Origin of the sequence: Sorangium sp. So ce385, from assembly GCF_051474135.1 — a bacterium.
Lineage (GTDB): Bacteria > Myxococcota_A > Polyangia > Polyangiales > Polyangiaceae > Sorangium > Sorangium cellulosum_D.
Map to the genome: position 1 here is coordinate 13,475,146 of NZ_CP150337.1, position 56,870 is coordinate 13,532,015.

The following is a 56,870-nucleotide window of genomic DNA, read 5'->3' on the forward strand; positions in this document are numbered from 1 at the left end:
CCCGGCGGGCGCGCAGACGGTCATGGCGTCGTACAACCGCGTGCGCGGCGACAAGATGCACGGCAAGGGCGATCTGCTCACCGGCGTGCTCAAGGACAAGTTCCATTTCGACGGCTTCGTCGTCGGCGACTGGAACGGCCACGGGCAGGTGGAGGGCTGCACGAACAGCTCGTGCGCGGCCGCCATCAACGCCGGCGTGGACATGATCATGGTCCCGACCGACTGGAAGGCGTTCTACATGAACACCCTCTCCCAGGTGAACTCCGGCACGATCAAGATGGAGCGGGTCAACGACGCCGTGACGAGGATCCTGCGCGTCAAGATGCGGGCCGGGCTCCTCGGCCCGAAGAAGACGAAGGGCGCCCCGTCGGAGCGCATGTTCGCGGGCGAGCAGTCGGTGCTCGGCGCCAGGGAGCACCGGGACCTCGCGCGCGAGGCGGTCCGGAAGTCGCTCGTGCTCCTCAAGAACGCGGGCTCGGTGCTCCCCCTCGAGCCGTCGTCGAGCGTGCTCGTGGCGGGCAAGTCCGCGGACAACATCTCGAACCAGGCCGGCGGGTGGTCGCGGACGTGGCAGGGCACGGAGAACACGAACGCGGATTTCCCGGGCGCCACGTCCATCTACAAGGGAATTCAGGAGCTCGTGTCGGCGGGCGGCGGTCAGGCGACGCTGAGCGCCGACGGCGCCGCCGCCTCGTCGGGCAACTTCGACGCGGCGATCGTGGTGATCGGCGAGACGCCCTACGCCGAGATGAAGGGGGATATCCAGCCCGGGAAGGACGCCGACGACAACATCGAACACGCGAAGACGCTGGAGCACGCGCGCTTCCACCCCGAGGACCTCCAGGTGCTCAAGGCCATCCGCCAGGCCAAGCCGGAGCTGCCGATCGTGACGGTCTTCCTGTCGGGTCGCCCGCTCTACGTGAACAAGGAGCTGAACGCCTCCAACGCCTTCGTGGCGGCGTGGCTCCCGGGCTCGGAGGGCGGCGGCGTGGCCGACGTGCTCTTCGGCGTCGAGGAGTTCCAGGGCAAGCTCTCGTTCTCGTGGCCCGGGAGCGAGTGCCAGCGCGTGAACCGCAACGACGGTCAGCAGGCGCTGTTCCCCTACGGCTTCGGCCTGAAGACGACGGATCAGGACACGCTCGGCACGCTCGAAGAGACGTCCACCGGGAACGCCTGCAACTGACCGCCTTCCTCTGCGCCGCCGCCGCTCTCCGGAGCGACGGCGGCGCCCCTCACGGCTTCGCGAGGAGCACCACCTTGCCGGTGGTCGCGCGGGACGCGACCGCCGTCATGGCGGCCTTCGCCTCGGCCATCGGCAGCGCGGCCGAGACGAGCGGCTTGATCGCGCCCTGGCCAACCATCGCGTAGAGCGCGTCCTGCGCGGCTCGCGTCACGGCGGGCTCTGCGCGGCTGTAGGTGCCCCAGTAGAAGCCGAGGACGTCGTAGTTCTTCACCAGCATGTGGTTCGCGCGCGCGGCGGGGAAGCGGCCCGACGCGAACCCGATCACCACGATGCGGCCCTCGAAGGCGACGCACTTGGTGGACTGCTCGAAGACGTCTCCGCCGACGGGGTCGAAGACGATATCGGCGCCTCGGCCCGCGGTCCGCTCCTTGACGATGGCGACGAAGTCCTCGCGCCGGTAGTCGATCGCGACGTCGGCGCCGAGCGCGCGGCAGACCGCCGCCTTCTGCTCGCTGCCGGCGGTCGCGATGACGGTCGCGCCGGCCGCCTTGGCGAGCTGGATCGCCGCGCTGCCGACGCCGCCTGCGCCCGCGTGCACGAGGACCGTGTCGCCGGGCCTGACCCGGGCGCGCCGGTGCAGCGCGAGGTAGCCTGTCTGGTACGTGATCGTCAGCGCCGCCGCGTCCTCGAACGGCATGCCGCCCGGGAGCGCGTAGGTCGTGCGCGGGCCCGCGATCACGTGCGTCGCGTATCCCCCGGAGCCGGGCAGCGTCGCGGCCACGCGGGTGCCCGGCGGCAGCGACGGCGTGCGGCTCTCGACCACCACGCCGGCGACCTCGAAGCCGGGGATGAACGGCGGAGTCGGCTTGACCTGATGGGCGCCTGCCGTGAAGAGAACGTCGGGGAAATTGATCGCCGAGGCGGCGACCTCGATCCGGACCTCCCCTTCGGCGAGCGGGGGGTCGTCCACCTCTTCCCAGACCAGGATCTCGGGGGAGCCGAAGGAGTGTCCGCGCCAGGCGTGCATCGTGCGCGGACCTTAGCAGAAACGCCGGGCGACCCCGGCGCGCTCCCTGGCCGACAGCGGAGGATCGCGCCGGGCGCCCTGGCCGCTGGCTAGCGGACGATCTCGATCGGCAGCTTCGCCGTCACGGAGCCCTGCTCTTCGCCGTCGAACGTCACCTCGACATCGTAGGTCCCCGGCGGGAAGAAGTCGTCTTCCGGGTTGTTCGTGTCGGAGGGCCCGTTCCACTGCCGCCCCGACCAGCGGAACGTATGGGTCGCCGTCGTCGCGTCGACCTGAACGGTCGCCGCCTCGTCCGGCGCGCAACACCCCACGTCGCACAGGCAGTAGCTCTGCGGATCGCCCGCCTCCGACTCCCCGCTGATCCGGTACGCGACGAACGAGAGCGGATCCGCGCTCGGCTCGACGCAGCGCCCGCACCCGTCGGAGGCCGCGATCGCGATCGGAGGAACGCTGGAGTCGGTCGTGACCTCGTACGTGAACTCCGCCGGCTCGCCCACCCGGTAAATGCACCGGCTCGACGAGATCGAGATCTTCACGCCCGGGATCGTGCCCTCCACGTCGCGCACCGCGCACGGCTCGGCCCCCGGCGGCGCCCCGCCGCCGCCGGCGTCGGTCCCGCCGCTGCCGGCGCCGGCGCCGGCGCCGCCCCCGTCGCCGCCGCCGCCGCCGCCGCAGCCCGTCAGGCACACGCCGGACAGCACGGCCACCGCCAGAGCTCGAAGCATGTCATTCGCCATTCGCTCACCTCTCATCCTTCGCGCCACCTTGCTCGTCGGCTGTGGCGCACGGGCATCAGCGCGGCAAAGAAGATACCCTCCGCGAGGGCGCGCGAGGTCGGCCGGTGCAGGGCAGGGGCCTGGCCGCCCCGGGCCAGCGGTTGTGCCACCCTGGGCCGCCCCGCGCCGGCCGCGCCGGCGTCACTCGACCTCGGGGTACCAGCACGCCACGCGGTGGCCGCTCCCGGGGACGAGCTCCTCGAGCGGCGGGATCTCGACGTCGCACTTGCCCTCTTCCGCCTTCCGGCAGCGCGGGTGGAACACGCAGCCCTCGGGCGGGTTGATCGCGCTCCCGGGCGCGCCCGGGAGCAGGCGCCGCGCCTTGCCCCCGCGCTCAATCGAGGGCGTCGCCTCGAAGAGCGCGCGCGTGTACGGGTGGTGCCGCCGCTCGGTCACGCGCTGCGCCGGGCCGATCTCGACGATCCGGCCGAGGTACATCACGGCGACGCGGTGGCTCACGTGCTCGACCACGCGGAGGTCGTGCGAGATGAACAGGAGGCTGAGCGAGAGCTCGTCCTGGAGCTCCTCCAGCAGGTTGACGATCTGGGCCTGGACCGAGAGATCGAGCGCGCTCACGGGCTCGTCGCAGACGATGAAGTCCGGGCGCACCGCGAGCGCCCTGGCGATCGCGACCCGCTGCCGCTGCCCGCCGGAGAGCTCGTGGGGGAAGCGCTCCATCATGTCCGGCCGCAGACCCACCCGCTGGAGCACGCCCTCGACCATCGCGGTCTCCTCGTCGCGGCTCCGCGCGAGGCGGTGGATCACGATGCCCTCGCCGACGATCTCGCGCAGCGTCATGCGCGGGTTGAGCGAGCCGTACGGGTCCTGGAAGACGATCTGCATCCGCCGGCGCGTGGCCCTGAGCGCGCGGGCCGAGAGGGTCGTGAGGTCCATGCCGTCGAAGAGGACGCGGCCGACCGTGGGCTCGATGAGCCGGATGGCGAGGCGCCCGAGGGTGCTCTTGCCGGAGCCCGACTCGCCGACGAGGCCGAGCGCCTCGCCGCGGTCGATGTGGAAGCTCACCCCGTCGACGGCCTGCACGAACGCCGGCTTCGCGAAGGGGCCGCGCTGGACCGGGTACAGCTTCGAGAGCCGCTCCGCCTGGACGAGCGGCCGCTCGCCCCGCGCGCTGTCGAAGCGCAGGCTCCCGGGGGGCATGCTCTCGGGGCGCAAGCTGCCGGGGGGCATGCTCTCGGGGCGCGAGCTGCCGGGGGGCATGCTCTCGGGGCGAGCGCTCTCGGGGCGCAGGCTCTCGGGCGGCATGCTCTCGGGGCGCGCCGCGCCGGCGTCGTCGCTCGGACCGGGCGGCGGGAGGCCGCGGTCGCGCGTCACGCGGCGCCCTCGTCGCCCGCGCGCCCCGGGCCCGCGAGGAGAAAGCAGCGCGCCGCGTGGCGCCCCGTGCCGGGCGGGACGGCGTACATGTCCGGCGGCTCGACGCGGCAGCGATCGAACACGGCGTCGCAGCGGTCGCTGAAGCGGCAGCCGCGCGGCGGATCGCGCAGATCGGGCAGCCCGCCCGGGATGGTCGGCAGGCGCAGCGAGCGCTGGCCGCGCACGCGGGGCGGGCGGAACCCGCGCGCCGGGATGCTCCGGAGGAGCGCGCGCGTGTACGGGTGCGACGGCGCCGCGAGCACGTTGCGCGCGGGCCCCTGCTCCACGACGACCCCCGCGTAGAGGACGACGATCTCGTCCGCGAGCTCGCCGACCACGGCGAGGTCGTGGGCGATGAGCAGGAGGCTCATCGACGTCTCGGCCTTGATGCGCTCGAGGAGGTCCAGGATCTGCGCCTGCGTGGTCATGTCGAGCGCGGTGGTCGGCTCGTCGGCGATGAGCAGCGAGGGCCCTGGCGCGAGGGCCATCGCGATCATGACGCGCTGGCGCATCCCGCCGGACAGCTCGTGCGGGTAGCTGTTCGCGCGCACCTCGGGCTCGGGGAAGCCGACCTTGCGCAGCAGGCTCACCGCGTAGAGCCGGGCGTCGCCGCGGGACATGGGCAGGTGCAGCCGGACGGCCTCGGCGATCTGCGCGCTGACCGTGTACACGGGGTTCAGCGAGGTCATCGGCTCCTGGAAGATCATGCCGATCTTCCCGCCGCGCACGGCGCGCATCTCGCGCTCGCCGAGCGCGAGGAGGTCCTGGCCGTCGAGCTCGATCGAGCCGCCGTCGATGGCCGCGTAGGGCGCGGGCAGGAGCCGCAGGATGCTGAGCGCGGTCACCGTCTTGCCGCACCCCGACTCGCCGACGAGCGCCACGGTGCGCCCGCGCGGCACGGTGAACGACACGCCGTCGAGGGCGCGGGTGACGCGGCCGTCGGCGGTGAACGAGACGCGGAGGTCGCTCACGCGGAGCAGCGCGGGCGGCGGGGCCTCCTCGGCCGCCGGCGGCGGCGCGGGGCGGAGCAGCGGGAAGGGCCGCACGCTCGCCGCCGAGCGCTGGGTGACGGCGGGCTCGTCGTCGTCGAGCAGGCCGCGGGCGAGGGGCGGGGTGCTGGGCGAGAGCGGCGGGGTGCTGTGCGTGAGCGGCGGCGCGCTCGGCGTGAGCGGCGGCGCGCTCGGCGTGAGCGGCGCGCCGGACGCGGGCGGGACGCTGGGCGCAGCGGGCCTGCCCCCGCCGTCGTGCCGGATGAGCGGCAGGGGGAGCGAGTGCCGCGCGCCGACGTCGTCGTCCTCGTCGTCGTGCCCGGTGCTCACCGTACGTACACCTCGAGGAGAGGGCCGGCGCCCTGGGAGATGCCCATCGAGGTCGCGGCCCCGACGGCGTCGCTGCCGGGCGCGAGGATGGCGATGCCGTGGTCGTCCTTGCGCCGCCTGGCCCAGTCGCGCACGAGCGAGGTGACGTCGATCCGCAGCGGCGTCGCCGGGCGGCGCCGCACGATGGCGGCGGCCTCCGGGATCGACAGGCGCGGCTGCCGGCCCCACGTCGCCGTCTCCGAGCGCCACGGCTCGAGGATGCGCGCGACCTCCAGGGTGAGCGCGCGCTCGGCGGGCGGCGCCAGCGGGGCGGGCTCCAGCAGGACGAACGCGCTCGCGATGTCGGCGTCGACGCCGAAGGTCGGCGTGAACCGGAGCAGCAGGACGACGTCGCCCGCCCCGGCGCGCCCGAGCGCGACCGCGTCGGGCACGCCGGGCGCGGCCGCGGCGCCGCCGTCCTCCGCGATGACGGCGAGGTCCGCCGGCGGGAGCAGCACGCGGCGCGCGTCGATGGGCGAGGGGAGGTCGCTCGGCGGCCGGCAGCGCCCGGCGACGCAGTAGCGGGACCCGCAGACGCCCGCGCCCGCGCACACGCCCGCGTCCGTCGCGGGGGCGCCGCCGCAGCCCAGGAGCGGCGGCGCCGCGACGAGCAAGGCCACGGGCGCGAGGGCGGCGAGCAGACGCACGGCGGGGGCGACCATAGCAGAGGGCGGCCCCGCTGGCAGGGCGCGGTTCGCTGGGGGCGCGGGGACGTCGCGTGTCCGGGGCGCTGCGGGGGTGAAGAGGGGCGGGGTGAAAAGAGGAGGGTGAAGAAGCCTCGCGATGCGAGGCCGCGGGCCTCGCGATTCCTGTTGTCGGGCAGCGGCCGCTCTGCTGGGATCCCGCGTCGTGCGCGTTCGAGCCATCGCCGCCCTGAGAGCGCTCGTGATCCTGGCCACCTTGCCTGCGGCGCTCGCTGCCTGCGGGAAGAAGGCGCCGCTCGGGTCGCCGTGCCGCGCTGACGACGACTGCGCTTCCGGGCTCGCGTGCCACCGGGAGCAGTGCTTGCACGAGGGGAGCGCCCGGCGCCTCCGCGACGAGGAGCAGCGCGCCTCGGGCGGCGCCAGCGCGAGGAAGGTCGGCGAGCGCGTCGAGGTCGAGTGGAAGGGGTCGTACAAGCCGGCGATCATCACCGGCGTCGTCGCCCCTGGCTCCTACCGGGTCCACTTCGAGGGCTACGACGCGCAGTGGGACGAGGTCGTGACCGAGGCCCGCATCAAGGGCGGCGCGCGCCCGGGCCCGGGGTCGAGGAGGGCGACTCCGGCGGCGAGCAGCTCGTTCGCCGAATGGCGGAGCGAGGGGGCCGGGGCGCGTGCAGCTCGCGGGCAGGACCGGGAATGGCGCCGCGAGGGTAGCTGAGCGGCCGTTCGTTCAGCGGGCTTCGCGCGGGGCGAGACGGCGGCCATCCGCCGCGAAGCGACGCGGCCACGGGCCGGCTGGCGGCCCACTCGGCTCACGGAGCCGCGCGGCGTGCGGGAGCTCATCCAGGATGAATGCCCCCGTCGCCGGCGCATCCTACGGCATGGCGTGAGTGCCAGAGGGGGCGTCGTATGACGAGCGCGGGGCTTTACACCGAGGGCGGGTATCTGGAGAACAACAAGACTTGGCATGTGGAGGACTCCCCGTGGAAAGCCAAGCAGATCCTCCGGATCCTGGAGAAGAACCACATCCAGCCGAAGGTCGTGTACGAGGTGGGTTGCGGCGCCGGAGAGGTCCTGAATCAGCTGCATCAGCAGCTGCCGGCGTCGGTGGAGCTCCACGGCTACGACATCTCTCCCCAGGCGTTCCAGCTGGCGAAGGCGAGGGAGAAAGATCGGCTGACGTTCCATCTGGAAGATCTCCTGGAGAAGGACATCTCGTGCGACGTCCTGATGATCATCGACGTCATCGAGCACGTCGAGGACTACTACACCTTCCTGCGGAAGCTGAAGAGCAAGGCAGAGTACAAGATCCTGCACGTGCCCCTGGATCTCTCGGTCCAGGCGGTCCTGCGGATGAAGCCCATCCTCGACGTGCGCAGGAACTTCGGACACATTCACTATTTCGTGAAGCAGACGGCGCTGGCGAGCCTGCAGGAGGCCGGCTACGAGATCGTCGATGATTTCTATACTGCCGGATCCGTGGAGCTCTCGAACACATCCTTCAAGGCGAAGCTGCTGAGGTATCCGAGGCGGCTCTTGTTCGCGCTGAATCAAGACTTCACCGCCCGCGTGCTGGGCGGGTATTCGCTGCTCATCCTCGCGCGATGAACGACGCCCGCGGGCCCGGCCCGAGGGCAGCGCGAGCGCGCCCGCTCGGCTCAGGGCTTCCGGGCGACGGTCGCCCACATGCGCAGGTCGACGACCAGCGCGAGCTCGCCGCCGCCCTGCCGCGCCCTCGCTTCTTCCTGCCGGATCCGGTCGACCCCCGCCGCGAAGGCCTCCGGCGTCAGCAAGGCGAGCTGGCTCGTGTCGCGCGGATCGATGCCCTTCGCGAGGGCCTCCGAAGCGGGGACCTGCCGCTCGATGTGCACGGCGAGCCTCGTCCCGTCGACGAGGAACCCGCTCTCGTCGAGCCAGCGTCGCACGGTGTCCACCGATGCGTACCGCTTCAGGTCGAGCTCCCGGGTCGCCTCGAAGTAGTCGTAAACGAACCAGCGGTCGATCCCCTGGTGCGGATCGAGGCCGATGTTGATGAGGATCCCTCCGGCGCCGAGCACCCGGTGCGCCTCGGCCATGAACCCGCGCGGCTCACCGAAGTGGTGCAGCGCGTTGATGCAGAGCACGCAATCGAACCCGGCGTCGGGAAAGGGGAGCTGCTCCGCCGAGCCGTGGACGAGCGTCGCCGACGGCAGGCGAGCGCGCGCTTGCTCGAGCATGCCGGGCGACGCGTCGAGCCCGGTCACCTCGAACCCGTTCTTGTGCAAGAGCTCCAGCCAGTGCCCCGTCCCGCACCCCACCTCGAGCGCGCGCCGCCCTCGTGAGGGCCCGAGCAGGTCGAGCACCACCTGCTCGGCCCCGGCGTACCTGCCCCCCTGATAACGCCGATCGAAGACCCCCGCGATCTGTTCGTAGTCGGTGCGTGTCATGCCGTGTCTCCTCGGGCTCGGGCCTCGCGCCCGGTCTCGCCGTTGCCAAGCTCGCCTGTCGCATCCGGGGCCGCCGTCGCGCCGGCGCTCGGCAGTGAGCCTGCAATATACCAGAGCTGGCCTCCTCGAGGGGCAGACGCTGCCTGTCCGCAGAATGCGGCTTGCCTTCACAACTTCAGCTGGAGCCGAGTCAGGCGCGCGGCAGACAGCGACCCGCGGCATGCGGCGATCAGAGGAGCATGCTATGGGAATGTAGCCCCTGCCCCGAGCTGACGCCGGGGCGCGCACGTACCGCCTTGCTTCAAAAGTGCGCCTCAGACCACGACGCGGCGTATCGCCGAAACGTCTCGGCGCGCGCCAGGTGCGCTCCACCGGAATGGCTGGTCACTCCATGAGCAAGACAATGCCGCCCGACACCGATCGATCGGTACCGTTCCTCCGGCGTTCCCTCGCGGCGGGCATGTCCGCCGTGGCGCTCTTCTGCCTGACGGGGGTCGCCTGCACCGGGCAGCTCGGCAACGGCGACGGCACCCCTGCCGGCGACATCGACAACCCCATCGACCCCGTCACCGGGCAGCCGACGGCGCAAGACTGCAGCGTCGCTCGAACGAGCCCCAGCGTCCTGCGCCGCCTGTCTCGGCTCGAGTACCAGCTGACGCTCCAGGATCTGTTCCAGCTCGCCGAGCCGCCCGTCGTGGACAGCATCCCGGAAGATACTGGCCAGGGCGGATTCCGGACGATCGCGGCCCTCCAAAACGTCTCGGATCAGCATCTCCGCGCCTATCTGGCGATGGCGGAGTCGCTCGGGCAGGAGCTCATGGCGGACGAGGCGCGCCGCGCCTCGGTGCTCGGCTGCGCGCCGGAGGCGGCCGATTGCCTCGAGCGCTTCGTGCAGCGCTTCGGCAAGCTGGCGTATCGAAGGCCGCTGTCGGCCGAGGAGGTGAGCGACCTGGTCGCGCGAGCGAGCGACGTCGCGCAGGACAGGGCGGATGCGTTTCGCTTCGTCATCGAGGCGCTGCTCACCTCGCCCAGCTTCCTGTTCCGGATCGAGGTCGGCGCGAACGGCGCCGCGACGTCGCCCCTGTCGCCGCTGGAGCTCGCCTCGCGGCTGTCGTTCACGCTCTGGGGCCGGTCGCCGAGCGCAGCGCTGCTGTCGCGGGCAGAGGCCGGCGAGCTCGACACGCCCGAGGGGCTCCTCGCGGTCGCCGAGGAGATGGTCGAGGACGAGCGGACGCCGCTCTTCTTCAACGCCTTCTTCAAGCAATGGCTCACCTTCGAGCAGCTCCGCCCGCCGGCCAACCCGGACGCGTCGACGCCCGCCCTGCTCGCGGACATGATCACCGAGAGCGAGCTCGTCCTCGACGAGCTCGCCTTCACCCCCGGCGCCGACTTCTTCGACGCGCTCACCGCGAACCACACGTACGTCACCCCGGCGCTCGCGAAGTTCTATGGCCTCGAGGCGACGGGCGACGGCGTGACGCGCGTGGAGTTCCCGGCCGGCCACCACCGGGCGAACACCGGGCTGCTCACGCACGCCAGCCTGATCAGCGCCAAGAACGACGGCGACCTCATCGCCGTGCGCGGCCAGTGGCTCCGGGCGGCCTTCCTCTGCCAGAAGATCTCGATCCCCGCCGGGCTGCTCGAGGAGCTGGAGAGCGAGCTGTCCGGCCTGAGCTACCTCGAGGTCCTCAAGAAGCGCAACACCCAGGCGGGGTGCGCCGGCTGCCACGCGCTCATCGATCCCATCGGCGTCGGCTTCGCCCAGTACGACAAGGAGGGGCGGTACGACGGGAGCATCGGTATCGACGAGTTCGGGCTGGAGCCGCGCTTCCAGGGCGCGGCCAACGAGTCGTTCGACTCGCTCGCCGCCCTGGCGGCCGAGCTCCGGCGCAGCCCCGATCTCGCCGAGTGCGTCGCGGAGAAGCTGTTCACGTACACCCAGGGGCGCGAGCCCGCGGTCGAGGATCGCTGCGCCATCGACGCCGCCGCGGAGAGCTTCGCGCAGGACGGCAACCGGTTCCGTTCGTTCCTGACCGCCCTCGTGCGGTCTCCGGCGTTCCGGCTGCGGAGGGCGCCAGAGTGATGTGCTCGCAACCCGTCCGACCGATGATGGAAGAGGAGTGTCGCCAGTGAAGATCTCGAGAAGAGCTCTGCTCCGCGGCGCCGGCGTCGCGGTCGCCCTCCCGTTCCTCGACGCGATGCGGCCGCAGCGCGCCAGCGCCGCGCCGGCGGACCCGAAGCGCTTCGTCGCCTTCTTCGTCCCCAACGGCACCGACCCCGGCGCGTGGCACCCGCGCACGGCTGGTCCGCTCTCGGCCGAGGGCCTGACGCCGTGCCTCGTGGACATGAACGGCTTCGACGCCGAGCGCGAGTGGCCGGCGGGGGATCCGATCTGGCGCGATGTCACGATGGTGTCCGGCGTCGATCACCAGGTGATCTGCTCCGACATCCACAGCCCGGCGATGGCGCTCTGCGCCCACACCGACGGCGGCGGGCAGGCCGTCCCGAAGAAGGCGACGCTCGACCAGTACCTGGCCGATCACATCGCGGCCGAGACCCCGTACCGCAGCCTCAACCTGTCTCCGACGGGCGACACGGCGGTCACGCAGGGCTTCATCTCGTTCAGGGACGGCGGTCAGGTCGAGGACGCGTTCCGCGACCCGGCCTCCCTGTTCGACACGCTCTTCAGCAACCTGGGCAGCCCGAACGAGGAGATGGACAACATCCGGCGGCGCCGCGCCAGCGTCCTCGACTGGGTGAGGGAGGACGCGAGGCGGCTGAACCAGCGCCTCGGCGCGGCGGACCGGGCGCGCGTGGAGCAGCACCTCGAGTCGGTGTTCGAGCTGGAGAAGCAGATCCAGTCCACGACCCAGTCGAGCTGCGCCGTCCCCGACAAGCCCGCGCGCGGCCTCGACCTGCACGGCAAGTTCAAGCAGATGATCGATCTCGGGCTGCTCGCGCTCACCTGCGATCTGACGCGGGTGCTCGTCTTGCAGTACTCGAACAGCTGGGGTCTCGACTTCTCCGGCTACGACCTGCCCGACGGCGTGGGGACCTGGAGCGACCACTTCATCTCGCACAAGCTCGGCGACCGCGATCGCGCGACCGACCTCGACGGCCTGCCGCAGGCGGAGGCGATGCGCATCGCCAACGCCCGCGTCGTCCAGACCTCGCGGTTCAAGGTGCGCCGCTTCGCGTACCTGCTCAACGCCATGAAGGCCGCGACCACCGCGACGGGCAACCTGCTCGACGAGTCGCTCGTGCTCTACACGTCCGAGAACGGCGACGGCGACTCCCACGGTCGGAAGAACATGCCCATCATGCTCGCCGGGCACGTGGGCGGCTTCCAGACAGGCCGCGCCGTGCACGCGAACAACGCTCCCACCGGGGCGCTCCACTGCTCGATCATCAACTACTTCGGCGTCGAGCTGTCGAAGTACGGCGACCCTGCGGGCGGGCCGATCGCCGGCCTGTGAGCCGCCCGGCGGCGCGGGGGACAGCGCAACAGGCTCGGCGCGTCGAGGCCGATCGCCCCGCGGACGGCCTCGATGGCCTGGGCGCCGAAGCGCTCCGTCGCGACACCCGCGCGACGCCCTGCTCCGTCCAGAAGGCCGCGCCCTCGGACCGGCCGTGGGCCAGCCCCGGCCGCGGTCGGCGGTTGGCTCGCGACCGGACGGCTGAACAGCTCGTCCGCTACCGGCGGGCAGGGGACGTGCATTCGGTCCGGGCAGCGTGAATCCGTGCGGGCAAGAGCGGTACAGCGCACCGCGCGGGAGCGGCAGCGCGCGGCGTGACCAGGCGGCGCGCGTCTGCTGAGAGCGAGCGCCGTGGGCGCCAGAGGAGGGGGTGGAGCATGGAGCTGCTGGGGCGGTATTGGTGGGTGATCGCCGTGAGGGGCGTCGTCGGGATCCTCATCGGGATCCTGTTCTTCGTGTGGCCGCTCCCGTCGCTGGCCACGCTCGTCCTGCTGTTCGGCGTGTGGGCGCTGCTCGACGGCTGCGCCGCGCTCGCGTCCGCGATCGGCGGCCGCGGCGGGGGGATCACCGTGGTCGAGGGCCTCTTCGACATCGGTATCGCCCTGCTGACGTTCTGGCGGCCCATCATCACCGCGCTCTCGCTCTACGGCCTGATCGCGGCGTGGGCCATCGTGACCGGCATCTTCCGGATCATCGGCGCGGTGCGGCTCCGGCACGTGATCACCAACGAGCTCTGGCTCGGGCTGAGCGGCGTCACCTCGGTGATCTTCGGCGTCCTCATGGTGGCGCTGCCGGCGGCGGGCGTGCTGGCGATCAGCTGGCTCATCGGGTCGTTCGCGATCGCGGTGGGGGCCATGCTCCTCGGGCTCTCGCTGCACCTGCGCCGCGCGGCGGGCACGGCCGCGCCGGTGCGCGCCCACTGATGCGCCCACGGACGCGCCCTCCCCGGCCGCGGCGCGTCCGTGCACGCGCGGCGGCGAGGCCGGAGCCGGCGACCTGGAGCGGCGGTCTGCCCGTCAGTCGATCTGCAGGTGGTAGTGCGCGGGCGTCGTCTCTTCGATGACCAGGACGCCCCCGACCTCGGAGGCGCTCTCGAGGAACGCGCGCTTCTCCTTCGGCGACATGGTCTTGTTGCGCACGTCCACGGCGCCTCGACGCAGGTGCGCCGAGACGTAAACCCCCCGGTCGATCTGGTCCTGGATGACGGCTTCCATGGCGGCGACCACCTGCTCCGGCGGCTTGCCCGAGCTCGCCCGGTACGCCTTCGTGATCTCCTGGACCGCGGCCTTGTTCCGGTAGAGCTTGAGGAGGTCCTCGCCGAGCCTGAGCTTGGTGAACATGGCCCTGGCCTGTCGGTTCGCGTCGCGTGTCCCGCTCGTGATCACGAGGTGCTCGCGCGTGCGGCGCGCGTATCCCCGGTCGATCCGCTCGAGCTTCGCGGCGATCGGCGCGGGGAGCGTCACGCCCGGCAGCACCTCGTACGGCGGCGGGGTCCACGGCTCCGTGGGCACGGCCTTCCCGAGCGCCGTCAGGGGCGGCAGCTGCGCGCGCCGCTCCTCCTCCTCCGACGGCAGCTCGTCGCACTCGGGTTGGCTTGCCGCCGCGGCGGCGCGCGGCGCCCGCGGCGCCGCGCTCGCCGCGCCGGCCGCGCTCGCCGCGCCCTGGGCCCGCGGCGCCGCGCTCGCCGGCGCGCTCGTCTTTGGCCCATCGAGGCCCGGCAGGTCGATGCCCGGCAGCTCGATGGACTCGAGCTTCTCCGTGCATCCGGCCGCGCAGAGCAGCGCGGCGGCGAGGGCGCACACGCGGTGCAGCGGCTTCTTGGAGCGGTCCTTTGCGGCGGCTCGGCGTGTCGGAGGCATCGGCAAAGCCGCTCCAGCGTGCCATGGCGCGCGGCGCCGGCGAAAAAAACGGCGCGCGGCCGAGCGCCGGCCAGGCGGCGCGTCGTCGGCATCTCGACGCGCGCGGCCCCACATCGGCTACAGAACCCCTCATGCCCCATGTTCCCTTGACCGGCCGTGTCGCCCTCGTGACCGGCGGCGGCACCCGCCTCGGCGCCGCGACCGCCCGCGCGCTCGCAGCGGCGGGGGCCGACCTGGCCGTCCACTACGCCACGAGCGGCGCCGGCGCGGACGCCGTCGTCGACGAGGCGCGCTCGCTCGGCCGGCGCGCCGTCGCGCTCCAGGCCGACCTCCACGATCGCGCCGCGGTCGCCGCGCTCGCCCGGGCGGCGCTCGACTGGTCGTCTGGCCGGCTCGACCTCCTGGTCCACAACGCGGCGAACTTCGAGCGGGTCCCGCCGGCCGAGCTCTCCGCCGACGCGTGGGATCGCGCCCTGGCGCTCAACGCCACCGCGCCGTACCTGCTCACGCTAGAGCTCGCTTCCGCGCTCCGCGCCAGCCGCGGCAGCGTCGTCGCGATCGTCTGCGTGAGCGCCGAGCGCCCGTGGAAGAACTACATCCCTTATTCGGTCTCGAAGGCCGCGCTCGCCCACCTCGTCCGCGGCCTCGCGGTGGGGCTTTCGCCGGAGGTGCGCGTCAACGGCATCGCGCCTGGGACGGTCCTTCCGCCGTCCTCATATGACGAGGCCACGCTCGCTCGCCTCGCCGAGCGCATCCCGCTGCGGCGGCTCGGCGAGGCCGAAGACGTCGCGCGCGCCGTGGTGTTCCTTGCGGAAAACGACTTCATCACCGGCCAGATCCTCGCGATCGACGGCGGCGCTTCGGTCACGTGACGCGCTGCCTCCCCTGCGGGGCGATCCGCGCGCGGGGTCGGGCGAGCGCTTTGGCTTGAACGACCCTGCCCGATCGACCCATAGTTTGAGCCCCATGAGCACCACGCCCGAGACCAGCGCCGCCCCCGTCCAGGCGGATCCTGCCCACAGCGCGCCCACCGGCAGCGGCCCCGCCGAGGCGCCCGCCGCTGCGGTCGCCGGCGCCGAGGCCAAGCCGGCGAGCCACGACTCGACGCTGCCGGAGGCCCTGATCGCGTTCATGCTGGATCGCTGGGCGCCGGCGTCCCGCGAGCTCCCCGAGCCGATCGCGCACGCGGACGTGTTCGCCGCCCGCCGCCGCGCGCTGTCGAAGCTGTTCCCGGCGGAGACGCTCATCATCCCCACGGGGCACGAGAAGGTGCGCTCCAACGACACGCACTACCGCTTTCGCCCCGGCTCGGACTTCTTCTATCTGACGGGCAACCTCGAGCCGGACTGCGTGCTCGTCCTGCAGCCGCAGGAGGGCGGCGGTCACCGGGACATCCTCTTCGTCGAGCCGAACCCCGGGCGCAGCGACAAGACGTTCTTCACCGATCGCGCGAAGGGGGAGCTCTGGGTCGGCCCCCGCCTCGGCGTCGAGCAGAGCCGCGCGCGCTTCGGCGTCGACGAGTGCCGCGGGCTCCCCGAGCTGGACGCGTACCTGAGCGGCCTCGTCGGCACGGTGACGCGCCCGCACCGCGTGCTCCGCGGCGCGTCCGAGCGCGTCGACAAGCTCCTCGCCAAGCACGATCGCGACAAGCAGCTCGGCGAGGCGCTCTCGGAGATGCGCCTCCTCAAGGACGCGCTCGAGATCGAGGAGCTCGAGGCGGTGGTCGCGTCGACGAAGCGGGGCTTCGAGGACGTCATCCGCGCGCTCCCCAAGGGGCGGAGCGAGCGAGAGCTCGAGGGCGTCTTCAACCTGCGCGCCCGGGTGGAGGGCAACGACGTCGGTTACGGGACCATCGCCGCGGCGGGCCACCACGCCTGTATCCTGCACTGGACGAGGAACGACGGCGCGCTCGAGCCGGGCAAGCTCGTGCTGCTCGACGCCGGCGTCGAGGGCAACGCGCTCTACACCGCCGACATCACCCGGACGCTGCCGATCAACGGGAAGTTCTCCAAGGAGCAGCGCGAGATCTACGAGCTCGTGCTCGAGGCGCAGGAAGCGGCGATCAACGAGGTGAAGCCGGGCAACGACTTCATGGAGCCGAACCGTGCGGCCATGCGGGTGCTCGCGCGGGGGCTCGAGCGGCTCGGCATCCTGGGCGTTCCGGCGGAGGAGGCGCTCAAGGAAGACAAGCAGTTCTACCGCCGGTACTCGCTCCACAACGTGAGCCACATGCTGGGCCTCGACGTGCACGACTGCGCGCAGGCGCGGCAGCAAGTCTACAAGTACGGCAAGCTCAAGCCGGGCATGGTGCTCACGGTGGAGCCTGGGCTGTACTTCCAGCTCGACGACGAGACCGTGCCGGCACGCTATCGCGGCATCGGCGTGCGCATCGAGGACGACGTCCTCGTCACGGAGACGGGGCATCGGAACCTGTCGATCGATATCCCGCGGGCCGTGAGCGACGTGGAAGCGTGGATGGCCGGCCTCTGGGCGGCGCCGAAGTGACGTGAGCGGCGGGCGGGGCTGAGCGGCGCGGGCCGGGCGGAGTTCCGCGCGCGGCGGAGCCGCCGGAGGAGGGGGGAGGGGCGCGGGCGGGCGGCGGGGGTCCCCCCACAAACTCGCGCCTTGTGGGGGGCTATTGCCAGTCGGACGGGTGGGGGAGGACTGGGGGCGACTCGCTTCGATGCGGGCCGGCGCTCGGGTTTGTGGGGCCCACCCCCGCCGCCCGCCCGCGCCCCTCCCCCCTCCCCCGGCGGCTCTTTCCAGGTGGGCAGCGGGGGGCGGAAGGGGGAGATTGCCGAGCTCGTCAGGGGGAATGTGGGGGCGGTTCCAGGATGTCCGCAATCGCGATGGTGCTGCGCCGCTGGCGCGGCGGTCATCGGCGCAGCGGGCGCGCGGGCGCGGCACGGTGATGCGTCGGCGGCGGGGGCAGTACGTCGACGCCAGAGCGATGGCTGCTCGGGGACGGCGGCGCTACCCTGCCGATGAGGAGACCCCTATGCACAAGTCTCGCCTTCAGCGTGGGTCACGGACCGCAACTCTCCCCACCGGACGCGCGGTCGCGACGTCGTTGCTCGCGGCAGCGGCGGTGGTCGCGGTGTCCAGCGCGGCCAGGGCCGACGGAACGGACGACCGCGGCGCCGGGGTCGCGCTCGCGGCGCGCTCCCCCGGCATGCTCGAGCCTCGCCTCCCCGGATACGTCAGCCCCGCGCTGCCCGGCGACGTCTATCGCTCCAGCGGCCTCGATGTCCTGAGCGAGCCGGTCGCGACCGCGGGCGAGCCGCTGCACGGGCTGGCCTCCGAGCTCGACGAGACCAGCTACGACATCCCGGGGCAGATCGTCGTCGACGCGCGCGACGATCTCGACGAGAGCTCGCTCGCGGCGCTCGCGCGCGACTTCTCGCTGACCGCCATCCCGACCGCGCTCGCCTCCGAGACCCGGATCCAGATCGCCACCGTGGAGGGCTCGGTCAACGAGACGCTCCAGCGGCTCGCGCAGGATCCGCGCGTGGAGGCGGCCGAGCCGCTCGCGTGGGTGCGCGCCTCGTTCGCCGCGAACGACCCGCTGCTGAAGGACCAGTGGCACATGGCGCGCGTCGGCGCCGAGCGCGCCTGGGACTTCGCCACCGGCCGCGGGGTCACCGTCGCCGTGGTCGACACCGGCATCGCCTGCGAGGACCACGGGCCCTTCACCAAGGGGACCGACCTCGCCTCCACCGAGTGCGTGGAGGGATGGAACTTCGTCACCAAGACGAGCCACGCGAACGACGACCAGGGCCACGGCACGCACGTGGCGGGCACGATCGCGCAGTCGACCAACAACGGCATCGGCGCCGTGGGGCTCGCCTTCCACGCGCGGCTCATGCCGGTCAAGGTGCTGAACGAGAGCGGATGGGGCACGACCGCCGACGTGGCCGACGGCATCCGCTGGGCGGCCGAGCACGGCGCCCACGTCATCAACCTGAGCCTCGGCGGGCCCCGCAACTCCAAGGTCCTCCAGAGCGCGATCGACTACGCGATCTCGCGCGGCGCGGTGGTCGTCGCGGCGGCCGGCAACACCGGCGGGCGCGTGCAATTCCCCGGCGCCTCGGACGGCGTCATCGGCGTGAGCGCCACCGACGCGAACGACAAGATCGCGCGGTTCTCCTCGCGCGGCCAGGGCGTCGACGTCGCGGCGCCCGGGGTGAACGTCACCCAGCAGACCATCTGCAACCGCGGGCGCGACAAGTGCGAGGGCTACCCCGTCTACAGCGGCACCTCGATGGCCGCGCCCCACGTGGCCGGCGCGGCGGCGCTGCTCGTGAGCCTCGGCGTGTCGGACCCGCGCGCGGTCGAGGACGCGCTCCGCGCAGGCGCGCGCGTGGTCGACGACTCCGACGGCGGCAAGCTCCTCTACGGGGCCGGCATCCTCGACGCCGCGAGCTCGGTCGTGCGCGTCACGCAGAGCCACATCGCCGTGCGGCTGCTCGCGCTGCTCGTGCTCGCGACGTGGGTCGGCCGCCGCGCCCGCAAGAAGGAGGCGAACGCCACGAGCCCGTGGCAGGCGAGCTTCCTCCTCCCGGCGCTCGCGGCGGGACCGGGGCTGTTCTTCTTCGCCCCGTGGCTCCTGCCGCGCGTGGACCTCGCCGTCGACGTGCTGGCCCGGCCGATCGCCGACCTCGATCTGCTGATCGGCGCCTCGGTCCACCGCTGGCTGCCGCTCGCCAACGCGCTCGTCCCGCTCGGCCTCACCTCGCTCTTCTTCGGCGTGAAGAAGCTCCGGCCGGTGATCGCGGGCCTCTCCGTCGGCACGGCGGCCTACCTCACCTCGGTCGTCGCGCTCGGCGAGGTCGCCGGCCCCCTCGGCCGGATGGCCCTCATCGTCTGGTGCGCGGTCAACGCCGCCGCCTGCCTCTGGATCGCCCGGACGAACCTCTCCACGCGCTGAGCCGGAGCGCCGCGCCGAGCCGGCGCGCCCCGCTCGCCCACGGCCGTGCGCAGGAGCCGGTCGTTATGACCTCCCCGCCAAAACGAGCTAGGATGCCGGCCATGCGGTCCGGCACCTTGCTCCTACCTTTCGCGCTGCTCGTCGGGGCGTGCGGCGGCTCTTCCAGCGAGACGCCGTGGCCCGCGGAGCCGGAACGCCCCGCGCCCGGCCCCAGCGACGAGGCGGCGCCGGAGCCGATCGACTCGAACGCGATCCCCGAAGGCGCGGCCGAGGGCTCGGCCGGTCAGGCCGACGCCGGCCGCTGAATCGACGGCGGAGGACGGCATGGCGGACAGCCGGATGGCGGGCGCGCAGCGAAGGGCCTGGCTCTCCGCGGCCCTGCTGTCCGTGGCGCTGCTGGTCGCGCCGCTCCTCTTCTGGCTGCTCGTGCCGCGCCCCGCGCCCGTGATGCCGGCGCGGCGCGAGCCCGCCTCGGCGCTGCTCCCGCCGCCGCAGCCGGAGCGCGCGGCGCCGCGCGAGGTCGAGGTCGAGCCGCCGCCGGCTCCGCCGCCGCCGCGCGAGACGACGGCCGCGCGCGCTGAGCCGGTCCGCGGCGTCGTCCTCGATCCGGAGGGCCGCCCGAGCGCCGGCGCCGTGGTCCGCTGCCGCGACGAGCCGGGCATGACCGCGAGCGCCGACACCGAGGGCCGCTTCGAGCTGCCGCCCGAGGCCGACGGGTGCACCGCGACCGCGGCGCAGCCCCCGCTCGGGGACGCCGAGCCCACGCGCCTCGCCGCGGGCCGCGACAACGTCCTCCACCTGATCGCGGCAGGCGCGATCGCGGGCGAGGTCGTGGATCAGTCGGGCAGGCCCGTCGAGGCGTACCTCCTGGCGATCGAGTCGTTCGTGCCGTCCGGGGCCGCGGTGCGCGGCAGCGCCGACGGCCGCGCGCACCAGGTCACCGATCCGGGCGGCGCGTTTCGGTTGAACGCGCTCGCGCCGGGCCGCTACGTGCTGACGGTGAGCGCCGCCGGCCGCCCGCCGACGCGGAGCTCGGCGGTCGACGTCGAGGCGGGCCGCACCACCGAGGGCGTGAGGATCGTGCTGCCGCGGGGGGCGACGCTGAAGGGCAGGGTCCTCGACGCCGCCTCGCGGGCGCCGGTCGTCGAGGCCCAGGTCGAGCTCGACTCCGTGACCTCGTCCGGCGCCAACGCGATCTCGCTCGTGCTCACCGACGCGAACGGCGAATACGCGCTCGAGGGGGTGCCGGCGCGCGGCCCGTTCTCGGTGCGCGTGCGCCACGAGGACTACATGGCCAAGATCGTGTCCGGCCTCGACGCGCGCGGCACGGGCGCGGCGCGCGCCGACATCGAGCTCCGGATGCTGGACGACGGCGGGTCGCGCGAGGAGCTCACGGGCATCGGCGCGATGCTGTCGGTCTCGTCGAGCGGCGTCACGATCGCGGGCCTCATCGAGGGCGGGCCCGCCGCGTCCGCCGGGCTCCAGCAAGGCGACGTCATCGTCCGCATCGACGGTGAGAACGCGAAGGAGCTCCCGCTCGCCGACTGCATCCAGCGCCTCCGCGGCCCGGTGGGGACGCGCGTCTCTGTCGGCGTCGAGCGGGACGGGCAGGTCATCGACGTGACAATGCGGCGCGACATCGTGGTTCGGTGAACGTCGGGGCCCCGAGGTGCTAAGGGTCGGTCCATGTCCACGCGCCCTACCGCGCTTCCCCCGGCCGGAGCTCCGGACGTCCTCTACCTGATCGACCTCTCGGGCTACGTCTTCCGCGCCTACCACGCGATCAGCCCGCTCTCGAGCCCGAGCGGCGAGCCGACGCACGCGACGTACGGCACCGTCGCGATGCTCTCGAAGCTCGTGGACGAGCGGAAGCCCGCGTACCTCGGCGTGGCGATGGACTCCCCGGGCAAGACGTTCCGCGACGATCTCGACCCGCGCTACAAGGCCCACCGGCCGCCGCCGCCGCCCGACCTCGGGGTGCAGATGAACCGGTGCCGGGAGATCGTCGAGGCGTACTGCATCCCGATCTTCATCCAGGAGGGGCTCGAGGCGGACGACCTCGTGGCCGTCGCCGTCGCGCGGGCCAAGGAGCGGGGGCTGCGCGTCGTCATCGCGTCGAGCGACAAGGATCTCATGCAGCTCGTCGACGGCGACCGGGTGATGCTCTGGGACGCGATGCGCGACAAGGTCTACGGGCACCCCGAGGTCGTCGCGAAGTTCGGCGTGCCTCCGGAGCAGGTGCGCGACCTGCTCGCCCTCGTCGGCGACAGCTCGGACAACGTCCCCGGCGTCCCCGGCGTGGGCCTGAAGACGGCCGCCGAGCTGCTCGCGCAGTTCGGCTCGCTCTCGGCGATCTACGCCCGCCTCGACGAGGTGAAGAAGCCTCGCATCCGCGAGTCGCTCAAGCAGCACGAGGCCGACGCGCTCCTGTCGCAGAAGCTCGTGACGCTCGACGGCAGCGCCCCGGTCTCGCTCGACCTGGAGACGCTGCGCTACGGCGGCGCAGACACCGGCAGGCTCCGGGAGCTCTTCACCGAGCTCGGGTTCTCGCGCTTCCTGAAGGCCGTCCGCGCGCCCGAGCCCACGGCGCGCGCGTCGACCTACCGGGTCGTCGCGACGCGCGAGGAGCTCGAGGCCTTCGCCAAATCGGCGCGCGCGGCCGGGCGCCTCGCCATCGACGTGCACGCGACGAGCCGCGAGCCGATGAGCGCCCACGTCTGCGGCGTCGCGCTCGCCTGCGAGCCGGGGCAAGCCGTCTACGTCCCCCTGGGCCACCGCTACCTCGGCGCGCCGGCCCAGCTCTCGATGGGCGACGTCGACGCGGTGCTCGGCCCGCTGCTCGCCGACCCCGAGCTCCCGAAGGTCGGCCACGACGTCAAGTTCTGCGAGGTGGTGCTCCTGCGGCACCGCATCGGGCTCGTCGGCGTCGCGTTCGACACGATGCTGGCGAGCTACCTGCTCGATCCCGAGGGGAAGAACCAGCTCCACGAGCTCGCCGAGCGCGAGCTCGGCGCCAAGATGCAGACCCTCGACGAGGTGGCCCCGAAGCGCCGCGGGCAGGCGCAGCGCGGCCTCGACGAGATCGAGATCGGCGAGGCCACCACCTACGGGGCGGCGTCCGCCGACGTCGCGCTCACGCTCACCGACCGGCTGCGCCCGCGGCTCCGCGCCGAGCGGCTCGAGGATCTGCTCGTGCAGATCGAGCTGCCCCTCTCGGCGGTGCTCGCGGAGATGGAGCTCACGGGCGTCCTCGTCGACCCGCAGGCGCTCGCGCAGCTCGGCGCGCAGATGACGACCGAGCTCGCGGCGCTGGAGCAGAAGGCGCGCGAGATGGTGGGGCACGACATCAACCTGGCGTCGCCGAAGCAGCTCGAGACCGTCCTGTTCGACGAGCTCAAGCTGCGCTCCCAGCGCAAGACGAAGACCGGCCGCTCGACCGACGCCGACGTGCTGGAGACGCTGGCGGAGGACCACCCGTTCCCCGGCGTGGTGCTCGAGCACCGCGTCATCGCCAAGCTCAAGGGCACGTACGTGGACGCGCTGCCGCGCCTCGTGCACCCGACCACGGGCCGGATCCACACGCGCTGGAGCCAGGCCGTGGCCGCGACGGGGCGGCTCTCGTCGCAGGATCCGAACCTGCAGAACATCCCGATCCGCACGGAGCTCGGCCGGATGATCCGGCGCGCGTTCGTCGCGCCGCCCGGGAGCGTGATCGTGAGCGCCGACTACTCCCAGATCGAGCTGCGCGTCCTCGCCCACCTGTCGAAGGATCCGGTGCTCGTCGACGCGTTCCGCACCGGGCAGGACGTGCACGTGCGCACGGCCATGGAGATCTTCGGCGTGGACGAGGCGGGGGTCACCGACGAGATGCGGCGCCGGAGCAAGACGATCAACTTCGGCGTGATCTACGGGATGGGCGAGGCGGCGCTCGCGAAGCGCCTCGACATCTCGCGCGCGGAGGCGGCGCGCTTCATCGACGCCTACTTCGCGCGCTACCGCGGCGTGCACGAGTTCATGGAGCGGACGATGACCGAGGCGAAGCGCTCGGAGTCGGTGCGCACGCTGCTCGGCCGGCGCAGGCTGCTCCCGGACCTGCGCAGCAGCGACCGGATGCGCCGCGCTCAGGCGGAGCGCATCGCCCAGAACACCCCCATCCAGGGGACGGCGGCGGATCTCTTGAAGCTCGCGATGGTGCGCATCCCGCGCCCCGTGGTCCCCGGCGCGCGCATGGTGCTCACGGTGCACGACGAGCTCGCGTTCGAGGTGCCGATCGCGGCGGTGGACGAGGCGAAGGCGAAGGTGCGGGAGGCCATGGAGTCGGTCTTCCCGCTCGACGTGCCGCTCGTCGTCGACATCGGCCACGGCCCGACGTGGGCAGAGGCGCACTGACGCTCGGGAACGCCGGGCCGCCGCCGCGGAGCCCCGCGATAGCGCGGGGCGAGACCGGCGGCGGCGTTCCGGCGATCGGGGCAGACAAAACGACGACGCCCGCTTCACCTTGCGGTGAGCGGGGCGTACGTACGAAGGGGTTGTTGCTCAGCCCGCGGCGGTCTTGGCGGCGACGCTCGCCTTGTGCAGGGCGAGGGCCAGGCGGCTCTTCACACGCGACGCGCGCTTGGCGGGGATCGTCCCCTTCGAGGCGGCGCGATCGAGCGCGCTCACCGCGGCGGTGACCAGCGCGGTGGACTCCTGCGGGGCGCCCTTCAGCCCGGTGCGCGCCTTCTTGACGACCGTGCGGAGCTCCGACTTGGCGGCGCGGTTGCGCGCGGTCCTGGTGATGCGCTGGCGGTTGCGCTTGTCGGCGGATGCGTGATTGGCCATGAGAAAAGCTCTCCTACTTCTTCGCCTGCGCCTCGGCGGGCGTGGCAGCGCGCTGGGCGTCCGGCGCGTTCTGATCGTAACCCGCCGGATGGATCGGGAACTTGGGGGTGCCGTGAGCGCGCTCGAAGCGCTTGCGGCGGGTGCCCGAAGTGCGCGCCTTGCGCCGACGGATGCGCTGGGTTTGCTGAGTCGCGGAAACCATGGGGGCGCGCATTCTACCTGCGGACGCCCTCGTGTCAACCGGGACGTGGGGCCTTCCGGGGCCAGGGGTTGGGCCCCGTGGATTCCCAAGAACTAGGGCCGGATCGTGGCGCTCACCGAGAACGACGGCTTGGAGAACGGGCCCACGTTCGCGGCCTTGAGCGCCGCCTGCACGCAGCTCGACTGGCCGTTCGAAGCCGCCCAGCCGCTGACGCTGACCTTGCTCACCTGGCCGGTCGACGAGAACGTGATCTGCGCGCGCGACACGTCGTCCGCGCCCGCGACGCACGCCTTCGCGTTGCCCATGACTGAGCCGAGCGCGGCCTGGACCGAGCCCTGCGACGGCTGCTCGGGGATGTTCTGCTGCCGCAGCGGGCCCGAGGCCGGCACCGGCGCCTCCGACACCACCGACGGCTGCTTCTCCCCGTCGTCGCCCACGGCGGCCTGCATGGCGGAAGGCAGATCCCCCGGCTTGCCCGCCGGCGTCGGCGCCGCCGCCATCTTTCCCTGCTCCGGCTTCGGCGTCGCGGCGGGCGAGGCAGGCACCTCGGGCGCAGCCGCCGGCGCCGCCGCGCCGGCGCCGACCGGCGCGGCGGCCGTCCTGGGCGTCGCGGCCAGCTTCTCCGCCGTCTCCGTCTCCACCGCCTGCGGCTCGGGCTCCGCGCTCTCCGCCGGCGCGGCGGGCGCGGCGGCGACCGGGGCAGCAGGCGCTGCCGGCTTCTCCTCGCGCGGCGCGGCGGGCGCCACGTCGATGGTCGGCGCTGCCGCGGTGGCGGTCGCCGTCTCCTGCTGCGACGGCGCCTTCGTCTTCACCACGACCGCCACCGCCGCGGCCAAGCCCAGGGCCGCGAGCGCCGCGCCGGCGATCATCCCGCCGGACCGCTTCTTCGCAGCAGGCTGGGCGACGGGCGCGGACGGCGCGCGCGGCCTCCTCGCGGACACCGCCGCGACCGCGTCGTGCCTCTCGCTCTCGAGCGTATCGGCCGCGCCGAGCCGCGCCCTGTCGGCGGCCTCCACGTGCTCCGGGGGAACCGACGCGCTGAGGCGGTTGAGATCGATCACGCCGGAGTCCTCGGTCACCCCCTCGGCCGGCCGCAACGCCGGCGACGACGCGCGCATGACGCCGGAGATCGACCCGCGCCCCGGCGGCGTGGATACGCGCCCCGGCGGCATCGAGCCGCGTCCCGAGGCCGGCAGCGGCGTGGACAGCGGACCGCGTCCGGACGGCACCGGCGTGGACAGCGGACCGCGCGCGGACGGCACCGGCGTCGAGAGCGCCGGGCTGCTCCCTGTCGCGCCGCTCGCGCGACCCGGCGCCTGGCTGGCGCGCTCGGCGATCTCCTTCAGCGATTGGCGTCTCTTCTCCGGGGGCCGCGAGGCGCTGCCGCCCGACAGGCTCGCTTCAGACTTCGAGGCCCTGCCTGCTTCCAATCCGTCCGCCATGGTACTGCGTTCTCCTGCGGTGCGTGCTTCTCGCGAAATGTCCCCGGCCTGCTCCTCGCCTGGCTCCGCGGCGAGATCCGGGGCTGCGAGGAGGTCGGCCACCGCCGCCGCATCCTCCGATCGCCGGGATAGAGCGACCTCGACGATGCGAGCTGCCCGCGTCTCCCACGCCGCCTCGTCGGCGGTGGGGGCAGGCCAATCGTTGAGCATCTGGTCGAGGTCGAGCTTGCTGGTGACGTTCATTCGGCGTCCCCTCCGAAACCACGCTCCGCGAGGTATGCGCGGAGCTTGCGGCGCGCCTCGTGGACGCGCCAGGCGACTGTTCCTTCCGGACACCCCAGGATCTTGGATGCGTCCTCGTGGGGCACGCCGTCGATGCACACGAGGATGAGCGTCGTCCGCAGCGTGTCGGAGAGCGTATCGATGCCGTCGCAGAGCGCGGCCGCGAGCTCGCGCCGCTGGGTCGTCGCGGCCGGATCGACGCCGTGGCTCGGGCGCGTCTCGAGCAGCAGCGCCTCGATCCGCGGATCGTCCGTGGGGGTCGAGTTCCGGGTCGGCTTGCGCGCCCGGATCATGTTGAGCGAGAGGTTCACGGCGATCCGGTAGAGCCAGGTGAAGGGCTCGCTCCGCCCGTCGAACCGATCGAGCGCCTGATAAGCCCGGACGAAGGTCTCCTGGGTCACGTCCTCGGCCTCCGCGCCCGAGCGGACGAGGTGGAACGCCAGCCGGAAGATGCGCTTCTGATATCGACGGACCAGCACCCCGAACGCCTGGGCATCTCCGCCCCGGGCTTGATCGACGAGCTCACGATCGGTGGTCTTGGCCATCCTAGCCGCCTCGCGGTGCGAATTGTCTCCCGCGCACGGACGACAGCGCAGCCGCGGACAGCTCTTCGCGACGGCCGCTGGCCGTCTCGGCGAGAGAAGCCCCTCGCGGCGAGCCCTGCTTCGCGGAGGCGGAGCAGGGCGATGAGGAGGCAAGTTCCACGTTCAGGCGCGCGAAGATAGCCGAACACTCCTCCTAGGACAAACCATGCGCCCTGGACCTTGGGCGCCGCGGCGCGACTTCGACCGGCCGGGCGGTATGCCCGCGCTAGCGCGCTCCGGCCGGCGCTCGCCCGGCGGCGGCGCCCTGGCCGGCGCGGCGCCGGGCGGGCGCCGGCCGCGCTCGCCCGCGCCGCTGCTATGGTCGGCGGATGCGACGCTTCTCGAGCTGGATGCGCACCCTGGGGCTCATCGCCGCGGCCTTCGCAGGGGGGGCGGCGACTTCGCACCTCGCGGGCGCGAGCACACAGGCGCAGAGCCCCTACGCGCCGCTCGAGCAGCTCGCGCGCGTGCTCGTGCTCGTCGAGAACAACTACGTCGAGCCGGCGCAGCGCAACAAGATCATCGACGGCGCCATCAAGGGGATGGTCGCGGAGCTCGACCCGCACTCCGCGTACATGAACGCCTCCGAGTTCGCCCAGTTCCAGGAAGAGACCGGGGGGACGTTCGGCGGCGTCGGCATCGAGGTCGACACGAAGGACGACCAGATCACCGTGATCGCGCCGATCGAGGGCTCGCCGGCGGCGCGGGCGGGCATCCGCTCCGGCGACCAGATCATCGCGATCGACGGCCGCCCCGTGCGCGGCGAGCGCCTCGACAAGCTGGTGAAGATCATGCGCGGGCCCCCCGGCTCGCGGGTGAAGCTCACGATCCGCCGGCAAGGCGCGGCCGAGCCGCTCACGTTCGACCTCGCGCGGGAGCAGATCCACGTCACGAGCATCGCCGCGAGGCGCCTCGATCGCGACGTCGCGTACGTCCGCGTGAAGCAGTTCCAGGACGGCACCCACGAGGAGATGCTCCGCGCCGCGGCGAGGCTGCGCGCCGCATCGAAGGCGCCGCTGGCCGGGGTGATCCTCGACCTGCGCAACAACCCCGGCGGCCTCGTGCACGAGGCGGAGGCCCTCGCCGACGAGTTCCTCTCGTCGGGGACGATCTACTCGACGCGCCAGCGCAACCAGGTCGTCGACGAGGCGAAGGCGCACGACGGCGGCGCGTTCGCCTCGCTGCCCGTGGTCGCGCTCGTGAACGAGTACTCCGCCAGCGCCGCCGAGCTCGTCGCGGGCGCCCTGCAGGACAGCGGTCGCGCCACGGTCGTCGGCGCGACGACCTTCGGCAAGGGGTCGGTGCAGACCATCTACGAGCTCCCCGGCGGCGCCGGGGTGAGGCTCACGACGATGCGCTACTACACGCCGAAGGGGCGCTCGATCCAGGCCCAGGGCATCCGGCCGGACATCGTCATCGAGAGCGCGCAGCAGCCGCTGCCGGCCGCCATCCTCCGCGAGCAGGACCTCGAGGGGCACCTCCCCGCCGAGGGATCGATCGGCGACGGCTCGCCGAGGGCCGTGCTCGTGGAGAAGCGCGCGGCGGCCGCCGCGCGCGGCCCCGAGGGCGACGTGCCCGCCGATCCCACCCGCGGGAGCGACTTCACCCTCGCGGTGGGCTACCAGCAGCTGCTTCGCGCGATCCCGGCGAGGCGCTAGCGCGAGGAAACGCGCGGAGCGACCGGCGCCGACGGCCCCTCGCGTCCGCGTCGGCCCTCGGCGCCGGCATCGATCCTCGGCCGGCGTCAGGCCTCGGCGCCGGCGCGGAGCCCGGTCGTCACCGCGTCGAGCACGGTGCGCGCTCTCCCGGCGATGGTCGCCCCCGCCGCCAGGATCCCGGGGGCGGCGCGGACGCCCTCGCACCGCACGCCCACCGACTCCAGCGCGCCCGGCCGCTCGCCGCGCGGCCAGGCGACGACATCGAGCTCCGGGCCCTGCATCGAGCTCACCACGCCGAACGCGCCGCGCGCGTCGCCGAGCGTGACGGGCGCCTCGATCGAGAGCGCGAACGGCGCGCCGCCGCGCGCCGGGAGGTCGGGACCGGCGCCGCGCTCGGGCGGGGCATACACGATGCCCCCGCCGGCGAGGCCGCCGATCGCCAGGATCACCGCGTCCGCGGCGAGCGGCACGTCCTCGTCCTCCACGTGGACCGAGACGCCCTCGCGCGGTCCGCCCGGCCCCCCGGGGTCGCCGCCCACCGCGCGCACGCGGCCGTGGCGCCGCGCCGCCCCGATGGCGGCGAGCAGCGCGTCGCGCGCCGCCTCGAAGCGGAGCCCGGCCGGCGAGCCGGCGCCGATCAGCGCCTCGCCCACGGGGACGCCGAGGCGCGCCGCGAGCGCCTCGGCCCGCGGCGCGCGCGCGCCGAGCCAGGGGCCGAGCAGGATCGCCCCCGCGCCGCCCGCCGCCTCGAGCGCCTGCCGGAGCCGATCGAGCAGCCAGGAGAGCCGCGCCGGATCGTCGTGCCGGGCCGCGAGGTCGCCGTCGGCGATCTGCCGCTCGTCGTCGAAGCGCAGCACCGGCGCGTCGACTGGCAGGAAGCGGAGCCCCCGCGCCCGGGCGAACGGCTCGTCCGTGAGCGCCTCCGCGAGCGCGTCGGCGTCCCAGGCGGCGCGCGCGGCGCGCGGGATGAGGACGCGCGTGCGGCGGAGCGAGCCGAGGTCGAGCAGCGCGCGATCCCTGCCGCGGGCCGGGCGGATCCGGCCGGCGACGGTGGCGAGGCGCACGCCGGACGCCTGCGGCACGTCCCACAGGCCGAGCTCCGCCGCGAGCTGCCTCGCCGCCGGCGCGAGATCGCCCGCGGGCAGATCGCTGCCGAGCAGCCGCGCGGCCCGCTCGACCTGCTCCCACGGGACGTCGTCGACCGCGCCGCCCGCGAGCGCCGTCTCCCCGACGCCCGCGGAGATCACGGTGACCTGCGCCCCGCGCCGCCTCGCGCTCCACGCGGCGGCGAGCCCGGCGACGCCGGCGCCGATCACGAGGATCGATCGCGCCACGCCCTCTCCTCCGGCTCCCGCGCGGGGCGCGGCGACCGGCGATCGCTGTCCTCGCACGCCGCCGCGGTCGCCTCGTCGCCCGCGGGCGCGCCGAGCTCCGACCGCACGCTGGCGATCGCGAGCGCCTCCTGCCGCGCCTGCTCCGGGCCGAGCGCGACCGCGCGCGTCATCGCCTGCCGCGAGAGGAACTCCACGGCCTGCCGCATCCCGTCGCGCGGCGGGAGCGAGAGCTCCTGCGCCACGATCTGCCCGCACCGCGCCGCGCAGCGCATGCCCCCGCACGCGCCGAGGCCGAGGCGCGTGCGGCGCGCGACGTCGGCCACGCTCCGCGCGAGCTCGTGCCGGAGGACGTAGCGCACCTCGGCCTCGATGACGGGCTCGCACGGGCACACCGTCGCCGCCTCGCGCGGCCGCTCGCGCACGCGCTCCTCGATGCGGAGCGCGCGCGAGCCGTGGCGGTAGACGAGCCGCCGGGCGGCCACCGCGTCGATCTCCATCCTCCGCGAGAGCGCGAGCGCGTCCACGGGGCGGTCGCCGCCGGGCAGCGCGGTCGTGTGCGTCACGCAGCGGGCGCCGAGATCGAAGCGCCGCGCGAGGACGTCGGTCATCTCCTGGGCGAAGAGCCGGAAGCTGGCCAGCTTCCCCCCGATCATCGAGTAGAGGCCCGGCGCGCCGTGCGCCGCGTGGTCGATGACCTGGTGCTCGCGCGAGAGCGCGTCCTCGGTCGGCCCGTACGCGTAGAGCGTGGGCCGCACGCCCGCGTACGTGCCGATCGCGCGCGCCTCGTGGATCTGCGGGAACACGCGGGCGATGCCCTGGACCAGGTACCTCACCTCCTCGCTCGTCGCGCGGACCTGATCGAGATCGCCGTAGAAGTCGTCGTCGGTCGTGCCGATGACGCTCATGTTCTGCCAGGGCTCGAGGAAGATCTGACGGCCGTCGATCGTCCTCGCCATGATCGCGTAGTTGGTGAGGCGACGGTCGAACACGACGTGCACGCCCTTGCCGGGCCGCACCCGCGAGCTCGCGGCGGGGAGGCCCGCGAGCGACGCGGTGATCGGCGACCACGCGCCGGTCGCGTTCACCACCGTGCTCGTGCGGAGCCGCCCGCCCTCCCCGGTCACGCGGTCCCGGTAGCGCACGGCCACGACCTCGCCGGTGTCCTCGCGGCGCTCGATCCGCTCGACCGTGTGCCCGACGTACACCTTGGCCCCTCGCTCGATGGCGTCGACGGCGTTGGCGATGCAGAGCCGCGCGCCGTCGATCCCCCACTCGTCGAAGCTGAAGCCGCCCACGAGATCGCCGTGCAGCCCCGGCTCGAGCCGCCGGAGCTCGTCGGGCGAGAGGCGCGCGTGCGGCTTGCCGCGCTTGAGCGGCTGGTACTTGTCGTACGCCTCGAAGAAGCCGTCCGCGAGCGTGTAGAGGATGCGCCCGTGCCTCGCGTCCTCGAACGGGACGAGGAACGGGATCCGGAACAAGAGGTGCGGCGCGATCGCCTGGATGTGCCCCGAGTCGCGGCACGAGTTCTCGGTCACGTGCGGATCGCTGGTCAGGTACCTGAGCCCGCCGTGGATCATGCCGCTCGAGTTCCCGCTCGCGCCGAACGCGAGATCGTTGCGCTCGAAGAGGGCGACCTTCAGGCCCCGCTGCGATGCGTCACGCGCGACCCCCACGCCGTTCACACCGCCGCCGATGACCACGACGTCCACGTCGGTGTCGGCGCGGCGGGCCGGCCTTGCGGCGCTCGAGGGGAGGATCGTCACCTGCGGCGTATAGCATGCCAGAACTTTTCCACGAGCGGGCCCAGCCTCGCGCGCGGCGCTGCAGATGCTGGCCGAGGCCGGCCGTCAGCCGCGGACCCGGATCGCCCAGGTCAGCTTCGCGAGGTTGCGGAGCACGTTCGGGACGCGGCGCGTGAGGTTGATCGAGGGGCGCCGCTTCTCCAGCACGCGGACGGGGATCTCCTCGATCCGCAGGCCCGCCCGGTAGGCGCGGATGACGAGCTCGCTGGCGAAGACGTCCTTGTCCACGACGCACTCGCGCACGATCCCGAGGAGCGGCTCGCGCAGGAACGCCTTGAGCCCGTGCGTGTCCGTCCCGCGGAAGCCGAGCGTGGCGCGGAGGAGCCCGTTGTACATCTGGCTCGCCGCGTGCCGCGCCCACGGGCGGTCGTCGCGCGCCCCCTGGATGAGCTTCGAGCCGATCACCATGTCGACGCCGCCCGCCCGCAGCATCGCGATCGCGCGGCGCTGGAAATCCACGTCGCACAGGTCGATCTCGTCGCAGAGGACGAAGCGCCCGCGCGCCCGCTCGATGCCCGCGCGGAGCGCGGCGCCGTAGTTCGGCTCGCCGATCGAGAAGTGCCGCACTTCCGCGTACTTGCGCTCGAGCTCGCCGGCGATGGCGAGCGTCCCGTCGCGCGAGCCGTTCTCGGCGAGCACGAGCTCCCAGCGCCACCCGAGCGGCAGCAGCCGCTCGCGCAGGTCCACGACGGCCGCGTGGAGGATCGCCTCCTCGTTGTAAACGGGGATGACGATGGAGATCTCCGGCGCTTCGCCCGCGTCCCCGCGGCCAGGCTCGGCGGCGCTCACGGCGCACCTCCGAGCAGGGCCTGCGCGCGGAGCGCCGCGTCGCGCCCGAAGTGGAGCGCGTCCTCCATCGAGGAGTAGTTCCAGCCGCCGTACCGCCCGCACGAGAGGATGCGCTGGCCCTCGAGGAACGGCCGCACGGCCTCCAGCGACCCGAAGTAGCTGTGATCGAACACGACGTACGCGTAGTCGATGCGGCGCAGCCGGGCGAACCGGACGGCGCTCGGCGCGGGGATGAGGCCCATCTCGACGAGGCCCTCCGCGACGCGCGGGAGCAGCGCCGCGAGATCCGGCTCGGCGCGATCGGCGAGCTCGACGTAGAGGCCCGCCTTGCCCGGCGGGGCCATGGCGGGGGAGAAGTTCGAGTAGCAGCCCACGCGGTAGAACGGGTACTTCGCCTCCGGGACGTAGACCCAGTGCAGCGGCTTCCCGCACGGGGTGTCGAGCGCCACGTCGAGGTAGTGGAGGTGCGTGCAGCGCAGCCGGGAGGCCGCCTCGGCGACGGAGCGAGGCGCGTCCGCGAGGCGCCTCAGGAGGGCGGGCAGCGGCGCGGACGAGATCAGCACGTCGTACCGGACGATCTCGTCGTCGAACACGAGCTCGCGCGCGCGCCAGTCGATCGACGCGGGCGCGCGACCGAGCTCGATCGCCGGGGTGCGCGCGTCCCGCGGCCGCTGCTCGGCGAGCGCCCGCGCGAGCCCGTGCGTCAGCTGGCCGATGCCGAGCCGCGGGTAGAGGAACTTCGCGTTGTAGCCGAGCTCGCGGTCGTTCAGGCCGACCGCTCCGGCGAGCACGTCCTCGAGCTTCGGCAGCGGGACGAAGCGGGAGCACCAGTCGGCGGTGATCTCGCTCGGGTGCACCCCCCAGAGGCGGCTGTTGTAGGGGATCATGAAGTGGCGGCTGATCCCCTCGCCGAAATGCGCCAGGCAGAACTCCTCGAAATTCCTGGGCTCGGGCCGGTCCGCGGCGAAGTGCGCGTCGATGAAGCCGCGGAGGCACTCGTAGGCGACGGCGGGCGGCAGGCCGAAGGTGTTCGCCTGGAACGGATAGCGGGTGTACGTGCCGTTCGACCAGATCATCGAGCGCCGCTCGATCTCGAGGGGATCGGGGCCCAGCCAGCCGAGCGCGAGCTCGCGGGTCGCCGGGTCGCGCAGGTGGAGGAGATGCCCTGTCCGATCGAAGCGGAAGCCGTCGTCCTCGAGCGTGATCGCGTGGCCGCCCGGGCGCGGCAGGCGCTCGAACAGCCGGTGCGGCACGCCCGCTCGCCCGAGGTGGTACGCGGCCGCCATGCCCGTCAGGCCGGCGCCGAGGATCGCGACGGGAACGCTGGAAATCGTGGGTCGGGTCATCGCTCGCGGCCCGGCCGCGGCCGCGGCCGCGAAGACACCACCTCCCCGGTGCGCGGTCAAGGCGCGGTGCCCGGCCGTGGACGCTCGCCCATGCTGGATTTCCTGCCCTCGGCGTGAGGCGGCCCGAGCTCCGCGCGCGCCGGCGAAGACCGCCGTTGGCGCCTCCGCCCAGAGCGACTAGGTGTGTCTAGGTCCCGTCGCGCGCGCCCCGCGGTCCGGGGCGTCCGAGGTATCCGAGGTCGAAGATGCCCATCCCCCGCCGGAAGTCGGTCCAAGTCACCGGGAGGACCCTCTACCTGACCGAGGACCCGGAGCTGCTGAAGCAGCAGCTGGCGGGCGGCGAGCTGCGCTTCGATCCCGAGCAGCACACGCTGATCGACAACATCTCGACCGACGAGCTCACGCCGGGCTGGGTCTGTTACTACTACGACGAGACGCTCGCCCGGTACTGCCTGGTCGGGCTGCGCGGTGGGCTCATCGAGCGCGACGCCATCAAGAACGGCGGCTTCGGCGTCATCGTCAGCGGGCGCTCGAAGGGGTGCGGCAGCTCGCGCGAGACGGCGCCGTACTCGGAGCGCGAGGCCGGGATCCAGATCGTCGTCGCGCGCAGCATCGAGAAGATCTACGGCCAGAACTGCCAGAACATCGGGCTGCTCACGACGACCGACTTCTCGCTCCTCGATCGGCTCGCGCGCGGCGAGGAGATCCCGATCGGCGAGTTCACCCGCGGGCTCGACCCGATCAGCGCCGACGTCGTCGAGTACGGCGGCCTCTTCGCCTACAACAAGGCGCGGATGGCCGGCGAGGTCTCGCCGCCCACGCTCGACACGCCGCCGCGGCCCATGACCCTGTGCGAGAAGATCATCGCGGCGCACGCGATCGTGGACGCGAGGGCGGGCAAGATCGGGGTCCCGGCGGTGAAGCCGGGCGACGCGCTCTTCGTCCGCATCGACGTGCGCTTCTCGCACGAGTACGTCACGCCGATGGCCGAGTCGCTCTTCCGGGCGGGCTTCGGTCCGGACGCGGTCGTGACCGAGCCGGAGAGCGTCTTCGCCTTCCGCGATCACCTCACGTTCCTCGATCGCGTGATGCCGGAGGCGCACCTCAAGCTCGGCCTGCGGGAGCAGGCGGCCTCGCTCGCGACGGTGCAGCAGGCCTTCACCGAGCGGCACGGGATCAAGCTGTACGGCGAGGTCGAGCGCGACGGCAGGACCGTGGGCTCCGAGGCCATCTGTCACAACAAGGTGATCGAGGAGCTCGCGCTGCCGGGGCAGATCGTGGCCGGGACCGACTCGCACACGTGCATGGCGGGGGCGCTCGGGTGCTTCGCGTTCGGCGTCGGCTCGACCGACATGGCGAACGCGTGGCTGACGCGCGACGTCCGCGTCGCGGTGCCGCAGTCGGTGCGCTTCAACCTGACCGGGCGGCTCGGGCCGGGGGTCACCGCCAAGGACGTGATGCTGTTCCTGCTCTCGCAGCCGTTCTGGAAGACCGGCCAGGGCATCGGCAAGGTGCTCGAGTTCGCGGGCGACGGCGTCCGCGCGATGGGCCTCGACGAGCGCGCGACGCTCACGAACATGGCGGTCGAGGCGGGCGGCTTCACCGGCATCATCGAGGCCGACGAGGAGATCGTGCGCTACCTCGTCGAGCAGCGCGGGCTCGCCGCGGAGGACGTGCGCGCGCGCGTCGTGCGCGCGGACGCCGGCGCGGAGTACATGGCGACGTTCGACGTCGATCTCGCGGCGATCGAGCCGATGGTCGCGACGCCCGGCGATCCGCGCAACGGCGTGCCGCTGCGGTCGCTCCGGGAGGTCGCGGGCGGCGAGGTGAAGATCGACATCGCGTACGGCGGCTCGTGCACGGGCGGCAAGAAGGCCGACATGGACATGTACGCGTCGGTGCTGCGCCGCGCGGTGGAGCAGGGCAAGCGCGTCGCCGACGGCGTGCACCTCTACATCCAGTTCGGCTCCCAGGACATCCGCCGCTACGCCGAGGCGAAGGGCTACCTCGAGATCTTCGAGAAGGCGGGCGCTGAGCTCGTCGACCCCTCCTGCGGCGCGTGCATCAAGGCCGGACCCGGTGTATCCGACCGCAAGGATCAGGTCACGGTCTCGGCCATCAACCGGAACTTCCCGGGCCGAAGCGGACCCGGCCGTGTCTACCTGGCCAGTCCCCTGATCGTCGCGGCCAGCGCGATCGCGGGAAAAATCGCTTTCCCGGAGTCATGACGCAGAGCGCCTATCGCGGAGTTACACACATAGTGGCCGCAATCGGCATCATGGAAAAACGAATGCTTTCCACGGAAGTGCGCCGTACGCTAAGGTGCTCTTCTGTGGCGGATCGGGAGGAGCCCCAAGAGCGTATGACCGACAAGGACACGCTGGCGAAGAACAACGAAGCCTCGAAGACGGACAAGCGGAAGCAAAGCCTCTACTTTCCGGAGTCGATGCTGCAGGAAATCAAGGAGGAAGCGGCGCGGCTCGATCGCTCGCTTTCTTGGGTCGTGCAGCGCGCGTGGAAGCTGGCGCGGATAGACATCAAAAAGCTTCCGAGTGTCAACGACGTGGCTGACGACGAGGACAGCGGCGACTAACATCGCCGCGAGCCTCGCGTAAGCCGCGTCGCTCGGGGATCGATGGGTCGAGAGCTCTTCGCCGCCGGGAAGGACGGTACGCGGATCTATGTCCGCTACCGGGAAGGTCCCGGCGGCATCGGAAGCTTGGCCAGCGGGGTCGGGGCGGGCTCGGAACGCCTCACCGCGGTGCTCTGCGATGGCATCGCGTGCGACGGCTTCATCTGGAAGTACCTGTGGGACGACCTGGCCCGTACGGTCAACGTCGCCCACTGGAACTATCGCGGCCACGGGCGGAGCAGCCTGCCGGTCGATCCGAAGGCGGTCGAGCTCCGCGACCACGCGAGCGATCTTGCTGCGGTGCGCGCGGCGATCGGCGACGGCCCCGTGGTGCTCTTCGGGCACTCGATGGGCTGCCAGGTCATCCTGGAGCACTTGCGGACCCACCGCGAGGGGGTGCGCGGGCTCGTGCTGATCTGCGGCTCGTCCGGCAGGATCACGCACCACTTCAAGGGCACGGACGTGCTCGCGCAGCTGCTGCCGCGGCTGATCGAGCAGGTCGACGCGTACCCGCACATCGCGCGGGCGATCTGGAGCCGCGTGCCCGCGCCGATGGCGCTGCGGATCGCGCTGCTCGCCCGCGAGGTCGACGCGAGCGCGGTCACCCCGGCGGATCTGCTGCCGTACATGCGGCACATGGTCGACATCGATTTCTCGATGTTCCTCCACATGCTGCGCAGCGCCGGCGAGCACTCGACGCTCGATCTGCTGCCGCAGATCGAGCTGCCCGCGCTCGTGATCGCCGGCGACCGCGACACGTTCACCCCGCCGCGCCTCGCCGAGGAGATGGCGGCGGCGCTGCCGCGGGGCGAGCTGATGATGGTGAGCGGCGGCACGCACGTCGTCCCGCTGGAGCGCAAGAAGATGGTCATCGAGCGCGTGGAGCAGTTCCTGCTCGAGCGCGTCCTCGGTGGAGCCCCGGTCGGGAGACCTTCGGCCAGCGATGAATCGTCGCAGCCTCCGGCCGAGGGCGGGCCCTCGCCGGGGGATCCGCGCGGGCTGTCGAACGACGAATGAGCCGCCGCGCGCCAGACGGACCAGCGCGCGGGCGGCTGCGACGGCGCGGCGGCGCGGCGCGGCGCCTGGTCGTCGCGGCGGCGCTGATCGCGGCCTCGTGCGCGCGGCCGTCGTCCGAGCAGAGCGGCGGGTCCACCGGCGCGATCGCGGCGCTGGCGGAGCGCGAGATCGCGCTTGCGCCCGGCGGGATCCCGGCGCGGTCATCGGGCGAGCCGCCCGCGTCCCCGGCGCCGCGCGCTGGAGCCGCGGGGGACGCGCAGGTCGCGCGCGCGGCGGGGGACACGCAAGCCGCGCGCGCGGCGGGGGACGCGCAGGTCGCGCGCGCGCTCCGGCGCTCGCCGCTGCGCGCGCTCCGGCTCACGGGCAAACCGACCGACGGTCGGTTCGAGGCGATCCTGGCCTTTGGCGCGGGCGTCGAAGGAGCGGCCCCCCGCGAGGTGAAGGTGAAGCTCGCGCCGGCGCAGAAGAAGGCCCCGCTCGCGTTCCGGCGTCCGGTCGCGTTCTACCGGCTGGCGAGGGCGCTCGGCGCGCACGTCGTGCCCGCCGCGACGGCGCGCCGGATCGGCATCGGCGAGCTCGCGGCGCTCATCGGGCGCGAGCCGAACGGGCGCAAGCTGCTGCGCCGCTTCGCGGTCATGAACGACGGGACCGTCGACGCGCTGGTCCTCGCGCCCGCTCCCGGTCCGCCCGGCCCGCGCTGGGTGTCGTCCCGCCGGCGGTCGGTCCGCTTCGATGACGCGCCCGAGCTCGACGTGTGGGCGCGCTGGGCGCGCTCGCGCTCGCCGGCGCGCGGCGAGCGCGCCTCGATCCTCCGCGATTACCTGGAGGTGCTCGCGCTCGACTACCTGGCCGGCAACGGGCTCCGGAAGGAGATCGTCATCGACGTGAGCGCGGGGGCCCTCAGCCTCGAGGCCAACGCCAGCGCGTTCCCGCTGCACGTGAAGGCGCACGAGCTGGATCGGCAGCTCGATCGCCTGGTGGAAGCGGCGCGGTTCCCGCGGGCGCTCCGCGACGCGCTCGCGCGCTTCGGCCCCGAGCAGGCCGCCGCGGCGCTGCGCCCCGGCGGGATCGAGGACGAGCTGGTGCCGCCGCGCGCCCTCGTCGAGCTCGAGGAGCGGCGGCAGGCGCTGCTCAGCCTGATCGAGGCGAAGATCGCCGACAGGGGAGAGGACGCCGTCCTCAGCCTCTAGCGCGGATCCCCCTGTCGGGAGCGAGCGCGAGCGCCTCGCCGCGCGCGCATCTTGATCTCCGGCGGCAGCGGGGCGATCACGGTGAACCGTGATCGACGTCGCGACCCTGCAGCGCTGGACGGAGGACATCGGCTACAGCGCCGAGCTGACGAAGCCGTCGACCCTGCGCATCCGCCCGCGCGAGGAAGGGATCGTCGAGCTCCCGCCGTTCTTCGTCCAGTGCACCGAGAACTGGGTCGTGCTCTCGATGTTCGGCGTGCTCGACTCCATCGACATGCAGGGCCGCGACGAGGCCGGGGCGAGGCTGACCCCCCTGGCCGAGGACACCGGCCAGATGCTCGGCCTGCTCCGTCACCTGCTCGAGGCCAACCGCGACATGCGCACCGCCAAGTTCGCCCTCGGCGATCGCAACGAGATCCTGCTGTGCGCCGAGCTGCCCACCGAGTCGCTCGACCGCTCCGAGTTCGTCGACGCGGTCGAGCGCATCATCGAGTACGCCACCGCGTACCGGCACGCGCTGCTCGGCACCGACACCTGAGCGGCCGGGGCGGGGCCGGCGCCCTGCCAGCGCCCGGCGCGATCACCTCTGCGTGATCACCACGCGGTTGTCGTCCCGGTAGGTGACGTTTCCGGATTCACCGCGGCAATCCCAGCAGGTCGCCCACGTGAGCCGCCGTCGCACGTAACCGTTGAAGCCGAGCGCGATCGGCCCCGGCTCGCCCTTCAGCAGCAGCGACGACGCGATCCGGTACCGATCTCCGGGGAGCTTCAAGAACGCGACGATGAACGAGTCCTCGTCGGACTTCCCCGTCACCACGAGCACCTCCTCGCCCGGCACGGGGTTCCAGAGCAGCGGCGAGGTGGTGAGCGTCGTGTTCGGAGGCGGGCTCGCCTCGGGCTGGATCGCCGGCGTGCCGCTCGGCGAGAGCCGCGTCCGGCCCCGGCTGAGCACGACGTTCACGTCGTCGGGCTCCTTGAAGAACTTGACCTCTCCGCCGAGATCACGGAGCTGCGGCACCGACGCGAGCAGCTCCGCGACCTGCTGCGGCCCGATCTCCGCGCGCCGGTACGTCTGCTGCCACTGCGGCGACGGGATCGACGCCGCGTTCGGCGCGCCGTGGCAGCACCGGAAGCCGATGTCGTCGCCCGACGCGCCCGGATCGACCGCCGCGCGGCGCGCGCACCGGTGATCCACGCCGCTCGCGCTCGCCGTGGCCCCGCGCACGGCGGCGGCCTTGGGCTGAAGGTTCTCGATCGGCGCGACGTCGCTCGCGGTCCACTCGCGCACCGCGGCCCCCATGCCGAGCACGCCGAACCCGGACGCGCACGACGCCGGCGCCTTGGCGCACGCCGGGTCCCACGCGGCGCCGCCCGCGTAGGGCGTCCCCTCAGGGCCCTTGCACGCGCGCTCCCACTCGAGCTCGGTGCACAGCCGGCCGCCGGCCTGCTGGCAGAGCTCCGAGGCGCGCGCCCGCGTCACGCCGGTGAGCGGCGCCTGCGCCGGATCGTTCGGGTACAGGTAGCGATCGATGGTGAAGCCGCCCAGCTCGACGTCGAGCAACGCCGGCTCCAGCGCGGGATCGCGCCCCTTGTCCCCGGGCGTGCTGCCCGCGACGAGCTTCCCGGCGGGGATCTCGACGCGCGCGGGCCCCGCGGGCACCGCGCCGGCCTGCGGCCTCGCGCTCGCGGCGGGCGACTCGTTCTCGGCCGCCTCGAGCACCTTCCCGGACGGCGCGGGCGCAGCCGGCGCGCCGCCGTCCGCGCGCTTCTCCCCGGCCTGCTGCTGCTGCTGCTCCGCGCGGTCGCAGCCCGACCCTCCGGCGACGCCGGCGGCGACCAGCAGGATCAGGGCAGCGGCGGGCGTCCTCGTCGGCACGTTTCCTCGCAAGCGCTCCGCCTTATGTCGCAGGACCCCTCGCCCGTCAAAGTGCCCGCGCTATGCTGGCCGGGATGGGGCAGGGCGTGAGCGACGCACCGGATCCGATGGCCTCGCAGATGGCGCAGCTCCTCGCCGGCAGCGACCTCGACGAGCTGCGCGAAATCGTGAGGCGCTGGGTCGCCGAGGCGCCGACCGAGGGCGTGCGCCGCCACTACCAGGAGCTCGGCGGGCGCCTCGTCGATCTCAAGGCGGCGCTCTCCGAGAACCCCGTGCAGCCCACGGTCGCGGAGCTCGAGCAGGCGCTCACGATGATGCTCCGGCTCGCCGCCTCGAGCCCGAGGACATGAGCCGAAGGTGACGCTCGCCGACTTCCCCCCGTGGTTCCTGCGCGCCTTCGCGCTCTGCTTCGGCCTCCTCTGGGGGAGCTTCCTCAACGTCGTCATCCACCGCGTCCCGCGCGAGCTCAGCGTCGTCCGCCCCGGCTCGTGCTGCCCCGCGTGCGGCACGCCGATCCGCGCCTACGACAACATCCCCGTCCTCAGCTACCTCCTGCTGCGCGGCCGCGCCCGCTGCTGCGGCGCCCCCGTGTCGCCGCGCTACCCCCTCGTCGAGGCGGTCGGCGGCGTCCTGTCGCTCGCCATCGTCGAGCTCATCATCCTCCGGCTCCCGTGGTCGACGCCGATCCTCCACGCGCTCGCCACGTACACCGCCGATCTCGCGCTCGCGCTCGGGCTCGTCGCCGCGACGTTCATCGACCTCGAGCACATGTACATCCCCGACGGGATCACGATCGGCGGCGCGGTCCTCGGCGTCGCCACCGCGTCGCTGCGCTCGATGGGCTTCACCGACGCGCTCCTCGGCGCCGCGGTCGGCTTCGCCGTCGTCTGGCTCCCGTTCGTCGTGATCTACCCGCGGCTCCGCGGCGGCCGCGTGGGCATGGGCCTCGGCGACGCGAAGCTCCTCATGCTGGCGGGCGCCTGGTTCGGCTGGGGGGGCGCGCTGTTCGTGCTCGGCGCAGGCGCCGTCCAGGGCTCGATCGTGGCGATCGCCCTGCTGCTCCTGCGCGGGAGCATCGAGGAGCCCGAGGCGGTGCGCCTCGAGCGCGAGCAGATCCGCGCCGAGCTCGCGGCGATGTCCCCCGAGGAGCGCGCCGCCGCCGAGAAGGAGCTCGCGCAGGATCCGCTCGCGGAGGAGCCCGGCGAGGGGTTCGGCCAGGCCCGCATCGCCTTCGGCCCGTTCCTCGCGCTCGCGACGCTGGAGTGCCTGCTGGTCGGGCGCGACATCCTCGAGGCGTATTTCTCATGGATCGACGCTGGATGAAGGCCCTGCTCCGCCGCGCGCTCGCGCTCTCCCTCGCGCTGCCCCTCGCCCTCGCGGGCTGCGGCAGCTCGCTCCCGCTGCCCCCGACGGGCCCCCACCTGCCGAGCGAGCCCGCCGTGGTGGTGCCCTACCCGCCGCCGCCGGCGCGGGTCGAGATCATCTCGCCGCCCGAGAAGCCGGGCCTCGTCTGGATCGACGGCGAGTGGCAGTGGCGGAGCCGCCGCTGGGCGTGGCAGCCGGGACGATGGGAGGCCGTCCCGCCGGGCGGGTATTTCGCTCCCACCGCCACCGTGCGCCGCGCCGACGGATCCCTGGTGTGGTTCGCCGGGGTATGGCACGTGCCCGGCAAGAAGTGATCGACGCCGCGCCCACGCGATGGAAAGTCACCCCGTGCCGAGCTGCTCGACGCCCGCGCTCACCTGAACGGCGCCGGCGAGCGAGCGCGGCGCGCCGTCACCTGCACGGATCGATGAGCCCAGCCCCATGATGCTTGCCTGGTCGTTCGCAGCGCGCACACCCGACGAAATCGCCCGCCTCCTCCGTGCTCTCGGCAAGCACCGCTACGTGCGCGAGGTCGATCACCGGCTCCACTGGTCCGTCGATCACGCCCTCGCCGAGCTGCCGGAGTTCGCGCCGCACGCCGCCGCCTTCGAGGCGCGCCTCAAGAAGGAGCGTGGGCTCGAGCTCGGCTCGCGCGATCCATCGCTGTGGCGCGAGGCGAAGACCGAAGAGGTGATCGCGGCGCTCACGGCGTTCTGGACCCCCGACGAGGCGGCGCTGCGCTACCAGGATCGCCTGCTCGAGGCGCTCGCGCGGACGGGCCTCCCCGAGGCCACGCACGCCCCGTTCGCGTCGGCCCCGGACGATCCTCCGCACCCGGAGCTCGTGCTGCTCGACTGGGAGCTGTACCCCGTGGACGAGCTCGACGCGGACCGGCACGCCGGGGCGCTGGCCGCCATGGAGGAGGCCGAGGAGGAGGTGAACGCGTCGGCGCCGATCTACAACGAAGGCCCCGTCCTCGCTGCGCCGGAGCTCTGCGAGGGGGCGCCGAACGGGGTGCTCGACGACGACTTTCTCGTGTGGTCGGACGGCCCCTACAGCTACTCGGACTACGTGTTCCGCGGGGTGGCGAAGGCCGCAAAGCTCGTGGATCCGCCCACGGGCTACCGCGATCTCTGACCGCGCCCGCCGCATCGGTAATCAGTACGGGTCGGGCTTCGGCGGCGGGATGGTCGGATCCGCCTCGGCGGGAGGCGCGACCGGCTGAGAGGTCGCGGAGGTCGCGGCCGCGCTGGTCGCTGTGGCGATCGCTGCGGCCGTGGTCGTCGGGGAGGGAGCGGGTCCCTTCGGCGCCTGGTGGAGCGTCACCTCGAGCGCGATGTCCTTGTCGAACACCAGCATCCGTCGCTGCGCGACGTGGCCTGGGGCGGAGATCTCGATCCGGTGCGCCGCGCCGTCCTTGAGGAGCTTGCCGTCGAAGGGGTTCGACGGGAGCTCCACCCCGTCGACGAGGATCTTCGCGCTGGCCGGGCTCGCCTTGATCGACGCCCGGAGGAGCGCGGCGTCGGTCCCGGGCCGCGGAGGGCTGCTCTCGGCGACCGGTGAGGAGGGCTCGGCGCTCTGCGGCGGCGCTGGCGCGGGCGGCGCGCTCTGGGCCGGCGGCGCGATCGCGCGGGCGCTCGGCGGACCCGGATCGCGCACCTTCAGGTACAGCGTCGCGGCGCCGATCAGCGCGACGACCGCGAGCGCCGCGACGAGCGGCAGCCGCGAGCGCCGCGGCGCCGGCTCGGGCCGCGCGGCCGGGGCCGGCTCGGTCCGCACGACGGCGTGGAGCGTCGCCTGCGGAGGGTTCGAGCGGTGGAGAGGGCGCGCGGGCGCCGACGGCTCGGAGGCCGTGATCGCCCCCTCTTCGGCGGAAGGGGTCGAGTCGAGCGGCTCGCGCATCGGCAGCGAGGGCAGCCTCGACGCGTGGCCGCCGAGCTCCGCGCTCCCCGCGTCGGGGCCGTGCTCCTGCAGCTGCTTCAGCTGGCGATCGATGATCGCCCGGATCTCGGCGCGCTCGGTCGCGAACAGCTCGCTCACGAGCGCGCCGACCTGCTCGGCCGTCACCTGCTCTCCCAGGCGCTCCGCGCCGCGATCGAGCTCCGCGCGGAGGTCGGCGGCCGTCGGATAACGCCGGTCGCGCGCGTGGGCGAGCGCTCGGGCGCAGATGCGCGCGAGATCGAGGGGCACGTCGGGGCGCGCGGATCGCACGTCCGGAATGTCCCGCATCAGGCGCGAGATGATCTGCGGATCCGTCAGCCCACGCCAGAGGCGACGGTTGGCGAGCATCTCCCAGAGGATGACGCCGGCCGAGAAGATGTCGGCGCGCCGATCGATCTGGGACGAGTGCGAGAACGCCTGCTCGGGCGCCATGTACGCGACCTTGCCCTTCAGCGTGCCGGCCTCCGTCTCGACCACGCGGTGCGCGGCGAGCGCGATCCCGAAGTCGACGATCTTCACCTGGCCGTCGTACGTGATGAAGATGTTGTGGGGGCTCACGTCGCGATGCACGACGTTGAGCGGCGTGCCGTCGTAGTCGACGAGCTCGTGGGCGTAGTGGAGGCCGGCCAGCACCTCGCTGAGGATCCACAGCCGCACGGTGAGCGGGATCGCGCGCCCCTGGTCGCGCGCGCGGGAGATCACCCGGCTGAGCGGCTGCCCGTCGAGGTACTCCATGGCGATGAAGTACTCGCCGTCCGCGATGCCGACCTCGTTGGTCTGCACCACGTTGCGGTGGTTCAGCCGGGCGGCGAGGCGGGCCTCGTCGAGCAGCATGTCCCGGAACTCGGGCTCGTCGGCGATGTTGGGCCGGAGGCGCTTGATGACCTGCAGCTTGCTGAAGCCTGCCGGCCCCACCGCGACCGCCAGGTGCACGTCCGCCATGCCCCCGCGCCCGAGCGTCGCGATGAACCTGTACTTGCCGAGGCTGCGCGCGTGCCGGTCGGGAGGGGACGGCGGCGCGTCCCGGCCGACGGTGGTCGCCGCGTCGCGGTCCGGGCGCCGCATGGGGATCGTCGGCGGGGGCTCGGAGGCCACAGGGGCGAGCTGCCGGGAGCGCAGGGTCCGGCCGTCGATCGCGGCCTGCACATGCTCCGGCGGGCCCGAGGCGGCGAGCTCGTTGCTGCGAGCGGAGTCCACCGCCCAGTCAGCCTCGTCGTTCGTCCCCTTGTGCTCGCTCACCGCAGAATGGTCCTGATCCAACGCCGTCCAGTCAAGCCGACGGCGGCGCCCGCCAGCGCTCGCGCGGCGGCGGGCGGACGCGGAGCAGCGCGCCCACGACGCCGCGCCGGCGTCCAGCCCGTAACCGCAGCGATAACCATCGCCGGGGTCCCCCGCACCGGAGCGCGCATCCAGCCTCGAGGACCGCCGGGGCCGGCATCGGTCGCCGCTGGACGCACGAGCGCAGCGGGGGTGTCTCCTCCTCGGCATCCCCAGGCGGCTCCTGCTATTGTGAGAAGCGTCACCTTCTGCGAGTTCCTGTACCTGGGAGGAGAGTGTGAGATGCTCGCCTCGACTTGCGCACAATGTCTCGTGACGAGGTAGCCCATGCCCTGTGACTCGATTCCGCGGCGCCTGCTGGGTCAGGCGAAGGTGCGGCCCGAGGCTCCAGCCCACTACGTGAAGGAGGGGGGGTTCTGGCGGATGACCAGCTTCCGGGAGTACGCGAGCGAGGTGCAGCGCGCCGGCAAGGCGCTCATCGCGCTCGGCGTCGCGCCCGGCGACGCGCTGAGCCTCCTCGGCTTCAACCGGCCCGAGTGGGTGGTGCTCCATGTGGCCGGCATGGCCGTCGGGGGCGCTCCCGCGGGCATCTACACGACGTGCTCGCCCGAGGAGGTGCGCCACGTCGTGCACCACTCGGCCTCGAAGCTGGTGCTGGTCGAGAACAGGGCCCAGCTCGAGAAGATCGTCCGCCAGTGGGATCGGCTGCCGCAGCTCGCGTGGGTGGTGCTGATGCGGGGCGCGGTGCCGACGGGCGATCCGCGGGTCTTGTCGTGGGACGAGTTCCTCGCCAGGGGCAGCCGCGTCCCGGACGAGCTGTTCGAGCAGCGGCTCGACGCGCTCGAGCCGCGGGGGCTCGCGACGCTGCTCTACACCTCCGGGACGGTGGGGCCGCCGAAGGGGGTCATGCTGAGCCACGAGAACCTCACGACCTCGGCCGACGTGGCGGCGCGCATCGTCCCGTTCTCGCCCTGGGACATCGGCCTGTCTTACCTGCCGCTGTCGCACATCGCCGAGCAGATGTTCACGATCCACCTCCCGGCCTCGGTCGGCGCGGCCGTGTACTTCGCCGAGTCGCTGGAGGCGCTCGCGGACAACCTCCGGGAGGTGCGGCCGACCGCCTTCTTCGGGGTCCCGCGCGTCTGGGAGAAGATGCGGGCCGGGATCGACGCGAAGCTCTCCGGGGCGAAGGGCCTGCAGAAGTTCACGCTCCAGCAGGCGCGGCGCGTCGGTCTCCAGCACAGCGAGCTCCGCGCCCGGGGCGAGCCGCCGGGGCCGCTGCTCGCGCTGCAGCACCGCCTCTACGACAAGCTCGTCTACTCGAAGGTGAAGGCGGCCATCGGGCTCGGCCGGGCGCACGTGTGCAGCACCGGCGCGGCCCCCATCGCGAAGGAGCTCCTCGAGTTCTTCGCGTCGCTCGACATCCTGGTCACCGAGGTCTACGGCCAGTCGGAGGTGACCGGCGCGACGACCTACAACCTGCCGGGCAGGACGAAGCTCGGCTCGGTCGGCCCGGTGGTGCCGGGCATGGACGTGCGGATCGCCGACGACGGCGAGCTCCTCGTGAAGGGGCCGACCGTGTTCCTCGGCTACTACAAGGACCCGGAGGCGACGGCGCAGGCCCTGGTCGATGGCTGGCTCCACACGGGGGATCTCGGCCGGTTCGACGAGGAGGGGTTCCTCCACATCACCGGGAGGAAGAAGGAGATCCTCATCACGGCCGGCGGGAAGAACGTCTCCCCCAAGAACATCGAGGAGGCGCTGAAGCGCCACGACCTCATCGCCGAGGCGGTGGTCGTCGGCGACGGGCGCAAGTTCCTCACCGCCCTGCTCGTGCTGGCGCCCGACGCCGTGAAGCGCTTCGCGGCCGAGCGCGGGCTGAGCGGCGACCTCTCCCCCGCGTCGCCCGAGCTCCGGGAGGCCGTGCAGCGGGCCGTCGACGAGGTGAACGGCGAGCTGGCGCAGGTCGAGACGATCAAGAAGTTCTCGATCCTGCCGCGCGGCTTCACCATCGAGGACGGCGAGCTGACGCCGACGTTGAAGATCAAGCGGCGCAGCGTGAGCCAGAACTTTGCGCGCGAGATCGAGGCGATGTACGCCGAGTAATCATGCGCAACGAGCCCGCGACCGCCGTCTCCTTCGATTTTGGCCAGACCCTGGTGGAGCTCGACACCGGGATGCTCTCCGCCCGCCTCGCCGAGCGGGGCATCGCCGTGTCGCGGGAGCAGCTGGACGGCGGGGTCGACGAGGGGTGGCGCGTCTACAACGACGCGATCCGGCGCGGGCTCGGCGGGCACCCGTGGAAGATCATGATGGGCCGCCTGCTCGAGGCGGGCGGCGTTCCGGCCGGCGCGGTCGACGCGGCGGTCGACTGGCTCTGGACGGAGCAGCCCCGGAAGAACCTCTGGCGCCGGCCGATCGCCGGGATGATCGACGTCGTGGTCGATCTCAAGCGGGCCGGCGTGCCGGTCGCGGTGCTGTCGAACTCGGAGGGCCGGCTCGCGGAGCTCGTCGAAGAGCTCGGCTGGTCTGCGCACTTCGCGGCGATCGCGGATTCGGGGCGGCTCGGGTTCGAGAAGCCGGGCAGGGAGATCTTCGCGTGGACGGCCGAGCGCCTCGGCGCGCCGCTCGCCGCGGTGGTGCACGTGGGCGATTCGCTCGCTGCCGATGTCGACGGCGCGCTCGCGGCAGGGATGCGGGCCGTCTGGTTCAAGGGCGATCCGCAGGGCGCCGCAGCGCGGCCCGACGCCGATCGCGTGGCCGTGTGCGACGGCGCGGACGCGCTGCGCCGCGCGCTGCGGGCGTTCGGCGTGCGGTTCTAGGCGGTCCGCCGCCGTCGCGGTCGGCGCGGGCGCCGCGCGCGCGGCGCCCGTCACCTGGAGGGCGGTGGCGCGCGAGACCACCGCGGGCGGCGCTCCCCTGGCGCTCTCCTTTCGGTGGGCACGAACGTCCCGGGAGGCGCCGCCGCCCCGCGCGCGTCGCGCGCGCTTCGCTCCTGGATCGGCTCGCCCTGCCGCCCCGCGCCGGCGCGGCGGTCTCCGGATCGTGCACCCGATGCACGTCTTCCGGATGGTTCGGGCATTGCTGGAGGCCGGTTCACGATGGTCGTCAAGGATGCAAGCTTCGAACAAGAGCCCGGGAGCGGAGTGCGGCAAGCGGACGTTCCCGCCGTCGCGCCTCGCGTCCTCAGCGAGATCCGCCGCGCGGACGAGCGGCTTGTCTCGCTCGTGCAAGAGCGCCCCGTGGCCACGCTGTGCGCGGTGGCCGCGGTGGGATACCTGATCGGACGGGTCGTTACACGGCTGGGTTGAGGAGGTCACCATGACAGAAGGCGAGGTCGAGGCGACACAGGAGCGCGACGCGCGGGAGAAGGCGGACGACGCGCTCGGCCGGCTCGATGCAACCGAGGTCACGCGGGCGGTCTCGGCGTTCGCGCGAGAGAACCCGCACGTCGCGCTCGCTGCGGCGGCTGGGCTCGGGTTCCTGCTCGGCGGGGGCCTGACGCCGCGCGTGCTCAGCAAGCTCGGGTCCCTCGCGACCCGGAGCTACGTCAAGAGCACCTTTGCCCAGGCGGTCGGTACCTTCCTCGACGAGCAGGCGCGGTCCCAGGGCCAGCTCGGCTCGTCGCCCTGATCCCCCGCACCCGCGCGAGCGCTGCCGGCGCCGCCGGTAGTGCTCAAATTTGCCCGGAGAGAGTTCGCATGAAGGCGGGAAGGCAGGAAGATCATTGATCTTTCTTCCCGCCTTCCCGCCTTCCTGTTCAATTTTGAGCACTGCCCCGCCGTGCGCGAAGCGCGCTGCCCTCCGGGAAGCGCGCAGCCCCACCTCGCACCGTCGCGCTGCGCCGGGCGAGCCCTCTTCAGGCCCGGCGGCTGTACGTCTTGCGGATGCGCCGACCGCCGCTCTCGCTCAGCACCTCTTCGACGGTGCGGGACACGTCGGGCAGACATCGGACCGAGAGCACCGCGCCGCCGCCGGCGCCGCTGGCCTCGTCGAGCCGGCGCGCCTCGTACTCGGGCAAGCGCGCGCCGAGCACGGCGCCGAGCAGGGTGCCGGCCGCGCCGGCGGCCCCCGCTCCAGCGAGGCACGCGACGATGGGCCCCGCCAGGAACGCGTCGAGCCTCGGGATGATCAGCGCGCCTCCGGCCGTCATCGCGGCGAGCGCGCCCCCGACGAGCCCTCCGATCACAGCGCCCAAGGCGGCCCCTTCGGACGCCTTGCTGTGGATCGTCAGCTCGAGCTCGTCCAGACGGGAGTGCTGCTTGGGCACCATGCTGATGTCCTCGGCCGCGACGCCCAGGGCGAGGAGGCGGCCAAGCGCGCCCGCGGCTTCCGTGCGGCCTGGGAAGAATGCAGTGAGCGTCCGGTAATACATCATTCGACGAGGACCCCTGTGACGCGCTTCGCGAGGTGTCTCGCTCAATCCATCTGCTCTCGGAAAAGCATCGCTTGTGCCGCTCCGGCTGCGCAGATGTCGCTCGGCCGCCGGAAAGCGCTCGGGAAATGATGGAAGGCGCCGCGCCGCGCTGGGACGGTGCGGCGCCTTCGCGCCCTGCTCTGGGGGCTCGCTCAGCGGACGCCGAGGTCGTTGACGAACGAGCGCTCCGCGGTGGGCGCGCTGGTGCTCTCCTGGATCTCTTCCTGGGCCCGCCGCGCGGCGCCCAGGGCGCGATCCTTGACCTTCTCCGCGCGCTCGCGCAGCCGGCCGGTGCTGTCACGCAGCCGGCGGCGCGCCTCGTCGCCCGACGTCGGCGCGACCAGGACGCCGACCCCGACGCCCACCGCGACGCCGAGGCCGAGCCCGACCGAGACGGGGACGATCCAGTCGAGTGAGCTCCTTCTCCTGTAGGGGAACATGTCGGCCATGTAACTGACGAGATCGGTTGCCTTCATTGTGGCTCCGTCGGTTCACGCAGCGTGCGGGGCGCGAGCATCGCGCATCCCTCAGCGTGGATTCACGTTGGTTGGAACGGTGACCGGCGGGACGTGAGGCAGCGCGCATGCCAAGGGCGTATTGCGCACGAAGGGAGCAGGGCGCGCGGGCGCCCTGCCCGAGATCCAGGGTGGCGCTGGGGAGCGCCGCGGCGTCAGCGGCAGAAGCCGTCGACGCAGATCCCGCCGTCGGCGCAGGACGTCTCGGGATCGCACTCGCCGCCGAGGTTCTCGCTCGACCCGCACACCTGATGCACGCCGGAGAACGTCGTCACGGTCCTGCACTCGCTCAGCGAGGGCGACTGGTTGTCGCAGGCGTTCGGGTTCGACGGGCCGCACGAGATGTAGCAGCTGTGGTGCAGGCAGATCGACCCCGGCGCGCAGACGTCCTGCGCCCCATCCTCGCCGCACACGAAGTTGCTCGACTGATTCGGGATGCAGCCGTTCTCGACCCAGACGTCGCCCTCGGGGCAGTCTCCGCCGTCGCTCCTCGGGACGCAGGCGCCGTCGACGCAGACGGCAGAGGGGCCGCCGCAGTCGTCGGTGATGACGCAGGGCTGCGCAGGCTGGGAGCAGATGCCGAGGGTTGTGTCGCAGCGGTAGCTGCTGGGGCAGTCCGCGTCCTCGCTGCAGGCGGGCGTGCATTTGCCCTCGACGCACTTGTCGTTGACCGGACACTGGGTCTGGTCGAAGCACTGGTCCTGAGGCGCGGTGCAGATGCCGCTCACGCAGAGGTAGTCGGCGCCGAGGCTGGCGCAGTCGGCGTCGGCGCCGCACGCGGCCGGGGTCGCCGGGACGCAGGTCGCGTCGTCGCCCGCGCCCTCGCAGACGTAGCCGTGGATGCACCCGAGGGGCTCGCCGCTCGGGAGGCCCTGATCGCAGCTGCCCGGCTGGCAGGTGCCGTCCGGCGCGCAGGTCTCGCCCTCGGCGCAGTCGTCGGGGTTGCCGCAGTACACCGCGTCGCTGCCGCCGCCACCGCCGCCGCCGCCGCCGCCGCCTTGCCCGGTGGAGCCGGTCGCGACGCACGAGGCGGTGTGATCGTCGTCGACGACGCACTCGAAGCCGTCGCTACACCCCCAGGCGGTGCAGTCGCCGACGTGACATTCGTTGTCTTCGCCGCAGGTCTCGTTGACCCCGCAGTCGGCCGGCTCGTCACAGCCGTCCGAGCTCGGGATGCCGGGCCCGCAGTCCTCTGCATCACAGAAGTGGCTGTCGGCGTCATCGTAGATGGGGCAACCCGCGAGGAGGGGCGCCAGCACGCTCGCGAGACCCAGCAGAGTAAGTCGCTTCATTCACCGTCTCCCGAAGGCATTCGGCCGCCCGGCGTCGAGGGGCGGCGCCCTCGCGCGTGACGGTCGCGACCGGACGAGCGTAGCAAGCGACATGCCCCGAACAACCCCGGCGAGACGCCGCGCAATTCGGCGGCCCGCGCGCGCGCCGTGAAGCCGCGTTCACGTCGGGATGTGGCCCGCGCGCGCGACGGTTCGCGGCGGATGCGCCGCGCCCGGCGGAGGCTGGCTCGCGGCGGGTGGACGCGGCGGGTGGCCGTGGCGGGTGGCTCGCGGCGGGGGGCTTGGCGCGGGTGGCCGTGGCGGGTGGCTCGCCGCGGGTGGCTCGCGGCGGGGGGCTCGCGCGGCCGGCGCTCGGCGGCGAGCTCGCGGCGGCCGGACCGGATGGCGCGGCGCGGCGCGGACCGCTTGGGGCATGCAGGGGAACCCGTGCTACCGTTCCGCCGAGTTCCGGGCGGCCACCTCCGAACGAGGAATCCCGGCAGGCTCGCGCCTGTGGGCCAGCCGTTCGCGAGGACACGGGGACCGGTCGAGCCGATGGATGTCACCTGCGAGCGTTGCAGCACCGAGTACGAGTTCGACGACGCGCTCGTGTCGGAGCGCGGTACGACGGTCAAGTGCACGAACTGCGGCTACCAGTTCAAGGTGCGCCGCACCGACGGCGCCCTCCCCGAGAAGTGGCTGGTGCGCACCCTCGGCGGCCGGGAGCTCGAGTTCAGGATGCTCCGGGAGCTTCAGGCGGCGATCTCTCAGGGCCACGTCACCCGCGACGACGTGATCTCGCGCGGGAACGCGCGGCCGCGGCGGCTCGGATCGATCGCGGAGCTGGAGCCGTTCTTCAAGGGCCCGGGGAGCATGGTCATGGCCGGGACCGCGCTGGGCATCGGCGGGCCTTCACCGATGCCCGGCCGCTCGAGGTCGCTGACGCCGCCAGGGCTCGGCGGCCCGGCGCCGTCGCAGACCGAGGGCTCGGTCGCGATCCCGCTCCCGCGCGCGGAGCCCAGCGCGGAGGCCGGTCCCGGGTCGATCCACGACGACGAGACGGTCGTGCGCGACGTGCGGGAGGTCCAGTCCGCCAAGGAGCGCCCGTCGCCGCGTCGCGCGACGCTGCCCGCCGCCTTCGAGCCCGAGGCCAGCGCTCCGGCGCGGGCGATGCTCAAGCCGAGCTCCCTGCCCGGGGTCGTGGTGCCGCCGGAGGAGGCGCCGCCGCTGCCGGACGCGCACCCGGCGCGCCGGCAGGAGCCGCGGACGCTCCGCGGCGCCGGGGTCGCCGAGGCGCGCCCGGGCAGCGTCAAGCCGGCGGCCGAAGTCGGCGGTGAAGCGCAGGGGCGGGCTTCCGGGCTCGGCTCGCTGCGGATCCCGAACAGCGCCCCGCCGCCGCGCGCCGAGCGCGCGGCCGCTCCCGCTTCGGCCGACGGCCAGGGAGACGAGGGCCCCGCGGCGAGGCGCGGGGCGCCGCGCGCGCCGGCCGAGGATCGCGCGGGGCGGAGGGCGGGGGCGATGCCGCTGGTGTCGCCCGCCGACCCCGACGGCGGCCCCTCCTACGCCGACGACGGCGACGGGGACACGCGGATCACCTCGCTGCCGATGAAGAGGACCGGGATCGCGCGGTGGATCGTCGGGCTCGTCGTCGTCGGTCTCGCGGTGGTGAGCGTCGCGACGCTCGGGCCGAGGTACTTCAAGCCGGCGGTCCAGGCCCGTCCGGCGACGAGCGACGATCGCGTCGCGACCCTGCTCGCCGACGGCGAGCGGAGCCTGACCGAGGGAGATCTCGAGACCGCGAGGGACAAGCTCGTCAAGGCGAGCGCGCTCGCCGAGGACGATCCGCGCGTCGCCGCGGCGCTGGCCCGGGTCGAGACGGTGAACGCGGACATGCGGTGGCTGCGGCTGCAGCTGCTCGCCGAGGGCGATCCGGATCTGGACACGATGCGGCACGAGCTCAAGAGCGCGATCGATCGCGCCCGCAAGGCGGTCGATCACGCGCGGCGCGTCGCGCCGGCGGATCCGGAGGTGAGCCGCGCCGCGATCGATCTGCTCCGGGTGCAGGGGGACCTCGCCGCGGCGCGGCAGCTCGTCGCCTCGATCTCGGCCGAGAGCGCGCAACCCGAGAACTCCCTCACGCTGGCCGCGCTCGATCTCGCGGAGGCTCAGCCGAGCTGGGCCACGGTCGTCAAGCGGCTCCGGGCGGCGGCGAGCGTCGAGCAGATCCCCGGGCGGGCGCGGGCGCTCCTCGTCTATGCCCTCGCGCGGTCCGGCGATCTCGTGGCCGCGCGCGTCGAGAACGATCGCCTGCTCGCCATGAGCCCGCCGCACCTGCTCGCGCGTCCGCTCCGGGCCTTCATCGACCGCGTCGAGAAGGCGCCGGACGAGCAGGACAAGCCGAGCGGCGGCGCCGAGCCGGCCTCGAGCGCGCGTCCGGAGAGCTCTGCGGCGGGCGCTCCCGGCCCGAGCTCGTCGGCGGCGGCGGGCGCTCCCGGCCCGAGCTCGTCGGCCGCGCCGGGGCGCGTCCGCCGGGCGCCGGAGCCGGACGACGGCCGCGTGCCGGACGACTACGTCGCCCCGGGGGGGACGATCGATACGAGCGACCTCCCCGGCGTGCACCCGCCGCCGACCGCCTCGCCGAGCACGACGGCGCCCGTGATCGACACCTCCGATCTGCCCGGGATCAAGCATGAGTAGGCGCCGAGCTCGACGGATGCGGTGGTTTGGTGCGGTCGCCCTCGCGGCGGCGGCATCGATGGCGGGGTGCACCGGGCGGGAGCGGACCGCGCCGCTGCCGGCCCCGCCCGCCGGGCGCCTCGACGAGCCGGCGGTCATCGAGATCGATCTCTCGCGCGGGCTCCCCGAGAGCGCGTCGGCGTCGCTCTTCGGCCCGCCGAGCGGCAGGACCCATGCGCAGCTCGTGCGGTCGTTGCGGGAGCTCGCCGAGGCCGAGAGCGCGAAGGGTTTCCTCGTGCGGCTCGGGAGCGCGCGCCTCGCGTTCGCGCGGGCCCACGAGATCGGCCGGATCCTCGGCGACGTCCGCAAGGCGGGGCGGCCGGTCGTGTGTCACGCGGACGAGTACAACAACGCGACGATGCTGCTGGCGGCCGCCGCCTGCAGCAAGCTCTGGCTGAGCCCGGCCGGGCAGGTCGACACGGTGGGGATCGCGGCGCAGCTCATGTTCGCGAAGGGGCTGCTCGACAGGCTCAACGTGGACGTCGACTTCCTCCAGGTGGGGAAGTTCAAGGGCGCGAGCGAGCCGTTCACGCGCGAAGGGGCGAGCCCCGAGGCGCGTCAGTCGCTCCAGTCGGCGCTGGGCGGGCTCCGCGAGGCGTGGCTCTCGGGCATCGTGGAGGGGCGCGGCAAGCAGGAGCTCCGCGAGGCCGTCGAGGACGGCCCGTTCGCCCCGGAGGAGGCGAAGGCGCGGGGGCTCGTGGACGAGCTCGGCGATCTCGAGGCCGCGATCGAGGACGCGAAGAAGCTCGCCGGCACCGAGCTCTCCGTGCCGCGGTTCGGCGGCGCCCCGCGCGACCCGAGCCTCTCGCGGAGCCTCGTGGACGTGTTCCGCTCCATCTCGGGGGCGAGCACGCTGGGCGCGCCGCACGTGGCGGTGGTGCCGGCGATCGGCGGCATCACCATGACCGCCAGCGGGATGCCGCTCGGCTCGTCGGACGGGATCGGCGAGCGCGAGCTCGGGCGGATCATCACGCGCCTGACGAAGGACACGAGCGCGAAGGCGGTCGTGCTCCGGATCGATTCGCCCGGCGGGTCCGCGCTGGCGTCGGATCTGCTCTGGCAGAAGCTGATGCGGCTGCGGGAGGCGAAGCCGCTGGTCGTCTCGATCGGCGGCATGGCGGCGAGCGGCGGCTATTACCTGGCCTGCGCCGGCACCAAGATCCTCGCCGAGCCGACGAGCATCATCGGCTCGATCGGCGTCGTGGGCGGCAAGTTCGCCGTGGGGAAGGCGCTCGCGGACATCGGGATCAACGCGGAGACCGTCGCGGCCAACCCGGATCCGACGCGGGCGGCGCGCGCCGCGTACATGTCGGCGCTCACGCCCTGGGACGAGCCCACCCGCGCCCGCGTGCTCGCCAGCATGGAGGCGGTCTACGATCTGTTCCTGAAGCGCATCACGGCGGGCCGGAACCTCCCGCTGGAGACGATCGCGCCGTCGGCGGAGGGGCGGATCTTCGGCGGGGTCGAGGCCCACGAGCGCTCGCTCGTCGATGAGCTCGGCGGGCTGGAGCGGGCGATCGCGCTCGCGCGCGAGCTGGCGGAGCTGCCCGACGACGCGCCGGTCGAGATCGAGCAGGACGATGGAGGCCTGCTCGAGCTCCTGGCCGCCGGCGACGAGACCGGCGAGGACGCCGCGCGGGCCCCGGACCGCGCCGCGCTGAAGGACCGCGCTCGGGAGGCGATGGCGGGCGCCCTGCTGCCCGAGTGGCTCGGCGTCGCGCCGGAGATCGGGACGTTCGCCGCCTCCATGGCGCCGCTCCTGGCCGGGGAGAGGGCGCTCACGGTGCTACCGTTCGCGGTGACGCTCAGGTAAGGCGCGCGATCGCACCGGAAGATTGGCTTTGTACCATGGTCGTTCTGGTAGGCTGATCGGGTTCAGCATACCCGAAGCGGGTCGCCGAAATGAGCTCTTCACCTCCGGAACGGGCAGCATCAGCGTCGGGCGCGCGGAGGTCGCTGCATTCGCCGGAGCTGATGGAACCAGCGGGGCCCGCCTCCGCGGGGCAGCTGCTCATCGGAGGGAGCCGAGCCGTCACGCCTGTGTCGCGCCACCGCGGCCCGCGCGCTGAGGAAGCCTACTGGCGCGCGCGCGTGGACGAGCGCCGCGCCGCCGGCGACGCGCAAGGAGAGCGCGAGGCGGCCCTCGCCCTCGCAAGGATCCTCGCCGCGCGCGGCGTCGAGCTCGACCGGGCGGCGGCGCTGGCCCGGAGGGCGCTCTCGCTGGGCGACGACGCCGCGATGCGGAGCGAGCTGGCCGGCTGGCTGGCCGGGCTGGGCGAGCCGGCCCTGGCCGCAGCGGCGCTGCGCGGCCTCCGCGACGACGCGCAGCCGCCCGGCGCGACGGCGCGGATGCTGGTCAAGATCGCCGTGCTCCTGGCGCGCGCCAGCGACGTCGCGGGCGCGGTCGACGCGCTCGAGGAGGCGAGCGAGCTGGCTCCGGACGACGCGATGGCGAGCGAGCTGCTCGGCACCATCGCCGCCTGGGCGTCTGAGGAGGTGTTCCCCACCGCCGCAGCGAAGGCGTACCTGGAGGCGGCCAAGCGGCGCGAAGCCGCGCGCGAGCGGGAGGCGGCGTTCGAGGACCGCCTGCGCGCCTTCGAGATCGCCCCCCACGACGACATAGCCGCCAAGGCGATGGCCGCCGCGCTGTTCGTGCGCAGCCGGCACGGCGCCGCCGACGAGGTGCTCCGGGCGCACGCCGAAGCGCTCGCGGCGCGGGCATCCAGCGGCGAGGGCGAGGCCGCTGGCCCGCCCGCGCTGCAGCGCGCGACGGAGGTCCACGGCCACCGGCTCAAGGGCGCGACGAGCGAGGGCGACTGGGCGCGCGCGGTCGGCTGCGTGCTCGACGCGGGCCTCGACGGGGAGGTCGACGGCGACGCCGCCCGCGCGATCGACGAGGTGCTCGAGCAGGCAGGGCTCTACGAGCTCGTGGCCGCGCGGCTCGAAATCAGGGCCGAGCAGCGGATCGGGGCGCCGAGGGCCGAGGCGTACGCGGCGCTCGCGCGGCTCTACGCCGGCCCGCTCGCGAGCCCCGATCGCGCCGTCGAGGCCTGGATCGAGGCCGCGGCGAGCGACTCCAGCAACGCGGCGGCGCGCTCCGCGCTGCGCGAGCACGCGGCGACCCTGCACGACATGGCGCCCCTCGTCGAGGCGCTCATCCGCATCGGCGAGGGCTCGGACGCGAGGGCGAGGGACGACGCGGCGGCGCGCATCGACGCGCTCGCGGAGCTCGCGCGCCTCGCGGAGGAGAAGATCGGCGACCCCGGCCTCGCGCGGTGGGCGTTCGAGGCGCTGAAGCGCGCCGGCGGCGACCCCGAGCGCTCCGCGG

General features: G+C 73.3%; 48 protein-coding genes (2 of these 48 only partly in view). 28 read left to right on the plus strand and 20 right to left on the minus strand.

Translation table 11 applies throughout. The features are described 5' to 3' along the window. A protein-coding gene (locus tag WME83_RS49265) for a glycoside hydrolase family 3 protein (RefSeq protein WP_437316644.1) crosses the window boundary here: on the plus strand, positions 1-1,183 show its 3' portion. It extends 992 nt beyond the left edge of the window; only the last 1,183 of its 2,175 coding nucleotides appear in the window; its start codon lies off the left edge, out of view; the stop codon is at positions 1,181-1,183. 49 nt (positions 1,184-1,232) lie between these two features. Here the strand turns inward: WME83_RS49265 and WME83_RS49270 are convergent, their stop codons facing one another. The 5 genes from WME83_RS49270 to WME83_RS49290 all read right to left on the minus strand — a co-directional run bounded on the left by WME83_RS49270 (position 1,233) and on the right by WME83_RS49290 (position 6,362). Then, positions 1,233-2,210, minus strand: a complete 978-nt coding sequence (locus WME83_RS49270; RefSeq protein ID WP_437316645.1) for an NADPH:quinone oxidoreductase family protein — start codon at positions 2,208-2,210, stop codon at positions 1,233-1,235. An 89-nt stretch (positions 2,211-2,299) separates the two neighbouring features. Next, a complete protein-coding gene (locus WME83_RS49275) occupies positions 2,300-2,935 on the minus strand; it encodes a hypothetical protein (protein ID WP_437316646.1) in 636 nt (211 codons plus the stop codon). A 192-nt stretch (positions 2,936-3,127) separates the two neighbouring features. Then, positions 3,128-4,318 (minus strand): oligopeptide/dipeptide ABC transporter ATP-binding protein, encoded by a 1,191-nt coding sequence (locus WME83_RS49280; RefSeq protein ID WP_437316647.1) that lies wholly within the window; start codon positions 4,316-4,318, stop codon positions 3,128-3,130. Continuing rightward, positions 4,315-5,676 (minus strand): ABC transporter ATP-binding protein, encoded by a 1,362-nt coding sequence (locus WME83_RS49285; RefSeq protein ID WP_437316648.1) that lies wholly within the window; start codon positions 5,674-5,676, stop codon positions 4,315-4,317. The genes WME83_RS49280 and WME83_RS49285 overlap by 4 nt, the downstream gene beginning before the upstream one ends. Next, complete coding sequence (locus WME83_RS49290; protein WP_437316649.1) at positions 5,673-6,362, minus strand: hypothetical protein; 690 nt, start codon at positions 6,360-6,362, stop codon at positions 5,673-5,675. Before WME83_RS49290 ends, WME83_RS49285 begins: the two co-directional genes overlap by 4 nt. A gap of 202 nt (positions 6,363-6,564) precedes the next feature. Here WME83_RS49290 and WME83_RS49295 point away from each other — a divergent pair, with 202 nt between their 5' ends. Both WME83_RS49295 and WME83_RS49300 read left to right on the plus strand, forming a co-directional pair. Then, entirely contained in the window at positions 6,565-7,074 is a 510-nt protein-coding gene (locus tag WME83_RS49295) for a hypothetical protein (protein WP_437316650.1), read from the plus strand. A 191-nt stretch (positions 7,075-7,265) separates the two neighbouring features. Next, a complete protein-coding gene (locus WME83_RS49300; protein WP_437316651.1) occupies positions 7,266-7,964 on the plus strand; it encodes a class I SAM-dependent methyltransferase in 699 nt (232 codons plus the stop codon). A 50-nt stretch (positions 7,965-8,014) separates the two neighbouring features. Here the strand turns inward: WME83_RS49300 and WME83_RS49305 are convergent, their stop codons facing one another. Then, positions 8,015-8,782: a class I SAM-dependent methyltransferase gene (locus WME83_RS49305; RefSeq protein WP_437316652.1), complete on the minus strand. Its 768-nt coding sequence runs from the start codon at positions 8,780-8,782 to the stop codon at positions 8,015-8,017. A gap of 391 nt (positions 8,783-9,173) precedes the next feature. Here WME83_RS49305 and WME83_RS49310 point away from each other — a divergent pair, with 391 nt between their 5' ends. From WME83_RS49310 to WME83_RS49320, 3 genes are all read left to right on the plus strand, one after another. Next, on the plus strand, positions 9,174-10,865 hold the full coding sequence (locus tag WME83_RS49310; protein WP_437316653.1) for a DUF1592 domain-containing protein: 1,692 nt from the start codon (positions 9,174-9,176) through the stop codon (positions 10,863-10,865). A gap of 46 nt (positions 10,866-10,911) precedes the next feature. Then, complete coding sequence (locus tag WME83_RS49315; RefSeq protein WP_437316654.1) at positions 10,912-12,258, plus strand: DUF1552 domain-containing protein; 1,347 nt, start codon at positions 10,912-10,914, stop codon at positions 12,256-12,258. A gap of 377 nt (positions 12,259-12,635) precedes the next feature. Continuing rightward, positions 12,636-13,181: an HdeD family acid-resistance protein gene (locus WME83_RS49320; RefSeq protein ID WP_437316655.1), complete on the plus strand. Its 546-nt coding sequence runs from the start codon at positions 12,636-12,638 to the stop codon at positions 13,179-13,181. Between the two features lie 93 nt (positions 13,182-13,274). Here the strand turns inward: WME83_RS49320 and WME83_RS49325 are convergent, their stop codons facing one another. Continuing rightward, positions 13,275-14,117 carry a hypothetical protein gene (locus WME83_RS49325; protein ID WP_437316656.1) on the minus strand — a complete coding sequence of 281 codons (843 nt, stop codon included), beginning with the start codon at positions 14,115-14,117 and terminating at the stop codon, positions 13,275-13,277. Positions 14,118-14,248: 131 nt separating this feature from the next. Here WME83_RS49325 and WME83_RS49330 point away from each other — a divergent pair, with 131 nt between their 5' ends. From WME83_RS49330 to polA, 6 genes are all read left to right on the plus strand, one after another. Continuing rightward, positions 14,249-14,989, plus strand: a complete 741-nt coding sequence (locus WME83_RS49330) for an SDR family oxidoreductase (RefSeq protein ID WP_437316657.1) — start codon at positions 14,249-14,251, stop codon at positions 14,987-14,989. 94 nt (positions 14,990-15,083) lie between these two features. After that, a complete protein-coding gene (locus WME83_RS49335) occupies positions 15,084-16,622 on the plus strand; it encodes an aminopeptidase P family protein (RefSeq protein ID WP_437316658.1) in 1,539 nt (512 codons plus the stop codon). 493 nt (positions 16,623-17,115) lie between these two features. After that, on the plus strand, positions 17,116-19,044 hold the full coding sequence (locus WME83_RS49340; protein WP_437316659.1) for a S8 family peptidase: 1,929 nt from the start codon (positions 17,116-17,118) through the stop codon (positions 19,042-19,044). 101 nt (positions 19,045-19,145) lie between these two features. Further along, positions 19,146-19,349, plus strand: a complete 204-nt coding sequence (locus tag WME83_RS49345; protein ID WP_437316660.1) for a hypothetical protein — start codon at positions 19,146-19,148, stop codon at positions 19,347-19,349. A 19-nt stretch (positions 19,350-19,368) separates the two neighbouring features. Beyond that, positions 19,369-20,697 (plus strand): carboxypeptidase regulatory-like domain-containing protein, encoded by a 1,329-nt coding sequence (locus WME83_RS49350; RefSeq protein ID WP_437316661.1) that lies wholly within the window; start codon positions 19,369-19,371, stop codon positions 20,695-20,697. Positions 20,698-20,730: 33 nt separating this feature from the next. Then, entirely contained in the window at positions 20,731-23,433 is a 2,703-nt protein-coding gene (polA, locus tag WME83_RS49355) for a DNA polymerase I (RefSeq protein ID WP_437316662.1), read from the plus strand. Between the two features lie 147 nt (positions 23,434-23,580). Here polA and rpsT read toward each other — a convergent pair whose 3' ends face one another. From rpsT to WME83_RS49375, 4 genes are all read right to left on the minus strand, one after another. Then, positions 23,581-23,865 (minus strand): 30S ribosomal protein S20, encoded by a 285-nt coding sequence (gene rpsT / locus WME83_RS49360; RefSeq protein ID WP_437316663.1) that lies wholly within the window; start codon positions 23,863-23,865, stop codon positions 23,581-23,583. 13 nt (positions 23,866-23,878) lie between these two features. Next, positions 23,879-24,067: a hypothetical protein gene (locus WME83_RS49365; protein WP_020741788.1), complete on the minus strand. Its 189-nt coding sequence runs from the start codon at positions 24,065-24,067 to the stop codon at positions 23,879-23,881. Positions 24,068-24,159: 92 nt separating this feature from the next. After that, positions 24,160-25,509 carry a hypothetical protein gene (locus tag WME83_RS49370; protein WP_437316664.1) on the minus strand — a complete coding sequence of 450 codons (1,350 nt, stop codon included), beginning with the start codon at positions 25,507-25,509 and terminating at the stop codon, positions 24,160-24,162. Positions 25,510-25,748: 239 nt separating this feature from the next. Further along, positions 25,749-26,336, minus strand: coding sequence for an RNA polymerase sigma factor (locus WME83_RS49375; protein WP_437316665.1), 588 nt, complete (start codon positions 26,334-26,336; stop codon positions 25,749-25,751). Positions 26,337-26,704: 368 nt separating this feature from the next. Between WME83_RS49375 and WME83_RS49380 the strand changes: the two genes are divergently transcribed. Continuing rightward, positions 26,705-28,033 carry a S41 family peptidase gene (locus tag WME83_RS49380; protein ID WP_437316666.1) on the plus strand — a complete coding sequence of 443 codons (1,329 nt, stop codon included), beginning with the start codon at positions 26,705-26,707 and terminating at the stop codon, positions 28,031-28,033. 86 nt (positions 28,034-28,119) lie between these two features. Here WME83_RS49380 and WME83_RS49385 read toward each other — a convergent pair whose 3' ends face one another. From WME83_RS49385 to WME83_RS49400, 4 genes are all read right to left on the minus strand, one after another. After that, positions 28,120-29,367 (minus strand): FAD-binding protein, encoded by a 1,248-nt coding sequence (locus WME83_RS49385; protein ID WP_437316667.1) that lies wholly within the window; start codon positions 29,365-29,367, stop codon positions 28,120-28,122. Further along, on the minus strand, positions 29,346-31,130 hold the full coding sequence (locus WME83_RS49390; protein WP_437316668.1) for a glycerol-3-phosphate dehydrogenase/oxidase: 1,785 nt from the start codon (positions 31,128-31,130) through the stop codon (positions 29,346-29,348). Before WME83_RS49390 ends, WME83_RS49385 begins: the two co-directional genes overlap by 22 nt. 84 nt (positions 31,131-31,214) lie before the next feature. Further along, the gene (locus WME83_RS49395) at positions 31,215-31,958 is read right to left on the minus strand and encodes a glycosyltransferase family 2 protein (RefSeq protein WP_020741795.1); all 744 of its coding nucleotides are present in this window, start codon (positions 31,956-31,958) and stop codon (positions 31,215-31,217) included. Further along, positions 31,955-33,304 carry a protoporphyrinogen/coproporphyrinogen oxidase gene (locus WME83_RS49400; protein WP_437316669.1) on the minus strand — a complete coding sequence of 450 codons (1,350 nt, stop codon included), beginning with the start codon at positions 33,302-33,304 and terminating at the stop codon, positions 31,955-31,957. Before WME83_RS49400 ends, WME83_RS49395 begins: the two co-directional genes overlap by 4 nt. A 245-nt stretch (positions 33,305-33,549) precedes the next feature. On the opposite strand from WME83_RS49400, the gene WME83_RS49405 reads away from it, so the two are divergent. The 5 genes from WME83_RS49405 (at position 33,550) to WME83_RS49425 (ending at position 38,681) form a co-directional block, all read left to right on the plus strand. Next, positions 33,550-35,532 (plus strand): aconitase family protein, encoded by a 1,983-nt coding sequence (locus tag WME83_RS49405; protein ID WP_437316670.1) that lies wholly within the window; start codon positions 33,550-33,552, stop codon positions 35,530-35,532. Between the two features lie 134 nt (positions 35,533-35,666). Next, positions 35,667-35,897 (plus strand): TIGR04563 family protein, encoded by a 231-nt coding sequence (locus tag WME83_RS49410; RefSeq protein WP_012241296.1) that lies wholly within the window; start codon positions 35,667-35,669, stop codon positions 35,895-35,897. A gap of 42 nt (positions 35,898-35,939) precedes the next feature. Next, positions 35,940-36,953, plus strand: a complete 1,014-nt coding sequence (locus WME83_RS49415; RefSeq protein WP_437316671.1) for an alpha/beta fold hydrolase — start codon at positions 35,940-35,942, stop codon at positions 36,951-36,953. Next, positions 36,950-38,143: a hypothetical protein gene (locus WME83_RS49420; RefSeq protein WP_437316672.1), complete on the plus strand. Its 1,194-nt coding sequence runs from the start codon at positions 36,950-36,952 to the stop codon at positions 38,141-38,143. The genes WME83_RS49415 and WME83_RS49420 overlap by 4 nt, the downstream gene beginning before the upstream one ends. 88 nt (positions 38,144-38,231) lie before the next feature. After that, complete coding sequence (locus tag WME83_RS49425) at positions 38,232-38,681, plus strand: YbjN domain-containing protein (RefSeq protein ID WP_437316673.1); 450 nt, start codon at positions 38,232-38,234, stop codon at positions 38,679-38,681. 42 nt (positions 38,682-38,723) lie between these two features. On the opposite strand, the gene WME83_RS49430 is transcribed toward WME83_RS49425, so the two are convergent. Continuing rightward, positions 38,724-40,019: a formylglycine-generating enzyme family protein gene (locus tag WME83_RS49430; protein WP_437316674.1), complete on the minus strand. Its 1,296-nt coding sequence runs from the start codon at positions 40,017-40,019 to the stop codon at positions 38,724-38,726. An 86-nt stretch (positions 40,020-40,105) separates the two neighbouring features. On the opposite strand from WME83_RS49430, the gene WME83_RS49435 reads away from it, so the two are divergent. The 4 genes from WME83_RS49435 to WME83_RS49450 all read left to right on the plus strand — a co-directional run bounded on the left by WME83_RS49435 (position 40,106) and on the right by WME83_RS49450 (position 42,521). Continuing rightward, positions 40,106-40,369, plus strand: coding sequence for a hypothetical protein (locus WME83_RS49435; protein WP_237244789.1), 264 nt, complete (start codon positions 40,106-40,108; stop codon positions 40,367-40,369). A 7-nt stretch (positions 40,370-40,376) separates the two neighbouring features. Next, positions 40,377-41,342 carry a prepilin peptidase gene (locus WME83_RS49440; protein WP_437316675.1) on the plus strand — a complete coding sequence of 322 codons (966 nt, stop codon included), beginning with the start codon at positions 40,377-40,379 and terminating at the stop codon, positions 41,340-41,342. Beyond that, positions 41,324-41,698, plus strand: a complete 375-nt coding sequence (locus tag WME83_RS49445) for a YXWGXW repeat-containing protein (protein WP_437316676.1) — start codon at positions 41,324-41,326, stop codon at positions 41,696-41,698. The genes WME83_RS49440 and WME83_RS49445 overlap by 19 nt, the downstream gene beginning before the upstream one ends. Before the next feature lie 127 nt (positions 41,699-41,825). Continuing rightward, positions 41,826-42,521: a hypothetical protein gene (locus WME83_RS49450; RefSeq protein ID WP_437316677.1), complete on the plus strand. Its 696-nt coding sequence runs from the start codon at positions 41,826-41,828 to the stop codon at positions 42,519-42,521. 21 nt (positions 42,522-42,542) lie between these two features. On the opposite strand, the gene WME83_RS49455 is transcribed toward WME83_RS49450, so the two are convergent. Further along, entirely contained in the window at positions 42,543-44,564 is a 2,022-nt protein-coding gene (locus WME83_RS49455; protein ID WP_437316678.1) for a serine/threonine protein kinase, read from the minus strand. 366 nt (positions 44,565-44,930) lie between these two features. Here WME83_RS49455 and WME83_RS49460 point away from each other — a divergent pair, with 366 nt between their 5' ends. The 3 genes from WME83_RS49460 (at position 44,931) to WME83_RS49470 (ending at position 48,236) form a co-directional block, all read left to right on the plus strand. Continuing rightward, entirely contained in the window at positions 44,931-46,709 is a 1,779-nt protein-coding gene (locus WME83_RS49460) for an AMP-dependent synthetase/ligase (RefSeq protein ID WP_437316679.1), read from the plus strand. Between the two features lie 2 nt (positions 46,710-46,711). Continuing rightward, positions 46,712-47,425, plus strand: a complete 714-nt coding sequence (locus WME83_RS49465; protein ID WP_437316680.1) for an HAD family hydrolase — start codon at positions 46,712-46,714, stop codon at positions 47,423-47,425. A gap of 499 nt (positions 47,426-47,924) precedes the next feature. Next, positions 47,925-48,236 carry a hypothetical protein gene (locus WME83_RS49470; protein WP_437316681.1) on the plus strand — a complete coding sequence of 104 codons (312 nt, stop codon included), beginning with the start codon at positions 47,925-47,927 and terminating at the stop codon, positions 48,234-48,236. A 226-nt stretch (positions 48,237-48,462) separates the two neighbouring features. Here WME83_RS49470 and WME83_RS49475 read toward each other — a convergent pair whose 3' ends face one another. The 3 genes from WME83_RS49475 to WME83_RS49485 all read right to left on the minus strand — a co-directional run bounded on the left by WME83_RS49475 (position 48,463) and on the right by WME83_RS49485 (position 50,827). Beyond that, on the minus strand, positions 48,463-48,981 hold the full coding sequence (locus WME83_RS49475) for a hypothetical protein (RefSeq protein ID WP_437316682.1): 519 nt from the start codon (positions 48,979-48,981) through the stop codon (positions 48,463-48,465). 191 nt (positions 48,982-49,172) lie between these two features. Further along, positions 49,173-49,496, minus strand: a complete 324-nt coding sequence (locus WME83_RS49480) for a YtxH domain-containing protein (protein ID WP_437316683.1) — start codon at positions 49,494-49,496, stop codon at positions 49,173-49,175. A 194-nt stretch (positions 49,497-49,690) separates the two neighbouring features. After that, the gene (locus WME83_RS49485) at positions 49,691-50,827 is read right to left on the minus strand and encodes a hypothetical protein (RefSeq protein ID WP_437316684.1); all 1,137 of its coding nucleotides are present in this window, start codon (positions 50,825-50,827) and stop codon (positions 49,691-49,693) included. Positions 50,828-51,361: 534 nt separating this feature from the next. On the opposite strand from WME83_RS49485, the gene WME83_RS49490 reads away from it, so the two are divergent. From WME83_RS49490 to WME83_RS49500, 3 genes are all read left to right on the plus strand, one after another. Next, on the plus strand, positions 51,362-53,503 hold the full coding sequence (locus WME83_RS49490) for a zinc-ribbon domain-containing protein (RefSeq protein ID WP_437316685.1): 2,142 nt from the start codon (positions 51,362-51,364) through the stop codon (positions 53,501-53,503). Positions 53,504-53,519: 16 nt separating this feature from the next. Beyond that, positions 53,520-55,355, plus strand: coding sequence for a S49 family peptidase (locus WME83_RS49495; RefSeq protein WP_437316686.1), 1,836 nt, complete (start codon positions 53,520-53,522; stop codon positions 55,353-55,355). Positions 55,356-55,633: 278 nt separating this feature from the next. Next, positions 55,634-56,870 carry the 5' end (the start) of a hypothetical protein gene (locus tag WME83_RS49500; RefSeq protein ID WP_437316687.1) on the plus strand. It continues 6,575 nt past the right edge of the window, so only the first 1,237 of its 7,812 coding nucleotides appear in the window; it begins with the start codon at positions 55,634-55,636; the stop codon falls past the right edge of the window.

What these genes read in the sequence shown, in the direction of transcription:
- WME83_RS49270 (WP_437316645.1), bottom strand. Translation starts at nt 2,210, where the DNA reads ATGCACGCCTGGCGCGGACACTCCTTCGGCTCCCCCGAGATCCTGGTC.
- WME83_RS49275 (WP_437316646.1), bottom strand. Translation starts at nt 2,935, where the DNA reads ATGCTTCGAGCTCTGGCGGTGGCCGTGCTGTCCGGCGTGTGCCTGACG.
- WME83_RS49300 (WP_437316651.1), top strand. Translation starts at nt 7,266, where the DNA reads ATGACGAGCGCGGGGCTTTACACCGAGGGCGGGTATCTGGAGAACAAC.
- WME83_RS49305 (WP_437316652.1), bottom strand. Translation starts at nt 8,782, where the DNA reads ATGACACGCACCGACTACGAACAGATCGCGGGGGTCTTCGATCGGCGT.
- WME83_RS49310 (WP_437316653.1), top strand. Translation starts at nt 9,174, where the DNA reads ATGAGCAAGACAATGCCGCCCGACACCGATCGATCGGTACCGTTCCTC.
- WME83_RS49320 (WP_437316655.1), top strand. Translation starts at nt 12,636, where the DNA reads ATGGAGCTGCTGGGGCGGTATTGGTGGGTGATCGCCGTGAGGGGCGTC.
- WME83_RS49325 (WP_437316656.1), bottom strand. Translation starts at nt 14,117, where the DNA reads ATGCCTCCGACACGCCGAGCCGCCGCAAAGGACCGCTCCAAGAAGCCG.
- WME83_RS49330 (WP_437316657.1), top strand. Translation starts at nt 14,249, where the DNA reads ATGCCCCATGTTCCCTTGACCGGCCGTGTCGCCCTCGTGACCGGCGGC.
- WME83_RS49335 (WP_437316658.1), top strand. Translation starts at nt 15,084, where the DNA reads ATGAGCACCACGCCCGAGACCAGCGCCGCCCCCGTCCAGGCGGATCCT.
- WME83_RS49340 (WP_437316659.1), top strand. Translation starts at nt 17,116, where the DNA reads ATGCACAAGTCTCGCCTTCAGCGTGGGTCACGGACCGCAACTCTCCCC.
- WME83_RS49345 (WP_437316660.1), top strand. Translation starts at nt 19,146, where the DNA reads ATGCGGTCCGGCACCTTGCTCCTACCTTTCGCGCTGCTCGTCGGGGCG.
- WME83_RS49350 (WP_437316661.1), top strand. Translation starts at nt 19,369, where the DNA reads ATGGCGGACAGCCGGATGGCGGGCGCGCAGCGAAGGGCCTGGCTCTCC.
- polA (WP_437316662.1), top strand. Translation starts at nt 20,731, where the DNA reads ATGTCCACGCGCCCTACCGCGCTTCCCCCGGCCGGAGCTCCGGACGTC.
- rpsT (WP_437316663.1), bottom strand. Translation starts at nt 23,865, where the DNA reads ATGGCCAATCACGCATCCGCCGACAAGCGCAACCGCCAGCGCATCACC.
- WME83_RS49365 (WP_020741788.1), bottom strand. Translation starts at nt 24,067, where the DNA reads ATGGTTTCCGCGACTCAGCAAACCCAGCGCATCCGTCGGCGCAAGGCG.
- WME83_RS49370 (WP_437316664.1), bottom strand. Translation starts at nt 25,509, where the DNA reads ATGGCGGACGGATTGGAAGCAGGCAGGGCCTCGAAGTCTGAAGCGAGC.
- WME83_RS49375 (WP_437316665.1), bottom strand. Translation starts at nt 26,336, where the DNA reads ATGGCCAAGACCACCGATCGTGAGCTCGTCGATCAAGCCCGGGGCGGA.
- WME83_RS49380 (WP_437316666.1), top strand. Translation starts at nt 26,705, where the DNA reads ATGCGACGCTTCTCGAGCTGGATGCGCACCCTGGGGCTCATCGCCGCG.
- WME83_RS49400 (WP_437316669.1), bottom strand. Translation starts at nt 33,304, where the DNA reads ATGACCCGACCCACGATTTCCAGCGTTCCCGTCGCGATCCTCGGCGCC.
- WME83_RS49405 (WP_437316670.1), top strand. Translation starts at nt 33,550, where the DNA reads ATGCCCATCCCCCGCCGGAAGTCGGTCCAAGTCACCGGGAGGACCCTC.
- WME83_RS49410 (WP_012241296.1), top strand. Translation starts at nt 35,667, where the DNA reads ATGACCGACAAGGACACGCTGGCGAAGAACAACGAAGCCTCGAAGACG.
- WME83_RS49415 (WP_437316671.1), top strand. Translation starts at nt 35,940, where the DNA reads ATGGGTCGAGAGCTCTTCGCCGCCGGGAAGGACGGTACGCGGATCTAT.
- WME83_RS49420 (WP_437316672.1), top strand. Translation starts at nt 36,950, where the DNA reads ATGAGCCGCCGCGCGCCAGACGGACCAGCGCGCGGGCGGCTGCGACGG.
- WME83_RS49445 (WP_437316676.1), top strand. Translation starts at nt 41,324, where the DNA reads ATGGATCGACGCTGGATGAAGGCCCTGCTCCGCCGCGCGCTCGCGCTC.
- WME83_RS49450 (WP_437316677.1), top strand. Translation starts at nt 41,826, where the DNA reads ATGATGCTTGCCTGGTCGTTCGCAGCGCGCACACCCGACGAAATCGCC.
- WME83_RS49460 (WP_437316679.1), top strand. Translation starts at nt 44,931, where the DNA reads ATGCCCTGTGACTCGATTCCGCGGCGCCTGCTGGGTCAGGCGAAGGTG.
- WME83_RS49465 (WP_437316680.1), top strand. Translation starts at nt 46,712, where the DNA reads ATGCGCAACGAGCCCGCGACCGCCGTCTCCTTCGATTTTGGCCAGACC.
- WME83_RS49470 (WP_437316681.1), top strand. Translation starts at nt 47,925, where the DNA reads ATGACAGAAGGCGAGGTCGAGGCGACACAGGAGCGCGACGCGCGGGAG.
- WME83_RS49475 (WP_437316682.1), bottom strand. Translation starts at nt 48,981, where the DNA reads ATGATGTATTACCGGACGCTCACTGCATTCTTCCCAGGCCGCACGGAA.
- WME83_RS49480 (WP_437316683.1), bottom strand. Translation starts at nt 49,496, where the DNA reads ATGAAGGCAACCGATCTCGTCAGTTACATGGCCGACATGTTCCCCTAC.
- WME83_RS49485 (WP_437316684.1), bottom strand. Translation starts at nt 50,827, where the DNA reads ATGAAGCGACTTACTCTGCTGGGTCTCGCGAGCGTGCTGGCGCCCCTC.
- WME83_RS49490 (WP_437316685.1), top strand. Translation starts at nt 51,362, where the DNA reads ATGGATGTCACCTGCGAGCGTTGCAGCACCGAGTACGAGTTCGACGAC.
- WME83_RS49495 (WP_437316686.1), top strand. Translation starts at nt 53,520, where the DNA reads ATGCGGTGGTTTGGTGCGGTCGCCCTCGCGGCGGCGGCATCGATGGCG.